Origin of the sequence: Marihabitans asiaticum, from assembly GCF_007828725.1 — a bacterium.
Lineage (GTDB): Bacteria > Actinomycetota > Actinomycetes > Actinomycetales > Dermatophilaceae > Marihabitans > Marihabitans asiaticum.
Map to the genome: position 1 here is coordinate 280317 of NZ_VIUW01000004.1, position 57125 is coordinate 337441.

Sequence of the window (57125 nt, forward strand, 5' to 3'; positions counted from 1 at the left end):
ACGTCGACGTCGGCCGGCTCGAGACCGTCGAGAAGGACGTAGGCGTCGACCGTGAGAGTCTCACCCACCTGCGGGCTGTCCGAGACACCGCTGGCCTCGACGTGGTCGACCGAGATGCTCGGCCAGGCCTGCCGGATCCGTGCCTTGTACTCCGCGAGGTCACGCGCCCCGGAGCCGCCGTCACCCATGACCGCGGCGTTGGCCGAAGCGGCCGGGGTGTACAGCCGCTCGGTGTAGTCGCGGACCATTCTCGTGGCGAGGACCTTGGGCCCGAGGGTGCTCAGGGTGTGGCTGAGCATCTCCAGCCAGCGCTGCGGCAGGCCGTCCTCGTCGGTGTCGTAGAAGATCGGGGCGACCCGCTTCTCGATGAGGTCGTAGAGCGCCGCCGCCTCGATGTCGTCGCGGCGATCGGGGTCCTCCACGCCGTCGGCCGTGGGGATCGCCCAGCCGTTTTCCCCGTCGAACCACTCGTCCCACCAGCCGTCGAGGATGGAGAGGTTGAGCGCGCCGTTGAGGGCCGCCTTCATGCCCGAGGTGCCGCAGGCCTCGAACGGGCGAAGGGGGTTGTTCAGCCACACGTCGCACCCCGGGTAGAGGTGCCGGGCCATGGCGATGTCGTAGTTCGGGAGGAAGACGATGCGGTCGCGGACCTCGGGGTCGTCGGCGAAGCGCACCATCTGCTGGATGAGCTGCTTGCCCGTCTCGTCGGCCGGGTGGGACTTGCCGGCGATGACGAGCTGCACCGGCCTCTCGGGGTGGTTCAGCAGCGACTTGAGCCGCTCTGGGTCACGGAGCATGAGGGTGAGGCGCTTGTAGGTCGGCACGCGTCGGGCGAAGCCGATGGTCAGCACGTCCGGGTCGAGGACCGACTCGGTCCAGCCCAGCTCGGCCTCCGAGGCGCCGCGGTTGCGCCAGCTGTTGCGCAGCCGGCGGCGGGCCTCGGTCACGAGGTCGGCGCGCAGCTCGCGCTTGGTCGCCCACACCTCGCTGCCGGGGACGGTGCCGATCTCGTCCCACTTCTCGGAGACGTCAAGGTCGCCGCCGCCGAGATGCTCGCGGGCCAGCCCGAAGACCCGGTCGTCGACCCAGGTGGGGGCGTGCACGCCGTTGGTGATCGAGGCGATCGGCACCTCGACCTTGTCGAAGCCCGGCCACAGCCCGTCGAACATCTCCCGGCTGACCACGCCGTGGAGCTGGGAGACGCCGTTGGCGCGGCCGGCGATGCGCAGGCCCATGACCGCCATGTTGAAGATCCCGCTCGCGCCGCCCTCGTAGGTCTCTGCCCCGAGCTGCAGCAGCCGCTCGGTCGGGACGCCGGGCAGCTCCTGCGCACCACCGAGGTAGAGCTCGACCAGCGAGGCGTCGAAGCGGTCGATGCCCGCCGGCACCGGGGTGTGGGTGGTGAAGACGGTCCCGGCCCGCGCCGCCTCGAGCGCCTCGTCGAAGCTCATGCCCTGCTGGGTCAGCTCGCTGATCCGCTCGATGCCGAGGAAGCCGGCGTGCCCCTCGTTGGTGTGGTAGACCTCCGGCTCGGCCGCCCCGGTGAGGCGCGACCAGGCACGCAGCGCCCGGATCCCGCCGATGCCGAGGAGCAGCTCCTGCTGGAGACGCTGCTCGCCGCCGCCGCCGTAGAGGCGGTTGGTCACCTGGCGCATCGCGTCGTCGTTGCCGGGCACGTCGGAGTCGAGGAGGAGCAGCGGCACCCGCCCCACCTGGGCCCGCCAGACGTGCGCGTGCAGCGAGTGCTCGCCGGGCATGTCGACGGTGATGAGCAGCGGGCTGCCGTCGGGCTCGGTGACGAGCGACAGCGGCAGACCGTGCGGGTCGAGCACGGGGTAGTCCTCGCGCTGCCACCCGTCCGGGCCGAGGGACTGCTTGAAGTAGCCGGTCTTGTAGAACAGGCCCACCCCGACGATCGGCACCCCGAGGTCGCTCGCCGCCTTGAGGTGGTCGCCCGCGAGGATGCCCAGGCCGCCGGAGTACTGCGGCAGCACCTCGGTGATGCCGTACTCGGGGCTGAAGTAGGCGATGCTCGCCGGAGACTGTGCGCCCCCGTCGGCGTGCTCCTGGTACCAGCGGCGCGCCTGGAGGTAGTCGTCGAGATCGGCCTTGGCCGCGCCGACCCGGGCGACGAAGGACTCGTCGGCCGCCAGCTCGTCCAGCTCGGAGGCGCTCAGCTCGGAGAGCAGCCGGACCGGGTCCTGCCGGGCCGCGGCCCACCGGTCCGGGTCGATCCCGGCGAAGAGCTCACGGGTGGGGGCGTACCAGCTCCACCGGAGGTTGGTAGCCAGCTCGCCGAGTGCTGCGATCGGCTCGGGCAGGACGGTGCGGACGCTGAAGCGTCGGATGGCCTTCACCCGCACAGGCTAGTGGCGCCACCGCCCCACCCACCAAGCCGACGCGAACTAGCCGCCCCCTTCGCAGATCCCCGGGGAGCCTCAGACGAACGGTCCACCGCACTAGCCGCCCCCTTCGCAGATCCCCGGGGAACGTCAGACGAACGGCTCCCCCGCCCGCCCGTCCCCCCTTCGCCCGACGTCGGTCCATCCGGCGCGACTCGGGTCCGGAGCGCCACCGGGCACAACCATCGGCGGGCGAAGGGGGTGAGGCGGCCCGCGGGACAGGTAGCGTCGTCGGGGTGAGCCGCGAACTCGCCTTCGACCATGACCACGACCCGGACGCGCAGGCCGCGCCGCACCCGCCGCGCAGCAGCGCACCGCAGGTGCCGATCGGCCGGATCCCGGTCCTGGACGTGCGCCCGTGCGTCGACCACGGCGACCGGCCGGCCAAGTCGGTCGTCGACGAACCCTTCGACGTCACCGCGACGGTCTTCCGCGAGGGGCACGACGCCGTAGCCGCGACGGTCGTGCTCACCGACCCCGCCGGCGCGACCCACGACATCCGGATGGAGTGCGTCAACCCCGGCCTGAGTCACTGGGTGGCCGAGGTCAGCGCCGACCGCGAGGGCTGGTGGACCTACCGCGTCGAGGCGTGGTCCGACCCGTGGTCCACCTGGCTGCACGACGCGACGATCAAGATCGACGTCGGCGTCGACGAGGAACTCATGCTCGCCGAGGGGATCCGCGTCCTCGAGCGCGCCCTCGACGTGCCCGGTCGCACCCCGGCCGGACGCCAGGTCGTCCGCGACGCGATAGCCGCCCTTGACGCCCCCGCCGAGAGCTCGAGCGCCCGCGCGCGGCTGCACGCCGCCACCACCGAAGATGTGCGCCACGAGCTCGAGGCCGTCCTCCCCCTTCGCGAGCTGCTCAGCCCGGGCGACGACCTGCCGCTTCTCGTCGAGCGCCCGCTGGCCCTCTTCGGCAGCTGGTACGAGATCTTCCCGCGCAGCGAGGGCGCCCGGTGGGACGAGGCGACCGGTCGCTGGCAGAGCGGCACCCTGCGCACCGCCGCCGAGCGGCTCCCGGCGATCGCCGACATGGGCTTCGACGTTGTCTACCTCACCCCGATCCACCCGATCGGCACGACCGACCGCAAGGGCCCCAACAACACCCTCGACGCCGGGCCGGCCGACCCAGGCTCTCCCTACGCCATCGGCTCCCCCGACGGCGGGCACGACGCCATCCACCCCGATCTCGGCACCTTCGCGGACTTCGACGCCTTCGTCGCCCGAGCCCGCGAGCTCGGTCTCGAGGTCGCCCTCGACATCGCGCTGCAGTGCTCCCCCGACCACCCGTGGGTCACCGAGCACCCCGAGTGGTTCAGCACACGCGCCGACGGCACCATCGCCTTCGCCGAGAACCCGCCGAAGAAGTACCAGGACATCTACCCGATCAACTTCGACAAGGACCCGGCCGGGATCTACGCCGAGGTGCGCCGGATCATCCAGGTCTGGATCGACCACGGGGTGACCCTCTTCCGGGTCGACAACCCGCACACCAAGGCGCTGGAGTTCTGGCAGTGGCTCATCGCCGACGTCGCCGCCGACCACCCCGAGATCATCTGGCTCTCGGAGGCCTTCACCAAGCCGGCGATGATGCACACCCTGGCCAAGATCGGCTTCCAGCAGAGCTACACCTACTACGCCTGGCGCAACACCGCCTACGAGCTCGACGAGTACCTGACCGAGCTCTCCGGTGAGTCCGCGGCGTACATGCGCCCCTCCTTCTGGCCGACGACCCACGACATCCTCACCCCGTACATGCAGTTCGGCGGCCCCGCTGCGTGGAAGGTGCGGGCGGCGCTCGCCGCGACCCTCGTCCCCACCTGGGGCGTCTACGCCGGGTACGAGCTGATGGAGCACGTCGCCCGCCCCGGCGCCGAGGAGCAGATCGACAACGAGAAGTACGAGTACAAGGACCGCCGCTGGAGCGACTACGAGCCCGGCGGCGAGCGCGAGGGTCAGAGCCTGGCCGGCTGGCTGACGATGCTCAACCGGGTCCGCCGCGAGCACCCGGCGCTGCACCTGCTGCGCAACTACCACCGCCAGCACGTCGACGACGAGAACCTGCTCGCCTTCAGCAAGACCCGCCGCCTGCCCGACGGGCGGGACGACACGATCATCGTCGTCGCCAACCTCGACCCGCACAGCACCCGCGAGTCGACCGTGCGCCTCGATCTCGGCGCGCTCGGGCTCGACGGGGGGGACCGCTTCGAGGTCGAGGACCTCGTGACCGGCGCCGTCTGGGAGTGGGGTCGGGACAACTTCGTGCGCCTCGGTGTCGACGGCGAGCCGGTGCACGTGCTGCACGTGCGGGGCCGCTGATGGCCACGGTCTACGACGTCCCCCTCACCCCCGGCAAGGACGACCTGGTCCAGGACTGGATCGGGGTGCAGCGGTGGTACCAGGCGAAGGGGAGAGCGCCTCGCCTTCGCTTCCTGGACAGCTGGCGCCTGGACGACCCGGCCGGCGAGGTCGGGATCGAGACCCGGATCTACCTCGACGAGGCCGGTCCCGAGCCGGTCACCTACCAGGTGCCCCTGACCTACCGCGGCGCTCCGCTGCGCGAGGCGGCGGACGCGCTCGTCGGCGAGCTGGAGCACCCCGTCCTCGGGCACCGCTGGGTCTACGACGCGCCGCACGACCCGGTCTACGTCGCCGAGCTGCTGTCGCTGCTGCGCGGCCGCGCTCAGGCTCAGGAGGGCGACCGGAGCGACACCCCGCGTCCAGGCATCGCCGGCGCGCCGCACCCCGCCTGGACCGACGACCCGCGCCCGAGCTCGAGCCAGGTGCTGGCCGGTGAGCAGTCCAACACCTCCGTCGTCGTCGAGACCGAGCACCAGCCGGTGATCGTCAAGGTCTTCCGCACCCTCTCCGCCGGCGACAACCCCGATGTCACCGTGCAGGGTGCGCTCGCGGCCGCCCGCTCCCCCTTCGTCCCGGGCAGCGTCGGTCACGTCGCCGGCACCTGGTCCGGACCCGACGGTCACCCGTGCGACGGGCACCTCGCCTACGCCCAGGAGTTCCTCGCGGGCAGCCGGGACGCCTGGCGGGTCGTGCTCCACCGGATCGGCGAAGGGGTGGACCTGCGCGAGGAGATCCGTCACCTCGGGGAGGTCACCGGGGCGATCCACCGGACCCTCGCGGCCACTCTGGGGACGCAGCACGCGAGTCGGGAGGACGTCGCGGAGCAGGTCGCTCAGATGCGTCGGCGCGCGGGCGCAGCCTTCGCCGAGTCGCCGGGGCTGAGCGGATCCGAGGGTGCGGTCGGCACGCTCCTCGACGCCGCCGAGGAGGCGAGCTGGCCCGCGCTGCAACGGATCCACGGTGACTATCACCTCGGCCAGGTGCTCCTCGTCCCCGGCCGCGGCTGGGTCGTCATCGACTTCGAGGGCGAGCCGTTGCGGCCCCTGGCCGAGCGCAACCGGCCCGACTCCCCCCTTCGCGACGTCGCCGGGATGCTCCGCTCCCTCGACTACGCCGCTGCCTCCGCCGAGCTGACCGCCGACGAGGCGGCCGAGTGGGTCGCCACCCACCAGGAGGTCTTCCTCGACGGCTACGCCTCCGCCGCGCCCGACCCGCGCGAGGACGCGGCCGTGCTGCGCGCGCTGATCCTCGACAAGGCGCTCTACGAGGTCGTCTACGAGGCCCGCAACCGACCCACCTGGCTGCCCATCCCGACCCGCGCCGTGACCCGACTCCTGGAGGAGAACCAGTGACCCCGATCCCCAGCCACGCCATGCCCGACGCGCTGTGGGCGCTGGCGCACGGACGCCACAACCAGCCGCACGACGTGCTCGGCCAGCACCTGGTCGACGGCGGCCTGCGGGTTCGCGTGCTGCGACCGATGGCCGAGCAGGTCCTCGTGCGCTTCGAGGACGGAGAGGAGCTCGACCTGGAGCACGAGGACCACGGCGTCTTCGCCGGGCTGCGCGAAGGGGTGAGCTCGACGATGGACTACCGGGTCGAGACGACCTGGGACGGTCACGCGGTGGAGCAGGACGACCCGTACCGCTTCGCCCCGACGATCGGCGAGGTCGACCGGCACCTGATCAACGAGGGCCGGCACGAGCAGCTGTGGACCGTGCTCGGGGCGCACGTCCGGCGCTACGAGGGGCCGATGGGTGAGGTCACCGGGGTGTCGTTCGCGGTGTGGGCGCCGCGGGCGAAGGCGGTGTCGGTCATCGGCGACTTCAACGGGTGGAACGAGATCAGCCACCCGATGCGACTGCTCGGCAGCTCGGGGATCTGGGAGCTCTTCGTCCCCGGCGCCGAGACCGGGGCGCGGTACAAGTTCGCCATCCGCGGCGCCGACGACGTCCTGCGGCACAAGGCCGACCCGATGGCCCGCCTGGCCGAGGTGGCTCCGGCGTCCAGCTCGGTGGTGACCGAGAGCGGCTACGAGTGGTCCGACGAGGAGTGGCTCGAGCAGCGCGCCAGGCGCAACCCGCACACCGGGCCTATGAGCATCTACGAGGTGCACCTCGGGTCGTGGCGGCAGGGGCTGAGCTACCGCGACCTCGCCGAGCACCTCGTGAACTACGTCGCCGACCTCGGCTTCACCCACGTCGAGCTGCTGCCCGTGATGGACCACCCGTACCCGCCGTCGTGGGGCTATCACGTCACGAGCTACTACGCGCCGAACTCCCGCTTCGGCGACCCGGACGACTTCCGCTTCCTCATCGACCGGCTGCACCAGGCGGGGATCGGCGTGATTCTCGACTGGGTCCCGGGGCACTTCGCGACCGACGAGTGGGCGCTCGTGCGGTTCGACGGGCTGCCCCTCTACGAGCACCCGGACCCGCGCAAGGGGTGGCAGCCGGACTGGGGCAGCTACGTCTTCGACTTCGGGCGGCTCGAGGTGCGCAACTTCCTCGTCGCCAACGCCCTCTACTGGCTCGAGGAGTTCCACGTCGACGGCCTACGGGTCGATGGGGTCGCCTCGATGCTCTACCTCGACTACTCGCGGCGGGACGGCGAGTGGGTGCCCAACGTCCACGGCGGCCGCGAGAACCTTGAGGCGATCGGGCTGCTCCAGGAGGCGAACGCCACGGCCTACCGGCGGGCACCGGGGGTGGTGACCATCGCTGAGGAGTCGACGGCATGGCCGGGGGTGACCCGGGCGACGAGCGAGGGCGGGCTCGGCTTCGGGCTGAAGTGGAACATGGGGTGGATGAACGACTCGCTGCGCTACCTGGGCGAGGAGCCGATCCACCGGCAGTACCACCACAACCTGCTGACCTTCGCGATCATGTACACCTACAGCGAGAACTACCTGCTGCCGATCAGCCACGACGAGGTCGTGCACGGCAAGGGCTCGCTGCCGGGCAAGGTCCCCGGAGACCAGCACGACCAGCTGGCCACCGTGCGCGCCTTCCTCGCCTACATGTGGGCCCACCCGGGCAAGCAGCTGCTCTTCATGGGCTGCGAGTTCGCCCAGACGAGCGAGTGGGCCGACGGACGATCTCTCGACTGGCACCTGCTGGACCACCCGGCGCACCACCGGGTTCACGGCCTGGTCAAGGAACTCAACGCGATCTACACCGGCGACCGGGCGCTGTGGGCGCTGGACTCCGAGCCGGCCGGCTTCGAGTGGCTGGACGCGGACGACAACGGCGGGAACACCCTGTCCTTCGTGCGCTTCGCTGAGCGCGACCGCAGCGGGGACGACGTGCTCGCCGTCGTGCTCAACTTCGGTGGAGCCGACCGGGAGTCGCTGCGGATCGGGCTGCCTCGCGCCGGCACCTGGCGGGTCATCCTGGACACCTCCGGCTTCGACGCGGCCAGCTCGCCGAGCCAGGCCGGGGTCGAGGTCGTCGCTGAGGAGACCCCGTGGCACGACCAGCCATACTCGGCGCAGGTGCGGGTCGCCCGCCTGGCGGCTCTCTACCTGCAGCCGGTCCCGTCGGCGTCCGGCGCGTCCCCCGCGGGCACGCAGGACGCCGCGAGCTAGGTGGCCGGGCTCAGAAGAGCGCGCTCATGAGCGCGGTGCGACCCTTGCGCACCCGCTCGTCCTGGTTGCCGACCACGGCGAAGAGCTCGAGCAGATGGGCCTTGACCCGGTCACGCTCGTCGCCGGCGGTCACCTTGACCAGCTCGACGAGCCGCACGAAGGCGTCCTCGACGTGCCCGCCGAGGACGTCGAGGTCGGCGACGAGCATCGCCGCATCGACGTCGCGGGGGTCCTCAGCTGCCGCCTGACGGGCAGCCTGCAGGTCAGCCCCCTGGGTCCGGGCCATGAGCTGGACCTGGGCCAGGCCGAGCTGCGCGTCCTCGTCGGCGGGGTTCTGCGCGAGCGCCTGCTCGTAGGCCGCTCGGGCGGCGTCGAGGTCCCCGCGCTCGATCGCGTCGTAGGCCTCCTGGTGCAGCGGCGCCAGCTCCTCCTCGGGGACCTGCTCCGCGCTCATCTCGACCCGACCGGTGACTCCCTGCTGCACGGCGGCGGTGAGCAGCTCGTCGAGCACGCGGTCCAGGTCCTGCGCGGACGGCACGCCGGGGAAGAGCGGGATCGCCTGCCCCTGGATCAGGCCGAGCGAGACCGGCAGCTGCTGCGGCTGCAGGGCCTGCATGATCCCCGGGTTGGTCGCGAGGTCGATGCTGATCACCTGCAGCCGACCGTCCTTGCGCTCGGCTGCGGCCACGACCGCGTCGAGCGCGGCGCGGCTCTGCGGCTGCTCGGAGGTCCAGGCCACGGCGACCGCCGGCACGCTCACGGTGCGCTGGATCAGCTGGTTGAAGGTCGCGTCGTCACCGACGACGACGACCGGGGAGGCGAAGGGGTCGTCGCCGCCTCTGGGGGCACCTCCCCCTTCGCCGGCGGGCCGGCTCTGGTCGGTCTGCGAGAGGGCGCCGAGGTCGACGGCGCCGCGGAGCGAGGGGTTGCTGTCGGTCATGCCCCGATCCTCCCAGATGCCCTCGCTAGGACGAGCTCACGTCGCTGAGCTGCTCGAGAGCGCCGACGACCGAGGCCTTGCCATCCTTCGGCTCGACGAGCGCGACGACCTCGAGGTGCTTGACCGTGATGTCCTCGGTGATCGTCTCGTCGTCCGCGAGCTCGGCGAGCGGGCCCGGGAGCGTCAGCTCCTTGGCCTTGTCGGTGGCGGTGACCTTGTCGGTGCGGGTCAGCGCGGCGATCGTGAGGTGCCCGCCGTCGGCCAGCTCGAACCTGATCGCGTCGGCCGGGTCGTCCTTGGACCCACCCATCCCGACGGAGTGCTCGACGGTGTACTTCGCGAGCTCGTCGAGCTCCTTGGCCTGCTTCGCGGCGTTGGTCTGCAGCGCGGTCGAGAAGGTGTCGTCGGTCGCCACTGACTCCGGCGCCTTCTTCGGCGCCGGGTAAGCGACCGCCTTCGCCCAGTCCCTCGCGGCACCGAGGTCGTCCTCCCCGATCCCCTCGGGCGGGGTGACCGCCACGCCCTCCGCCGGGTCGGCGAAGGCGGGGATCGACGCACCGGAGGCCATCGGCACGGTGGCGAAGAGGTGGTAGGCCTCCTTGGGGCCGTCGGCGACGAGGACGTGCAGCTGCTGGACCTCGTCCACCCGGCTCGTCGCGAGGATCGAGCGCGGCCAGCCGGTGCCCTTGCTCACCGCGAGCACCGTGGTCTCTGCGGGGGTCTCCAGCGCGGTGCCCTTGTCGTCGCTCTGCTTCACCGACGCCCGGGCGGAGCTGACCTTGAGCGCGGGGCCGCCGAGCACCTGCTGCCGGCGCTTGTCGGCATCCTTGCCCGTGGCCTGGGACGCCGCGGCGGCCTCGCCGATCACCCGCTCGGTGACCACGGAGCCGGCCGCCTGGCTGATCGAGGCACCGGAGGTGTCCTCGGTCGGCGCATCCTGCACGCCGGCGATCGACGAGCAGCCCCCCAGCGTCAGAGCAAGGGCAGCGCCGGTCGTCGCGAGAGTGGTGCGTCGCATCATCAGTCGGTCTCCTTGACGGTCGTGTCCCGGCGCGGCCTGAGGGTGCGCAGCAGGAGGTAGGCAGCGACGCCGAGCAGGAGCAACCCGCCGAGCGTGAGGACCACTGCGGTGGTGAACCAGCTCTGGTCCGCGACCGAGAGGGTGACCTCGTCGACGGTCTGTCCCTCGGCGGCGGCGATGACCACGGTCTGCGGTGCCGCGGCCTGGTTCAGCGTCATCGCGACCGAGCCGGTGCCGGTCCGGGTGTCCTGCCACAGGTCGTAGGACTGCGGCGAGGTCTGACCCTCGCCGCTCGCCGTGGCGGTCTCCAGTGTCCAGCCCGGGACGCTCACCCCGGTGGCACGCATGGCCGGGGCGCCCTCGATGACGGACTCCGCATCGGAGGGGCGGGCGGCGCCGAGCCAGACCGGAGAGCCGTCTGCGGTGGTGGCCTGCAGGTCCACGGGAGACTCGACGCGGTTGATCACGTTCGGCCCGAGGACCACGACCTGCTCGCCGGGCTGAGCGCGAAACGTCGCGCGTCCGTCGCTGCCGAGCTGGGTCATGAACCACAGCCCGACCGCGGCGCACAGGAGCCCGGCGACCGCGAGGAGAGCGGTCAGCACACGGGTGATGAGGTGGGGCACGTCAGAGTTCCTTCAGGGGTTATCGGGCCGCGTCGGCCCGGGAGATCACTCCACGATCGCAAAGATCGGCGAAGGTCACAAAATCGTAAAGATCTGGGAATCAGCTGGCCGCGTCGATCTTCCAGCTCTGCCCCGAGCGCACGACGGTGACGGTGCGACGGTCAGAGGTGGGTTCGCCACCCGCGGGTTCGTCGTCGTCATCGTCGTCACCGCCATCACCGTCGTCCGTCCGCAGCGTGCGGGTCAGGGTGAAGCTCGCGGTGCCGGTCTGCTCGTCGACGGTGATGTCCTGCGCCGCGATCGAGTCGAAGCGGGACCAGAGCGCGACGTAGTCGCCCCGCCCTCCGGCGGTCTTCTGCATCGCCGGGGTGAGGTTGGACCAGGCCCGGCCGGGGTCCTCGGCGAGGGTGGCGTAGTGGCTTTCGACGAAGTCGGTGACCTCGGCTGCTGGGAACGTCGGCGCCGTCGAGGTGGACGAGGTCGGGCTGGACGTGGTCGAGGGAGACGTCGATGACACGGAGGTCGGGGTCGATGACTCGCTCGGGCTCTCCGACGGGCTTGGCGATGCCGAGGTCGGCGACGAGGAGCTGCTCGGCGACGCCATCCCGGCGGACTGCTCCTCCCCCCGGGTAAGGACCAGAGCAGTCACGACGCCGGCGATGACGAGCGCCGCGGCCGCTGCGAGGAGCCAGGGGAGCCAGCTCCGGCGCTCGCGCGCAGCGGAGTCGGACTGGCCCCGCGGGCGAAGGGGGGAGGAGCCGCCCGGCGTGGCAGCGATGCGCTCGAGGTCGGCCCGGGCGGTCGCCGCGTCACCACGGCGAGCGGGGTCTCGGTCCATGAGCCGCTCGATCACCGGTGCCAGCGCTCCGCCCCGGGTGAGCGGCTCGGGCTCGGTCGTGGCGATGTGACGCAGCGTCGCCAGCGGGTTGCCCTGGGACTGGTACGCGTCCCGACCCTCGACGGCGAAGTAGAGCGTGGCTCCGAGGGCCCAGAGGTCACTGGCCTGGCTCGGGTCGTGGCCGTCCGCGACCTCCGGGGCCATGTAGGTCGGGGTCCCGGTCACCAGCCCGGTACGGGTGATCTGATCGTCGCCGCCGGCGCGCGCCGTACCGAAGTCGGCGAGCTTGGGCCGGCGATTCCCGATGAGGACGTTGGCCGGCTTGATGTCGCGGTGGACCACTCCGGCGGCGTGCGCCGAAGCGAGCGCGGCGGCGAGCTGGGACCCGAGGTCGGCGGCACCGCGCGGCAGCAGCGGCCCGCGCTCCTGCACGGCCTCGCTCAGCGTCGGCCCGTCGACGTACTCCATCACGAGCCAGGGGGCGCCCTCGTGCTCGACGACGTCGTAGACGGCGACGACGTTGGGGTGGTTCAGCGCAGCCGCGTGCCGCGCCTCTCGCATGGCCCGCTGGGTATGCCCCTCGGTCTCTCCCGGGAACGCCGCGAGCTGCTTGAGCGCCACCTGGCGGCCGAGCCGCTCGTCCCGCGCGAGCCACACGGTGCCCATGCCGCCCCGGCCCACCGCACGCTCGGTGCGGTAGCGGCCGGCGACCAGCCCCGGGCCGGCGGGGTGCTGCGTGTCGGTGCTCACCCGACCACTCTAGGCAGCGGCGACCTGGGAGCGCCCTGAGCGGATCAGCGCCCGGGGACGGTGATGATCAGCGCATCGCCCTGTCCGCCGCCTCCGCAGAGCGAGGCCGCGCCGACCCCTCCGCCACGGCGGCGCAGCTCGTGCGCGAGGGTGAGGGCGAGTCGCGCCCCCGACATGCCGATGGGGTGGCCCATGGCGATCGCGCCGCCGTTGGGGTTGACCTTCTCGAGGTCGAGGCCGAGCTGCTTGGCCGAGGCCAGTCCGACCGCGGCGAATGCCTCGTTGATCTCGATGACGTCGAGGTCGCTCACCGAGATCCCCTCCTTCGCGCAGGCCGCCTCGATCGCGTTGGCCGGCTGCGCCTGCAGGCTGCTGTCCGGGCCGGCGACGACGCCGTGGGCGCCGATCTCGGCGAGGTACTCCAGCCCCAGCTCCTCGGCCTTGGCCTTGCTCATCACGACGACGGCGCACGCTCCGTCGGAGATCTGTGAGGCGGAGCCGGCGGTGATGGTGCCGTCCCCCGCGAAGGCGGGGCGCAGCCTGCCGAGGGACTCGGCCGTGGTGTCGCCACGGATGCCCTCGTCCTCGGCGAAGACGACGGGGTCGCCCTTGCGCTGCGGCACCTCGACGGGGACGACCTCGTCGGCGAAGCGGCCGTCCTCCCAGGCCTGCGCCGCCCGCTGGTGGCTGCGGGCCGAGAACTCGTCCTGCTCCTCGCGGCTGAACTCCTGCGCGCCGGTGTTGCACGACTCGGTGAGCGCCCCCATCCCCTGGTCGGTCAGGCTGTCGTGCAGCCCGTCGTAGGCCATCGAGTCCTTGAGGGTGGTGTCGCCGTACTTCGTCCCCGAGCGGCTGCCGGGCAGCAGGTGCGGCGCGTTGGTCATCGACTCCTGCCCCCCGGCGACGACGACGTCGAACTCGCCGGCGCGGATCAGCTGGTCGGCGAGGGCGATCGCGTCGAGGCCGGAGAGGCACACCTTGTTGATCGTCAGGGCGGGGACGACCATCGGGATGCCCGCCTTGACGGCGGCCTGGCGGGCGGGGATCTGACCCTCGCCGGCAGTGAGGACCTGGCCCATGATGACGTACTGCACGTCCTGCGGGCTGACCCCCGAGCGCTCGAGCGCGCCCTTGATCGCGAAGCCGCCGAGGTCGGAGCCGCTGAAGTCCTTCAGCGAGCCGAGGAGACGCCCCATCGGGGTCCGGGCCCCTCCGACGATGACGGACGTCGGGCGGTCTGCGGTCTGCGACATAGGTGTGCCTCCATCGAAACGGTCTCTCCACCCGGTCGGGGCGCTCGTGAGCGATCGACGCGGCGGGCGGCTCTCCCTTCGCACCCTACTCGGCCACCCCCACTCCCTCCCCGAGGCAGGAGGACTACCGTCGTGACCATGAGCGCTGATCTCTTCACCCACATCGACCACGTCGGCGTGGCCGTCCCCGACCTCGACGACGCCATCGCGTTCTACCGCGACGTCTACGGCATGGAGCTGGCCCACGAGGAGACCAACGAGGAGCAGGGGGTGCGCGAGGCGATGATGCGCGTCGGCGCGAGCGGGTCCTGCATCCAGCTCCTCGCGCCGCTGTCGCCGGAGTCGACGATCGCGACCTTCCTGGACCGCAACGGCCAGGGCATCCAGCAGCTGGCCTACCGGGTCGAGGACATCGACGCGGTGTGCGCGACGCTGCGCGAGCGTGGTCTGCGGCTGCTCTACGACACCCCGAAGCGCGGCACGAGCCAGAGCCGGGTCAACTTCATCCACCCCAAGGACGCCCGCGGGATCCTCGTCGAGCTGGTGGAGCCGGCCCCGTCTGATTGAGACGACCGGCGAAGGGGGGTCAGCCGCCTCTGCGGGCCCGCCAGCAGGAGGAGTGCCAGTGCCGGCGGTCCTCGGCTGAGCCCATGGCGTCGTCGGGCCAGACGACGACGTGAGCGGTCCCGGGAGCGATGTCGTGCTCGCACCCAGGGCATCGGTAGACGCGGGTGGAGGATGCGCCGGAGAGTCGCCGGACGGCCCAGCGGCGGCCCAGCCAGGACACGTGGGTCAGGCCGGCGCCGTGGACGGCCGACGGCAGGGGACGAGGGTCGTCCCGGCGGCGGCGATTGGCTCTGGGCACCCGGTCAGTGTGACCGATGGGTGCGGGGCCCGCGCCTGCCGGGCACGAGCCCCGACCTCCCCCCGGAGTGGAGGGCGGCGAACCGCCCTCCAGATGAGTAGACGCGGCGGCCTGCCGATCCGCTGCGTCGGGTGCGCTGGCTTTTTTCGGTCGGCGTCGCGCGCGTAGGGTGACCGGTCGTGAGAGTTGTCATCGCGACGTGCACCGTGGACTACGACGGGCGCCTCACCGCTCACCTCCCGCTGGCGACCAGGCTCCTCCTCGTCAAGGCCGACGGCTCGGTCCTCGTGCACAGCGACGGCGGCTCGTACAAGCCGCTGAACTGGATGTCCCCTCCCTGCGCGATGGCCGAGATCGAGCCCGACGAGGCCGAGGCCGCGGCGGGGGCGACGCTGGTGTGGAACGTTCAGCACGCCAAGTCCGAGGACCGGCTGCGGGTGATGATCCACGAGGTGCTCCACGACAGCCGGCACGACCTCGGGGTGGACCCGGGCCTGGTCAAGGACGGGGTCGAGGCTCACCTGCAGCGTCTGCTGGCCGAGCACATCAGCACCCTGGGCGAGGGATGGACGCTCACCCGGCGCGAGTACATGACGGCGATCGGCCCGGTCGACATCCTCTGCCGCGACGCCAGCGGGGGCACGGTGGCGGTGGAGATCAAGCGAAGGGGGGAGATCGACGGCGTCGAGCAGCTCACCCGCTATCTCGAGCTGATGAACCGTGACCCGCACCTGCGCCCGGTCACCGGGGTCTTCGCCGCCCAGGTGATCAAGCCCCAGGCCCGCACGCTCGCCGAGGACCGCGGCATCCGCTGCGTCACCCTGGACTACGACGCCCTCAAGGGCATCGACGACGTCGAGACCCGCCTCTTCTGAGCCGGCGGCGTCTCACCGCGGTGCCCCCTCGCCGGGCACCCCTCCTGGTTCGAGGTATACACGCCCGCGGCAGCAACCCCGGATCTACCTCAATACCCCCTTCGCGAGCGCCTCGCAGACCCCCGCCGGGGCACCGAGACCACCGGACAGTGCCGCAGCGGCATCGGCCAGCTCACGCGGCGAGAGGACCAGGGCGACGTTCTCCGCCGCCACCTGACGAACGCGTCGCTCCACCCACCCCGGGCCCAGCTCCGTCGGGGCGGTGAGCACGGCGAAGCGGGCCGGGCAGTGCAGCGTCATCCGCTCCTCCCCTCCGGCACGAGCCGTCCGGTGACCGCCGCGAGCAGCCTTTCGAGCGGTCCGACGCCGACGACGCGCCACCACACCCACCCCAGGCCCACCGTGGCGGCCAGCACCAGACCTCCGGCCACCGCCCAGTGGATCGCCGAGTCCCGCCGCGCGTCATCGACAGTGAGGACGTCGATGAGGACGACGTGGAAGACGTAGGCGCTGAGCGACACCGTCCCAACCGCGACCACCGGCGCGAGGATAGCCCGAGGGGCAGCCGGCAGGTGTGGCGCGAGCAGGATGAGGGCCGACGCCGTCGTCACCGCGAGCCCGACGTCGCTCAGCGTGTCCAGATAGCTGCCCGAGGTCTGCACCTCGAACCCGGCCAGCCGCAGCGCGACGAACGCGAGATAGCTCGTCGCGCCGACAGCGAGCAGCGCGACGAGGAGACGCCGCTCGAAGTGCCGCACCGCCATCACCACCCCGAGCAGGAAGAAGGGCAGGAGGTTGGTCAGCCGGTAGTACGGCGAGAGCACGATCCACTCCAGCACCTGCTCCCAGGGCGCCCCGCGGTAGGTCTGCACCCCTGGCAGGGCCGCCCGAGCAGCGGCGTTGACCAGCGGTGCCGCGAGGAAGGTCGCGGCGGTCACGATGGTCAGGACGGGGAGCCGCAGCCGGGCGAGCACCGTCCCGACGATCAAGGTCACGCCGAGGTGCTGGAGCACGATCGCGATGAAGGTCCCGAGCTGGTTCAGGGCCAGGCCGGTCGCGATGAGCAGCAGCCCGCGCACCACGTCGCGCCGGATCGCCGCCGCCGGGGTCACCCCCGGTCGCAACGAGACCAGACCGACGGAGATGCCCATCACCAGGGCGAAGAGCGGCGAGGCGAGGTTGTTCACCTGCGCGAGCACGCTGGAGATCACGAGGTCGTCTTCGGAGGAGTAGGGCGACCAGACACGCACGTGGGCGATGACCATGGCGATGATCGCGACTCCCCTGGTGAGGTCGACGCCGAGCACCCGGTCACCCTGGTCGCGCGGGGCGGGAACCGGGAGCATGCAGACATTGTGCGTGCTGGGACGATTGACCTCATGGTCAACCTCACGAAGATCTACACCCGCACCGGTGACGACGGCACGACGGCCCTCGGTGACTTCAGCCGGACCCGCAAGACCGACCCGCGGATCCAGGCCTACGCCGACGTCAACGAGGCCAACGCGGCGATCGGCGTCGTGCTGGCCTGCGGCGAGCTCGACGACGACGTGACGAGCACCCTCCTTCGCGTGCAGAACGACCTCTTCGACCTCGGTGCCGACCTGTGCACCCCGCTCGTCGCGAATCCCGAGCACCCACCCCTTCGCGTCCGTCAGCAGTGGGTCGACGAGCTGGAGGCGGACTGCGACCGCTACCTCGAGGCCCTGGAACCCCTGCGCTCCTTCATCCTCCCCGGCGGCACCACCGGAGCGGCGTACCTGCACGTCGCGACGACCGTGGCCCGTCGCGCGGAGCGCTCCGCCTGGGCGGCCGTGGAGGCGCACGGGACCGAGGAGGGACAGGAGCGAGGCGAAGGGGGGATCAGTCCCCTGGCGTTGACCTACCTCAACCGGCTCTCGGACCTGCTCTTCGTCCTGGCCCGGCGCGCCAACGCCGACGCCGGTGGCGATGTGCTGTGGCGGCCCGGCGGGGGTAGGGAGGACCCGCCCGAGCAGGTCAGGCGACGTTGACGTCAGCGCCGGGCGGGGCGGACTCGAGCCAGGACCGCATCGCCATGTAGACGCCGCGCTCGACGGCGATCGGGCACGGCTCGGTGTGCACGGCGTCGGAGACCTCGACCTGGACCGCCTGGCTCAGCCCCGGGATCGAGATCAGCTCATCGGCCGGGGTCGTCAGCTCGAGGTGGGCTCGCTCCCACTGCAGTCGCGGCCGGGTCGTCAGGGCGACCACCGGGAACCACGCCAAGGTGCTGGGGCCGAGCCGGACCAGACCGAGGCGCCACCGCGTCCCGTCCTTGCTGATCGCGGCGAGGGCGACCGGACACCCCTTCGCAATCGACCGGCGGCGCAGGACGACGGCCGTGATCGCCAGCGCGAGGAGCAGGGGCAGGCCGACGACGAGCAGCCACTCGACCTCAGGCAGCGCCCCCATGGACCGTTGTCAGCCCTGCTCTGTGACTGTCTCCGCGACGATGGTCACGTTGTCGTGGTCGACGGAGAGGAAGCCGCCGTCGACGCTGGCGGTCCGCTCGCCGCCCTCGGTCTTGATGACGATGTCGCCCTCGACGACGACACCGAGCATCGGGGTGTGACCGGGCATGATGCCCAGCTCGCCCTCGGCGCTGCGAGCTCGCACGAAGGAGGCCTCACCGGACCAGACTCTGCGGTCGGCGGCGACGAGCTCGACGGTCAGTGCACTCACGGCTAAGGGGTCCTTCTCTAACGTCGGGGGGAGGTCTGATCACATCGTAGCGGCCCGCAGCGCCAGCCACTCACCCCATGACCAGAGACCAGGTCTCCTGCCCGACCCCGACGCTCCACACCCGGTACACCGACCAGGTCAGCCACGCCCCGACGAGCAGCACTGCTGGGCGCGGCCGGACGAGGTCGAACAACCCCTCGGGACGTCTCCTGCGCGCGAGGGCGAGGAGGACGTAGCCCGCGGCGAACGCCGCGACGGCCATGAACACCATGCCGAAGGGGTTGTAGAAGAAGGCGGTCGAGATGTCGCCATGCGCGAGGTGGACCCAGGACCGGGTCATCCCGCAGCCGGGGCAAGGGATGCCGACGAAGGTGCGCAGCAGGCAGCTGCTCGGGCCCGCGGTGACCGAGCTGACCGGCCAGAGGAAGGCCACCGCGATCGCGATGGCGCTGCCTACCCCGAGGGCAACGGCGACCACCCGCTCGCCGAGGTTGCCGCCGCGCACGAGGACACTTCCTGCTGGCACGGACATGACGCGATCCTACAAGCACCCCTGAACGCACCAGGTCGGGGTGACCAGGCGCCGGATGAGAGCGCGCGGTCACCCCGACCTGGGGTGCGAAGGGGGTGCGGCTCAGAGGTCCTTCTGGATCTCCGCCCACTGACGCTCGACGTCGTCGAGTCCACCGCACATGAAGAAGGCCTGCTCACCGACGTGGTCGTACTCGCCGTCGCAGATCTTGGTGAAGGCCTCGATGGTGTCGCTGAGCGGGACCGTCGAGCCCTCGATGCCGGTGAACTGCTTGGCGACGTAGGTGTTCTGCGAGAGGAACCGCTGCAGGCGGCGGGCCCGCCCGACGAGGATCTTGTCCTCCTCGGAGAGCTCGTCGATACCGAGGATCGCGATGATGTCCTGCAGCTCCTTGTTGCGCTGGAGGATCGACTTCACACGGACCGCGGTGTTGTAGTGGTCCTCGCTGATGTAGCGCGGGTCGAGGATCCGGCTGGTCGAGGTCAGCGGGTCCACGGCCGGGTAGATACCGAGCGAGGCGATCTCACGGCTCAGCTCCGTCGTCGCGTCGAGGTGGGCGAAGGTGGTCGCCGGCGCCGGGTCGGTGTAGTCGTCGGCCGGGACGTAGATCGCCTGCATCGAGGTGATCGAGTGACCACGGGTCGAGGTGATGCGCTCCTGGAGCACGCCCATCTCGTCGGCGAGCGTCGGCTGGTACCCCACGGCGGAGGGCATGCGGCCGAGCAGCGTGGAGACCTCGGACCCGGCCTGGGTGAAGCGGAAGATGTTGTCGATGAAGAGCAGCACGTCCTGCTTCTGCACGTCACGGAAGTACTCCGCCATGGTCAGCGCGGAGAGCGCGACCCGCAGACGCGTGCCCGGCGGCTCATCCATCTGACCGAAGACGAGCGAGGTCTGGCCGAGGACGCCGGCCTCCTCCATCTCGACCATGAGGTCGTTGCCCTCACGGGTGCGCTCACCGACACCGGCGAAGACCGACACACCACCGTGGTCGCGGGCGACTCGGGCGATCATCTCCTGGATGAGCACGGTCTTGCCGACACCGGCACCACCGAAGAGGCCGATCTTGCCACCCTGGACGTAGGGGGTGAGCAGGTCGATGACCTTGATGCCGGTCTCGAACATCGTCGTCTTCGACTCGAGCTGGTCGAAGGCGGGCGCCTGACGGTGGATCCCCCACCGCTCCTGCACCTGGAGGGTCTCGCCCTCCTCGAGGTTGAGGCAGTCACCGGTGGTGTTGAAGACCTTGCCGAGGGTGACGTCGCCGACCGGCACGGTGATCGGACCACCGGTGTCCTGGACCTGGGTCCCACGGACGAGGCCGTCGGTGGGCTGCAGGGAGATCGCGCGGACCATGTTGTCGCCGATGTGCTGGGCGACCTCGAGGTTGATCTTGCGGCTGATGGTCTCGCCCTCGCCGGCCGGCAGCTCGACCTCGGTCGTGAGCAGGTTGTACTGGTCCGGCATGGCGTCAGCGGAGAACTCCACGTCGACGACGGGGCCGATGATCCGGGAGATCCGGCCGACGCCGCCGGCCTGGGTGGTGTCCTGGGTGGACTCGATGGTGGCAGTCATGTCCTGTCCTTCTCGCTTACTTGGCCTCGGCGAGGGCGCTGGCGCCGCCGACGATCTCAGAAATCTCTTGGGTGATCTCCGCCTGGCGAGCCTGGTTGGCCAGACGGGTGTACTTGTTGATGAGGTCCTCGGCGTTGTCGGTAGCGGACTTCATCGCGCGCTGGCGGGAGGCGAGCTCGGAGGCCGCCGCCTGCAGCAGGCAGTTGAAGATCCGGGCGTTGACGTACCGCGGCAGCAGCGCGTCGAGCAGCTCGTCCGCGCTCGGCTCGAACTCGTAGAGCGGGAAGACCTCGCCCTGCTCAGGGTCTTCCACCCCTTCGACGATCTCCAGTGGCAGGAGGCGGATGACCTCCGGCTCCTGGGAGACCATCGAGACGAACCGGGTGAAGACGACGTGGACCTCGTCCACTCCCCCTTCGCCGGTGTCGGTGACGAAGTCCTTGACCAGCCGCTCACCGATCGCCCGCGCGTCCTCGAAGGACGGCTTCTCGGAGAAGCCGGTCCACTCCGCGGCGTACTCGCGCTTGCGGAAGGTGTAGTAGGTCACCGCTCGGCGACCGACGAGGTAGGGCACTACCTCCTTGCCCTCGTCGGTGAGCCGCGCGACGAGCCGCTCGCTCTCCTTGAGGACGTTGGCGTTGTACCCGCCGGCGAGCCCGCGGTCGGCGGCGATGATGAGGACGGCCGCCCGCTTGACGTCGTCCTTCTCGGTGGTCAGCGGGTGCTCCTCGTTGGAGTACGTGGCCACCGCGGACGCGGTCTTGGTCAGGGCGCGCGCGTAGGGCGTGGACTCACGCACCGCCTGCTGGGCCTTGACCACCCGGGCCGCCGCCATGAGCTCCATGGCGCGGGTGATCTTCTTGGTCGCGCTGACGGTCCGGATGCGCTGCCGGTACTCCCGGATCTGCGCTCCCATACGTTTCCGCCTCTCTTGCGTCTCTGTCGTGCGAAGGGGGTGTCTGCTGGCTGTTCCGCCGGCTGGCCGGCCGGTCGGGTCGGGCGCTCACGCCCGACCCGACCGATGGCATCAGCGCTTCTGCCGGACGATCTGCTCCTGCTCGGGCTCCTGAGCCTTGTCCGCGGCGCCGTCCTCGGACTCGTCGCCGACCGGCACGTCCCCCTTGTTCGAGGGCTGGAAGCCCTGCTTGAAGGAGTCGATCTCGGACTGCAGCGCCTCGGCGGTGGAGTCCTCGAACTTGCCGGTCTCGCGGATCGCGTCGAGGAGATCGGCCTTGGAGTGGCGCAGGTGCGCGAGGAACTCGCTCTCGAAGCGGGTGATGTCCGAGGCCGCGACCGAGTCGAGCTGACCGGTGGTGCCGGCCCAGATCGAGACGACCTGCTCCTCGACCGGTAGCGGGCTGGCCTGCTTCTGCTTGAGCAGCTCGACGAGCCGCTCGCCGCGGGCCAGCTGCTGCTTGGACGCCGGGTCGAGGTCGGAGGCGAACATCGCGAAGGCCTCGAGCGCGCGGTACTGGGCCAGGTCGAGCTTGAGACGGCCGGAGACCTGCTTCATCGCCTTGACCTGCGCGGCACCACCGACACGGGAGACCGAGACACCCACGTCGATGGCGGGGCGGACGTTGGAGTTGAAGAGGTCGGCCTGGAGGTAGATCTGGCCGTCGGTGATCGAGATGACGTTGGTCGGGATGAACGCCGAGACGTCACCGGCCTTGGTCTCGATGATCGGCAGGCCGGTCATCGAGCCCGCGCCCATCTCGTCGGAGAGCTTGGCGCAGCGCTCGAGCAGCCGGCTGTGCAGGTAGAAGACGTCACCCGGGTAGGCCTCACGGCCCGGCGGGCGGCGCAGCAGCAGCGACATCGCGCGGTAGGACTCGGCCTGCTTGGACAGGTCGTCGAAGACGATGAGGACGTGCTTGCCCTGGTACATCCAGTGCTGACCGATGGCCGAGCCGGTGAAGGGGGCGAGGTACTTGAAGCCCGCGGCGTCGGAGGCGGGGGCGGCGACGATGGTCGTGTACTCCATCGCGCCGGCCTCCTCGAGCGTGCCCTTGACGGACGCGATCGTCGAGCCCTTCTGGCCGATGGCGACGTAGATGCAGCGGACCTGCTTGTCCGGGTCGCCGGTCTCCCAGAACTCCTTCTGGTTGATGATCGTGTCGACCGCGACCGTCGTCTTGCCGGTCTGGCGGTCACCGATGATCAGCTGGCGCTGGCCACGGCCGATCGGGGTCATCGCATCGACCGCCTTCAGGCCGGTCTGCAGCGGCTCGTGCACCGACTTGCGCTCGACGACGGTAGGCGCCTGCAGCTCGAGCGCGCGGCGCTCGGTGCTGGCGATGTCACCCATGCCGTCGATCGGCTGACCGAGCGGGTTGACCACGCGGCCGAGGTACTCCTCGCCGACGGGCACCGAGAGGACCTCGCCGGTGCGCTTGACCTCCTGGCCCTGCTCGATGTTGGAGAAGTCACCGAGGATGACGACACCGATCTCGTGGACGTCGAGGTTGAGGGCCAGACCGAGGGTCCCGTCCTCGAACTCGAGCAGCTCGTTGGTCATCGCCGAGGGCAGGCCCTCGACGTGGGCGATGCCGTCACCGGCGTCGGTGACCCGGCCGACCTCTTCGCGGGAGGCCGCGCCCGGGTTGTAGGACTGGACGTAGCCGTCCAGGGCGTCCCGGATCTCCTCCGGACGGATCGAGAGCTCCGTCATTGTTGTCTCTTCTCCTCGGTGCCGGGTGGTCCGGCTTGTCGTGTCGGGTGCGTTGGTCTAGGTGGTGGGTGGTGCGAAGGGAGGTCAGCCGCCGGCGAGGTGCCGACGCGCCTCGTCGAGGCGCCGCAGGACGGTGCCGTCGACGACCTCGTCGCCGACCTGGACCCGGATGCCGCCGATGACGTCCTCCTCGACGACCTGCTGCAGGAGGATCGGCTTGCTGTAGATCCGCTGCAGGGCCGCGGAGAGGCGCTCGGCCTGCTCCTCGGTGAGGGGGGTCGCCGAGGTGACGACGGCGGTGAGCTGCTCGCGCCGGCTTGCGGCGTAGCCGAGGTAGGTCTCGAGGACCCTGTCGAAGCGTCGCCCGCGCGGGGCGAGCACCGCCTGCCGGGCCAGTCGGACCGTCTCCGGCGAGGCCTTGCCCTCGAGCAGGGTGCGCACGAGCTCGGCCTTGCCCTCGCGGTCGCCGTGCCGGTTGGTCAGGGCGTCGCGCAGGTCGGGGTTGCCCGCGACGAGGCGCTCGAAGCGGAAGAGCTCGTCCTCGACCGCGTCGATCCGACCCGAGGACTCCGCACCGGCGAGCGCTGCCTCGACGGCGAAGCGCTCGACGGTGTCGCCGAGGTCTCGCTCGTCGCTCCAGCGCTGCGCCGCGAGGGTGCCGACGACCGAGAGGGTCTCGCTCGACACCTTGCCGCCGAGCAGCCGCTCGACCAGGCCACGCTTGTCCTCACCCTCTCGCGAGGGGTCGGACAGCGCGCGCCGCAGCGTCGCGTTGTCGTCGATGAGGGCGCTGACGGCGAAGAGCTCCTCGGCCAGGGAGCTCATGTCCCCCGCCTGACCCGCCGCCGCCTCGAAGGCCGACCGGCCCTCGTGCACGGCACCGCGCGAGCTGCCTCGCATCAGGACTCCTGACCGTCGACCGTGCTCGACCCGGGAGCCGAGGCAGTGACCTTCTCCGGCTGGACCTTGCCCGTCTCGAGCTCGGAGAGGAACCGGTCGATGATCGACTGCCGGGTGCTGGACTCGCTCAGCTCGTGGCCCACGATGCGACCGGCCAGGTCGGTCGACATCCGACCCACCTCACCGCGCAGCGTGACCGCGGCCTGCTGGCGCTCGGCATCGATCTGCTTGTGCGCCGACTCGGTGATCCGGTTGGCCTCGTCCTGCGCCTGCTGACGCATCTGCGCGACGATCGCCGCGCCCTCGGCACGAGCGTCCTCGCGGATCTGCGCGGCCTCGGAGCGGGCCTCGGCCAGCTGCGCCTCGTACTGGGCCTTGGCCGCCTCGGCCTCGGCCTGGGCGTTCTCGGCCTGGGCGATGCCGCCCTCGATGGCCGCGTGGCGCTCCTCGTAGGCCTTCTCGATGTTCGGGACGACCTTCTTCGCGACGACCCACCAGAGGATCGCGAACATGATCAGCCCGAAGACGAGCTCCTCCCAGTGCGGGATGAGCGGCATCGAGCCTTCCGCTGCCGGGACGAGGCTCACCACCGAGGCGGGGGTTGCCGTGAAGTGCACGGGGTTCTCCTAGGTACTGGTGCCGTTGACGTTGTGCCGTTGCCGGCAGATCAGTTGAAGACGAACGCGAGCACCAGACCGAAGATCGCGAGGGCCTCGGCGAGGGCGAAGCCGAGGATGGCGATCGGCTGGAGGAGATTGCGGGCCTCGGGCTGACGAGCGACACCGTTGATGTACGCGGCGAAGATCAGACCGACGGCGATGGCCGGGCCGATGGCGGAGAGGCCGTAACCGACGACGGAGAGATTGCCTTCCACGATGTTTCCTCTTTCGTGTGGGGTTGTCCGCCACGGCACCGTGCCGTGGGGAAGTTCAAGGGTGGAGACGGTTATTCGGTTGTGGCTCGGCGCGAGGGCCGAGAGATCAGTGGTCGTCGGCGAGCGCACCGGCGATGTAGCTCGCCGTGAGCAGCGCGAAGACGAAGGCCTGGAGGAACTGGACCAGCAGCTCGAAGACGAGCATGACACCCGCCATGAGGAAGGTCGGCAGCGAGACGAGCTTGAGCAGGATGTCGCCCTCGATGAGGAAGTAGAACGCTCCGGTGACGAAGAGGTAGATGAGCATGTGCCCGGCGAACATATTGCCGAAGAGTCGCAGCGCCAGGGTGAGCGGCCGGGTGATGAAGTACGTGATCAGCTCGAGGGGGAAGATCACCGGGACGACGGCCTTGGGCAGCCCGCCGGGGACCATGTGCTTGAAGTAGCCCCCGAGGCCGTGCTTCTTCACGCCGATCCAGTGGTACACGACGTAGACGACGAGGGTGAGCGCGATCGGGAAGCCGATCTTGCTCGTCACCGGCATCATGCTGCCGAAGAAGGAGCCGGCGAGGTTGAAGAAGAGCACCATCGTGAAGAGGGTGACGATGAGCGGCAGGTACTGGCGGAAGTGCCGGGTACCGATCATGTCGCGCGCGATGGTGTTGCGCGGCAGGTTGTAGAAGTTCTCGAAGAGCCACTGGCCCTTGCCGGGGACGACCGCGGCGTTCTTGCTCAGCGCGATCATCGCGAAGGAGAGCGCCGCAGTGATGATCGCCGCCCAGGCCATCTGGTTGGTCACGGTGATCGGGCCCAGCTCGAAGAGCGGCTGCCAGAAGATCTCGGGGGTGGGGGTCTGGTACCCCTCACCTCCGCCGCTGGCGGTCGGCGCGGTGCCGACCCAGGAAGCGGGCGCAGTCAAGGTCACTGGTTCTCCTCGTTCTGTGGCTCGGCACCGGTCTGCGTCGCGTCACCGCGCTCGATGGTGGGTGCCTGGGTCGTACCGTACCGGAGCCAGATGGTGTAGAGCGAAAGCACCATGCCGCCCACGACTCCGAGGGGCAGGAAGGCGCCGGTCCCGAGCCAGGCGTCGAGCAGCCAGCCGATGCCGCCGAAGAGCAGGGGGCCGGTGATGAGGTAGGCGATCACCGTCGCCCCGAGAGCGTCGGCCTGCGCGGCCGGGTGCGGGTCCTCACCGGTCGTCCAGGCGAGGTCGACGTTCGAGACGTCCTTCTTGGTCACCAGGCGGGGTGCCGGAGCGGCGTCCGGGCGCTCCGTAGCCCGCGGGCGAAGGGGGGTCATCGCGCCTCCTCCTGCGGGTAGAGGGGGTGCCGGGCCCTGGCGTAGCCGCTGATCTGACCGATCTGCAGCAGGACCGTCTGGACGATCGCGCAGACCGCGAAGGCGGGGCCGTCCAGCCACTCCTGGCCGCGCACGACGAGGAGCACCCCGACGAGCAGGATCAGCTGACCGATGTAGACGACGAAGGCTCCCGGGAGGGTCAGTCCGGCATTGCCGCGGATGATGAAGGACATCCCGATCACGCCCAGGAGGATCACTGCGAAGGCGGCGAGCGCACCGGCCAGCGCGCTGTAGCCGGCCTTCTCCCCCGCGAGCGCCCAGGCCGCCGTGGCGAGGACGAGCGTGCCGAGGCAACCGGTCAGCACGACCCCACGGAGCATGCCCTCGACAGGGCTGCTCGCGGCGGTGCGGTGACTCATCGTGGTCCTCGGGACGGCAGGGGTGGGGGCGATGATGACGGGGTCGGACGCGGCGCTCGGGGGCCGCTTCCGGTGCTTGTGAAAGTTATCACAAGCACCTAGGAGTGCACACGTTGGCCCGACTCGTCGAAGGTCTTGGGCCGGTGCCCCGGGGCCGAGTACCGGGGCAGCCAGAGGGTGAGCATGATCGCGACGAGCAGGAGGACGGTCACCCCGATCGCCGCCACCGGCGCCGGCAGCACGACGAAGCTCACCGAGCCGGCCGCCACGACGAGAGCCCACCACCAGAGGATGAGGACCGCGCGCCGATGACCGTGCCCGATCTGCAGCATGCGGTGGTGCAGATGCCCGGCGTCGGGGTGGAAGGGGCTCTGCCCGCGCGCGGTGCGGCGGACGACCGCCCAGACGACGTCGAGGAGTGGCAGCAGCATGATCGCGATCGGGACGAGCAGCGGCAGGATCGTCGCGGCGACCTTGTTGGAGCTGACGTCGGTCGGGTTGACCGCGCCGGTGGTGCTGATGGTCGCGGCCGCGAGGAGCAGGCCGAGCAGGAGGGCGCCGCTGTCTCCCATGAAGAGCCGTGCGGGGTAGAAGTTGTGCGGCAGGAACCCCAGGCAGCACCCGAGCAGCGCCGCCGAGATGAAGGCGGCGGAGGAGAAGACGTTGGGCGGGTTGTACGAGGCGGAGATGAGATAGCTGTAGACGAAGAAGGCGCCGGCCGCGACGGCCACGATCCCGGCGGCGAGACCGTCCAGCCCGTCGATGAAGTTCACCGCGTTGATCGAGAGGATGACGACGAAGATCGTCAGCAGCACGAGCAACGGCTCGGGGAGCACGGTCATGACCCCTAGTGGCAGCGAGAAGAACTGCACCCCGCTGAAGGCCATCACGCCGGCCGCGACGAGCTGGCCGCCGAGCTTGGTCGCCGGGTCCAGCTCGTAGAGGTCGTCTACCGCTCCGACGAGGCAGACCACCGCGCCGGCGGCGAGCACCCCGACCAGTTCGGCGGTCTCGAAGACCTGGGAGATGAAGGGCAGGCGCCATGCGAGCAGAGTCGCGGCGGCGTACCCCACGAGGATCGCGACCCCGCCGAGCCGCGGGATCGGCACCTGGTGCACGTCGCGGTCGCGGACCGGCGTGTATGCCCCGGCCCGCACCGCGACAGCCCGCATGAGCGGCACGGCGAGATAGGTCGTGGCGAGCGCCACGAGCACGATGAGGATGTACTCACGCACCCGCCCTCACCCCAGTCACGATCAACTCAGGCCCGTCAGCGCGGGTACGCGGGGAAGGCCTCGACCAGCTCGGTGACCCCGGCTCGCACCTCGCGGCTGACCGTGCCGTCGGGGTCGCCGTCGCCCTCGGTGACGGCCTTGTGGATGAGGTCGGCGACGGTGGCCATCTGCTCGGTGCCCATCCCCTGGGTGGTGAGGCACGCGGTGCCGACCCGGATGCCGGAGGCGATGCCCGGCTTCTGCGGGTCGTTGGGGATCGCGTTCTTGTTCAGCACGATCCCGGCGGCGTCGCAGCGCGCCTCGGCGTCCTTGCCCGTGACCTCGACCGGCTGGAGGTCGACGAGCGCGAGGTGGGTGTCGGTGCCTCCGGTGGTCGGCCGCATCCCGTGCTCGGTGAGCCCGCTGGCGAGCGCCTGGGCGTTGGTGATGACGTCGCGGGCGTACTGCGCGTACTCCGGGGTCGCGCACTCCTTGAAGTTCACCGCCTTGGCGGCGATCGTGTGCATCTGCGGGCCCCCCTGCATCATCGGGAAGACCGCCTTGTCCAGCGCCGCCGCGTGCTCTTCCTTGCACACGAGCGCACCGGAGCGCGGCCCGCGCAGCACCTTGTGCGTGGTGAAGGTGACGACGTCGGCGTGCGGCACCGGGCTGGGGATCGCCTTGCCGGCGACGAGCCCGATGAAGTGCGCGGCGTCGACCCAGAAGACCGCGCCGACCTCGTCGGCGATGGCCCGGATCCGCTCGAAGTCGATCAGCCTCGGGATCGCCGACCCGCCGGCGCAGATCAGCTTGGGCCGCTCCTCCTTCGCGAGCCGCTCGATCTCGTCGTAGTCGACGTCCTCGGTGTCCGGGTGTACCCCGTAGTGCACGGCGTCGAACCACTTGCCGGAGAAGGAGACCTTCGTCCCGTGGGTGAGGTGACCTCCGTGCGGCAGCGACATCGCGAGCAGCTTCTCCCCGGGCTTGAGGAAGGCGCCGTACACCGCCTGGTTGGCGCTCGCCCCGGAGTGGGCCTGGACGTTGGCGTGCTCGGCGTCGAAGAGGGTCTTGCAGCGCTCGATCGCCAGCTCCTCGGCCTTGTCGACCTCGGAGCACCCGCCGTAGTAACGCCGGCCGGGATAGCCCTCGGCGTACTTGTTCGACAGGGTCGAGCCGAGCGCGGTGAGCACCTCGGGCGAGGACAGGTTCTCGCTGGCGATGAGCTGCAGCCCCGAGCGGATCCGGCCCAGCTCGGAGAGCAGGACGTCGGCGACCTCGGGGTCGAAGTCCCGCAGGGCGGCGTAGTCGGAGCCGTAGAAGGTGTCGTCGGTCATCGGTCGTCCTCGCTGTCGTGGTTCGGTGCGGTCGGGTCGTCTGGCGAAGGGGGTGAGTTGCCGTTCGTCTGAGGTTCCCCGGGGATCTGCGAAGGGGGCGGGTTGCCGTTCGTCTGAGGTTCCCCGGGGATCTGCGAAGGGGGGTGAGCCGGCGCGCTGGTGCCGGCCGGCTCGGTGCTGCCCTCATCGAAGACCGAGATCACCTGGGCCTCGGTGATCACCCCTTCGCGCAGGATGGTCGGCGCCTCACCGGTGCAGTCGACGATGGTCGAGGGGAATCCCTCGCTCCGCGGGCCGGCGTCGAGGTAGACGGAGACGGCGGACCCGAGCTGGGTGGCCGCGTCGAGCACGGTCCGGGCGGGCGTCTCGCCGGTCTGGTTGGCGCTCGTGACCGCCATCGGGCCGGTCTCGCGAAGGACCTCGAGGGCGACCTCGTCGTCGGGCATTCGCAGGGCCACCGTGCCGTCGGTGTCGCCGAGGTCCCAGTGCAGCGAGCGCTGCGCGTCGAGGACGACGGTCAGCGGGCCCGGCCAGTACTGCTCGACCAGGTCTCGCACCCACGGCGGGATGTTGCGGGCCAGGCCGTCGAGGGTGCGCTGGTCGGGGACGAGCACCGGCGGCGGCTTCTCCCTCCCCCTCCCCTTCGCCTCGAGCACGGCCCGGACGGCCTCGGGAGAGAAGGCATCGCAGCCCACGCCGTAGACGGTGTCGGTCGGGATGACCACGACCTCCCCGCGCCGGACGGCGTCGACGGTGGCAGAGACTGCCTCGCCACGGGAGGTCTCGGAGGTGGCATCGACGACCGGGCTCATGGGGGCCACCCTATGGCCCCCGGACGAGACTGATCTCTGAGGTGCGCCGAGGCCCGGCGCACCTCAGGGATCAGCGGTGCTCAGATCGCGGACAGGATCCAGATCACGAGCGCGATGACGAGCAGCACGCCGACAATCGTCCAGATCGTTCCAGAACCACGCATCAGGGGACTCCTCTCGTTGGTGACATGGTTGTCACACTGGTAACCCTGGCATCTTCCGGGCCGGAGGCGGGGCTTTCGGGCAGGGCAGTTCGCGGCCCGTCGTCGCAGGTCAGCCAGGCCTGCTGGCGCCGATCCTCCGAGCGCTGAGCGCGCGGGGCTTGCCGGCGAGGTCGCGGTGATCGGTGACCTCGCTCCAGACCCCGGTCGCGTTGAGCGCTTCCGGGAGGGTCTCACCCTGGGTGTCCGCGTGCTCCATCACGAGCACCCCGTCCGGACTCAGCAGCCGGGCAGCCGTGGCGGCCACCGCTCGTGGCACGGCCAGCCCGTCGGCGCTGCGGCCGTACAGCGCGATCTGCGGGTCGTGCTCGGCAACCTCGGGGTCGATCGGCACGGCGGAGTCCGGGATGTAGGGCGGGTTGCTCAGGACGAGGTCGACGGCGCCGAGCAGGTCCGCGAGGTGCGGCACTGCCGCCGGAGCGGCGCCGGCATCGGCCTGCACCACCTCGACCGGCAGCCCCGTCCGCTCGACGTTGTGCCGGGCCCAGGCGAGTGCCTCCTCGCTCAGCTCGACGGCGACCACCCGGGCGCCCGGGATCTCGTCGGCGGCAGCCAGGGCGAGCGCCCCGGACCCCGTGCACAGGTCGACGACCACCGGCCCTCGCTCCCGGACGTGATGGCTCCGGCGATCGGCGTGGGCGGAGCGCTGCGACGAGCCTCGAAGGGCCGCCAGCCCCAGGTCGATGAGCAGCTCGGTCTCCGGCCGCGGCACGAAGACCCCCGGCCCGACCGCCAGCTCGAGCCGCCGGAAGCCCGCAACCCCCGTGAGGTGCTGCAGCGGCACGCGCCGGGCGCGCTCGTCGACGAGGTCGACCAGCCGCGTGCGTGCGTCATCGCTCAGCTCTCGCCCGAGGAGCAGGGCCCGCTCGACCTCGCCGCGGTCCAGCCCGAGCACATGCCCGGCGAGGAGCACCGCATCGACGCGGGGGGTGGGGACGCCGGCCCCGGCCAGACGGTCGGTCGCCTCGTCGACGGCCGCGCGAAGGGGGGTCACTCGCCGAGAGCGGCCAGCCGGGCAGCCTCGTCGGCCTCGACGGCCGAGTCGAGGACGGCGTCGAGGTCACCGTCGAGGACGGTGTCGAGGTTGTGCGCCTTGTAGCCGGTGCGGTGGTCGGAGATCCGGTTCTCGGGGAAGTTGTAGGTGCGGATCCGCTCGCTGCGGTCGACGGTGCGCACCTGCGTCGAGCGCGCCTGGGCATCGGCCTCGGCCCGCTCGTCCATGGCCATCTGGTGCAGCCGCGCCTTGAGCACGCGCATCGCGGACTCCTTGTTCTGCAGCTGGCTCTTCTCGTTCTGGCAGGAGACGACGACCCCGGTCGGCAGGTGGGTGATCCGCACCGCCGAGTCGGTGGTGTTGACGCTCTGCCCGCCCGGCCCGGAGGAGCGGTAGACGTCGATCTTGAGGTCGTTCGGGCCGATCTCGACCTCGGCCACGTCACCGACGTCCGGCATCACCCACACCCCGGCCGCCGAGGTGTGGATCCGGCCCTGGCTCTCGGTGACGGGGACTCGTTGGACCCGGTGCACTCCCCCTTCGTACTTCAGGCGCGCCCAGGGCGCCTCCCCCGGCGCGGGCGTTCCCCGGCTGGAGATGGCGACCTGCACGTCCTTGTAGCCGCCGAGGTCGGACTCGGTCGAGTCGAGGATCTCGGTGCGCCAGCCGCGCCGCTCCGCGTGCCGGAGGTACATCCGCAGGAGGTCACCGGCGAAGAGGGCCGACTCCTCCCCCCCTTCGCCCGCCTTGACCTCGAGGATCACGTCCCGGTCGTCGTCGGGGTCGCGCGGGATGAGCAGGCGGCGCAGTCGGTCCTCGGCACGCTCGAGCCGCTCCTGCAGCGCCGGGACCTCCTCGGCGAAGGCGGGGTCCTCCGCCGCCAGCTCACGGGCGGCCTCGAGGTCGTCGGTCGCGGCCCGCCACTCGGTGTGTGCGGCGACGACCGGGCCCAGGGCGGCGTAGCGGGTGTTGACCTCACGCAGCCGGTCGGGGTCACCGACGACCGCGGGGTCGGCGAGCTGCGCCTCGAGTGCGGCGTGCTCGTCGACGAGCGACCGGGCGGAGTCGAGCACGGTGAGATTCCCCTTCGATAGACGAAACGCGCCGACCAGCGCGGGGCTGGTCGGCGCGTGCCGGTGGTGCTACTTGGCGGCCTGGCCGTAGCGCTTCTGGAAGCGGGCCACGCGGCCACCGGAGTCCATGAGCTTCTGCTTGCCGGTGTAGAAGGGGTGGCAGTTGCTGCACACCTCGGCGTGGATGCGACCGCTCGGGGCGGTGCTGCGGGTGGTGAACGTGTTGCCACAGGTGCAGGTCACCGTGGTCTGCGCGTACTCCGGGTGGATGTCCTTCTTCACGTGCGTCTCCTTGGATGTCATCCGGGTCGACGGGCCCATCGCATCTGATGGTCGTGCGATGCAGACCCTGCGCGTGCCTCGGCGGAGGTGCGCCAGTCGTGAACCGGTCCAACGGGTGATTCTGCCAGAGGTCCTGGCTCGGTCCATAACTCGCGGCCGCCCGTCGGCATTCCCGCTCGATGAGGAGTGCGGCATCATCGGGGCATGGCTCGTCGACCGCTGCGCCGCGAACGCCCCGCCGCCGTGCCCACGGCCGACGGGCCGGTGCCCGGATCTCAGGTCCGCCTCGCCGGCCCCTCCGACATCGGGACGGTCATCGAGCTGCGGCACCTGATGTTCGAGGCGATGGGGACCCCGGCCGAGCAGCTCCTCGATCCGGGGTGGCGCAGCGAGGCAACGCGCTGGTTGCAGCTGCACCTCGAGGACCCCCGTACCGCTGTCGTCGTCGCCACCGCCGGTGGCGCGGTCGTTTCGTGCGCCATGGGCCAGGTCGTCGACCTCATGCCCTCGCCGGTACGGCGTGGCGACGCCGGTGGCCTGCTCACCAACGTCGCGACCTTCCCCAGCCATCGCCGGCTCGGTCTGTCGGAGGCCTGTGTCCAGGCGGTGATCGGCTGGTTCCGCGAGTGCACCGCCGTCGAGGTGGTCACCCTCAACGCGACCGAGGAGGGTTCTGCGATGTACGAGCGGCTCGGCTTCGAGGTCAGCACCTTCCCCGAGATGCGCTGCCGCCTGGACCGCTCGGCCGCCCCTGAAGAGGACGACGCCTGAGGTTCCCCGGGGATCTGCGAAGGGGAAGGCGACCGTTCGTCTGAGGTTCCCCGGGGATCTGCGAAGGGAAAGGCGAAGGAGCCTCGAAGCCGAGTCCGGCCTCGAGGCTCCCCTTCGCCCGGAGCGGCCCGGGTCAGGCCTGCTCGTCGTCGTCCAGGCGAATCGAGCTGGTCTGCTGCACCTGGGTGAGGAACTCGTAGTTCGTCTTCGTCTTCTTCAGCCGGTCGATGAGCAGCTCGACACCCTGCTGGGCGTCCAGCGCGGCGAGGACGCGGCGCAGCTTCCACATGATCTTCAGCTCCTCGGGCGCGAGGAGGATCTCCTCCCGCCGGGTGCCCGAGGCGTTGACGTCGACCGCGGGGAAGATCCGGCGGTTGGCCAGGCCACGGTCAAGCTTGAGCTCCATGTTGCCGGTGCCCTTGAACTCCTCGAAGATCACCTCGTCCATCCGCGAGCCGGTCTCGACCAGCGCGGTGGCGAGGATGGTCAGCGAGCCGCCGTTCTCGATGTTGCGCGCCGCGCCGAAGAACTTCTTCGGCGGGTAGAGGGCGGCGGAGTCGACACCACCGGAGAGGATGCGCCCGCTCGCCGGGGCGGCGAGGTTGTAGGCGCGGCCGAGCTTGGTGATCGAGTCGAGCAGCAGGACGACGTCGTGGCCCATCTCGACGAGGCGCTTGGCCCGCTCGATGGCCAGCTCGGCGACCGTCGTGTGGTCGTCCGCCGGGCGGTCGAAGGTGGAGGAGATGACCTCGCCATTGACCGCGCGCTGCATGTCGGTGACCTCTTCGGGGCGCTCGTCGACGAGGACGACCATGAGGTGGCACTCGGGGTTGTTCGTCGTGATCGCGTTGGCGATGGACTGCATGACCATCGTCTTGCCGGCCTTCGCCGGGGCGACGATGAGGCCACGCTGGCCCTTGCCGATCGGGGCGACGAGGTCGATCATCCGGGTGGTGAGCACGCTCGGGTCGGTCTCGAGCCGGAGCCGCTGCTGCGGGTAGAGCGGGGTGAGCTTGCCGAACTCCGGGCGGCGCTTGGCCTCGTCCGGGGTCATCCCGTTGACGGTGTCGAGGCTGACCAGCGGGTTGTACTTCTGGCGGTTGTTCTTGCCGCCGACGGTCTGCATCCCCTCGCCGTCCTGGCTGGTGCGGACCTTGCCGGTCACGGCGTCGCCCTTGCGCAGGCCGTTGCGCTTGACCATGCCGAGCGGCACGTAGACGTCGTTGCTGCCCGGCAGGTAGCCCGAGGTCCGCACGAAGGCGTAGTTGTCCAGCACGTCGAGGATGCCGGCGGCGGGGACGAGCACGTCGTCCTCGTGGACCTGGATCTCCTCCTCGCCGTGGTTGCCACCGCCACCACGACGCTTGTCGCGCCCACGGTTGCGGCCTCGGTTGCGCCGGCGACGCCCGCCGCCCTGGTCGTCCGGGCCGTTGTTGCCCTGGTTGTGCTGACCTCCACGGTTGTCGTTACCGCGGTTGTCGCCACCGCGGTTGTCGTTACCGCGGTTGTCGCCCCCGCGGTTGTCGTTGTCCTGGTTGTCGCCCCCGCGGTTCCCCCGGTCGTCGCCGCGATTGTCGTTGCCGCGGTTGCCCCGGTTGTCGTTGCCACGGTTCCCGCGGTCGTCGCCGCGGGTGTCGTCGCCGCGGTCACCCCGGTTGTCGTTCTCACGGTTGTCGTTGCCACGGTTCCCGCGGTCGTCGCCGCGGGTGTCATCGCCGCGGTCACCCCGGTTGTCGTTGCCGCGGTTCCCCCGGTCGTCGCTGCGGGTGTCGCGGCTGGTCTGGTCGCCCTGCTGGCGATCGCTGCGCTCGTCGCCCCGGCGGTCCTCGCGGCCCTGCTCGCGGGACTCCTCGCGCTCACGGGGCTGCTCGCGCCCGGCGCCGGCGTCCTGCTGCTGCTGGTCCGCGCTCGGAGCCGGACGCTCGTCGCTGCGCTGCTTCTGGGCGGGGGCCGAGCCCTCGCCGGACTGCTTGGCCTTGATCGCGGCGACGAGGTCGCTCTTGCGCATCTTGGCGGTCCCGGTGATCCCCATGCTCGAGGCCAGCTGCTGGAGCTGGGCCAGCCGCATCGCGCTGAGCGCGCCGGAGCGGCGTGGCGTGGTCTCGGCGCTCTGAGCAGCGCCTGTGGTCTCGCCGGTGGTGGTGTCTGTCACGAAGGACCCTTTCCCCTCGTCGTGGACCTGCCCCAGGGCAGGCCGGGTGCGCCCCGTCAATCGCGGGGACTCAGATGATCAGCCACTGCGTGCACCTCGTCGCTCGGCGAAGAGGTGAGGCGGTGACGGAGAAACTCCGCCCTCATCGGCGCGTGTGACTACGGCCGGGGCTCGTGGAGCACTCTCAATGTACCACCGTGAGCGCCGTGGCACCCACGTCAGGCACCCCCGGCGCGCTGACCTGCCAGGCCCGGACGTCGTCAAGCTCCCCCACTGCCTCGCGCACCACGTCGACCTCACCGCGTGTCGTGAGGACGAGCAGCGACGGGCCGGCCCCAGAGATCACCGCCGCGTGACCGCGTGCTCGCAGGCCGTCGAGCAGGCTCATCGACGACGGGTAGCTCGGCCGACGCTGCTCCTGGTGCAGCACGTCGACCGTTGCCTCGAGCAGGAGCGACGGGTCGGTCGTCAGCGCATGGGTCAGCAGGCCACCGCGGGCGGTGCTCTGCGCAGCGGTCGCGAGCGAGACCGACTGCGGCAGAACGGATCTGGCGTGCGCGGTGCTCAGCTGCGCACCCGGCACGCAGACGACGACGTCGATCTCGTCGTGCAGCGGCAGGCGCACCGTCCGGGTCAGGGGCGCGCCCTGGGCGCGCGGACCCATGACCGAGATCGTCGCCCCGCCGTAGACGCTGGCCGAGGCGTTGTCCGGGTGACCCTCGAGCGCGGAGGCGACCTGGTTGACCACGTCGAGCGCTGCCTCACGGGTCGTCCCGGTGAGCTCACCCTCCGCGTCCGCGGCGGCCAGGCACACCGCCGCCAGGGCGCCGGTGACGATCGCCGTCGCCGACGAGCCGAGACCTCGGCCGTGCGGCACGGCGTTGGCGCACCGCAGGTGCAACCCGGGCGGGACGCCCAGGCCTAGGTGCGCGAAGGTGGCGGCCAGGGTCCGCACGACCAGGTGCGACTCGTCGAGGGGGACAGCTCCCACCCCTTCGCCCTGCACCTCGACGACCACACCCGGCTCGTCGGTGACGGTGACGCTGGCCTCGTCCCAGACCCCCAGGGCCAGGCCGACCGAGTCGAAGCCGGGACCGAGGTTGGCCGAGGAGGCCGGCACCGTGACGGTCACCGAGGCCCCCGGCTCGGGCTGCGCCCAACGAAGGGGGGTCAGCTGCCCCTGGTCGAGGGTCATCCGTCGAGGCCGAGGGCGGTCGCGACGTCGTAGGCCTCAGCAGCGACTCGGACCGGCTCGATGTCCGCGCCGTCGGCGCCCTTGAGCGCCCACTGCGGGTCCTTCAGCCCGTGCCCGGTGACGGTGCAGACGATCGTCGCGCCGCCCGGCACCTGCCCCGCCGCGTGCTGCTTGAGCAGGCCGGCGATGCTCGCGGCGCTGGCCGGCTCGACGAAGATCCCCTCGGTCGAGGAGAGCAGGCGGTGCGCGTCGAGGATCTCCTCGTCGGTGACCGAGTCGATGACCCCGCCGCTGGTGTCGCGGGCCTCCTCGGCCTGCTGCCAGCTGGCCGGGTTGCCGATGCGGATCGCGGTCGCGATCGTCTCGGGGTCCTGCACCGGGTGCCCCTTGACGATCGGCGCGGCGCCGGCCGCCTGGAATCCCCACATCACCGGGGTGCGGGTGGCGACCGGGTCGAGCTGGCCGCTCACCCCCGCCGTGCTCTCGGCGTACTCGCGGTAGCCGCGCCAGTAGGCGGTGATGTTGCCGGCGTTGCCCACCGGCAGGCAGTGGATGTCCGGGGCGTCACCGAGGGCGTCGACGATCTCGAAGGACGCCGTCTTCTGGCCCTCGATGCGGGCCGGGTTGACCGAGTTGACCAGGTCGACGGGGTAGGACTCCGCGAGCTTGCGGGCGACCTCGAGGCAGTTGTCGAAGTTGCCGTCGACCTGCAGCAGGGTCGCCCCGTGGGCGATCGCCTGGCTCAGCTTGCCCATCGCGATCTTGCCGTCCGGCACGAGAACCGCGCAGGTCATGCCCGCCTTGGTCGCGTAAGCGGCGGCCGAGGCGCTCGTGTTGCCGGTCGAGGCGCAGATGACCGCCTTGGCGCCGCGCCCGGCCGCCATCGAGATCGCGGTCGTCATGCCGCGGTCCTTGAAGGAACCGGTGGGGTTGAGGCCCTCGTACTTCACGAGGACCCGGGCCCCGACCCGCTCGGAGAGCTGCTCTGCCTCGATGAGGGGGGTCCCCCCTTCGTGCAGGGTGATCACCGGCGCGCCCTGGAGCATCGGGAGCCGGTCGGCGTACTCGCGGATCACTCCGCGCCACTGGTGTGCCATCGAGATCTCCTCTAGAAGCCGACGACGCGCATGACCGAGGTGACCTCCGCGACCTCGGGCAGGGCGGACAAGGTGTCGACGGTCGCGGCCAGCGCGGAGTCCGGCGCGACGTGGGTGACGACGATGAGCTGGGCGCGCCCGCGGGTCTCCCGGCCGTCGTCGCGGTCCTCGATGATCTGCTGGCGCACCGTCTCGATGGAGACGTGCTGCTCGGCGAAGACGGCCGCGACCTTGGCGAGGACGCCCGGCTCGTCCGCGACGTCGAGACTGACGTGATAGCGGGTGAGGGCATCGCCCATCGGCAGCACGGGCAGGTCGGCGTAGGCCGTCTCCCCCGGGCCCCGGCCTCCGGCGACCCGGTGGCGGGCGACCGCGACGATGTCGCCGAGGACGGCACTCGCGGTCGGGTCTCCCCCGGCGCCCTGGCCGTAGAACATCAGCTCACCGGCGGCGGCCGCGTCGACGAAGACCGCGTTGAAGGCTTCGCGGACCGAGGCCAGCGGGTGCGAGCGCGGGATCATCGCCGGGTGGACGCGCACCGACACCCCGTCGCCGTCCTCGCCCGGGACCCGCTCGCAGATCGAGAGCAGCTTGACCACGCAGTCCATCTCGCGGGCGGCCTCGATGTCGCCGGCGCTGACCTCGGAGATGCCCTCGCGGTAGACGTCGGCGCTGGAGACCCGGGTGTGGAAGGCGAGCGAGGCGAGGATCGCCGCCTTCGCCGCCGCGTCGAAGCCTTCGAGGTCGGCCGTCGGGTCGGCCTCGGCGTACCCGAGGGCCTGGGCCCGCTCGACGGTCTCGCTGTAGCCGGCGCCGGTGGAGTCCATCGCGTCGAGGACGAAGTTCGTCGTGCCGTTGACGATGCCGAGGACGCTGCGCACGTCGTCGCCGGCGAGCGACTCGTGGATCGGCCGGAGGATCGGGATGGCCCCGGCGACCGATGCCTCGTAGTAGAGGTCGACCCCGTGGGCGTCAGCGGCGGCGTAGAGGGTCGGCCCGTCCTCGGCGAGCAGTGCCTTGTTGGCGGTCACGACGCTGGCGCCGTGCTCCATCGCCGCGAGGATGAGCGAGCGCGCCGGCTCGAAGCCGCCGATGACCTCGACGACGATGTCGGCCCGGGCCACCAGGTCCTCGGCGTCGGTGGTGACCAGGGCCGGGTCGACCCCGAGGTCGCTGCGGTCGCGCCCGGCGCGGCGCACCGCGATGCCGACCAGCTCCAGCGGCCGGCCGACGCGGGCGGCGAGCGCGTCGGCGTTGCTCGTGAGCTTGCGGGCGACCGCGCCCCCGACGGTGCCTCCGCCGAGCAGCGCGACCCGGATCGGGCTCTGCTCGCTGTCCATGGGTGCTTCTCCTTCACTCACTCGTCGACGTCCAACGCGAGGATGTCCTCGATCGTCTCGCGTCGCACGATCACCCGTGCGTGCCCGTCTCGCACCGCGATCACCGGCGGGCGCGGTGTGTGGTTGTACTGGCTGGCCATGCTGCGGCAGTAGGCGCCGGTGCCGGGCACCGCGATGAGGTCGCCGGGCTCGACGTCGGCGGGCAGGTACTCGTCCATGACGACGATGTCACCGCTCTCGCAGTGCCGCCCGACGACGCGGGTGACGGCCGGCTCGGCGTCAGAGCGCCGGCTGGCGAGCGTGCACGAGTAGTCGGCCCCGTAGAGGGCGGTGCGTACGTTGTCGCTCATCCCGCCGTCGACGCTGACGTACATCCGCTCGGCCTGCGGCCCGACCTGCACCCGCTTGACCGTGCCGATCTCGTAGAGGGTGAAGGTGCTCGGCCCGGCGATCGCCCGCCCGGGCTCGATCGAGATCCGCGGCCGCGGTGCGGCGGTTGCGACTGGGTCGTCGCCGAGCTGGTCGCCGGCGAGCTCGTCGGCAAGGTCGTCGAGCTGTTTGAGCTCCCGGTCGAGCACCGCGGCCATGTCGGCACCGAGGTGGGCCGGGGTCATCGGGTCGTGCTCGGAGGTGTAGGCGATGCCGTAGCCGCCACCGAGGTCCATCTCGGGCAGGTGCACGCCGTGCCGCCGGGCGACCTCGACGTGCAGCCCGACGAGCCGGCGCGCGGCGATCTCGAAGCCAGAGACGTCGAAGATCTGGCTGCCGATATGGCTGTGCAGCCCGAGCAGGGTGAGCGACTCCTGACCGAGGACCGCCTCGACGGCCTCCATCGCCGCCCCGCTGGCCAGGGAGAAGCCGAACTTCTGGTCCTCGTGGGCGGTGGCGATGAACTCGTGGGTGTGCGCCTCGACCCCGACCGTGACCCGCACCATGACCGGCGCGACGACGCCGAGCTCACGCGCCACCTCGGCGACCCGCTCGATCTCGACGAGGGAGTCCACGACGATCCGGCCGACACCATGCTCGAGGGCTGCGCGCAGCTCGGGGATGCTCTTGTTGTTGCCGTGCAACGCGATTCGCTCGCCGGGGAACCCGGCGCGGCGCGCCACCGCGAGCTCACCGCCGGAGCAGACGTCGAGGCTGAGCCCCTCCTCCAGCACCCACCGGGCCACGGCGGTGCAGAGGAAGGCCTTGCCCGCGTAGTACACGTCGGCCCCGCCGCACACTGCGACGAAGGGGCGGGTGAAGTCCTCCTGGAACGCCCGGGCGCGGGCCCGGAAGTCGTCCTCGTCGACGACATAGGCCGCGGTGCCGAACTCGCGCGCGATGTCGGTCACCGGCACCCCGGCCACGGTGACGACACCCTCCTCGTCCCGGCTCACCCCCTTCGCGTACAGCTGCGGCAGCAGCTCCATGACGTCGCGCGGGTACGGCAGCCACTGCGGCGCGGCGCCGGAGCCCTCGGCGTGGAGGATCCCCGCCTCGTGGGCGCGCATGTTGATCGTCATGAGCTCACATCCGGTGCGGGGCGGAGACCCCGAGCAGCGTCAGCCCGTTGGCGAGCACCTGGCGGGTGGCGTCGTTGAGCCACAGGCGGGTGCGGTGGGTGTCGGTGATCTCTTCGTCGCGAAGGGGGCGCACGCGGCAGGTGTCGTACCACTTGTGGTACGCCGTCGCGAGGGTCTCGAGGTAGCGGGCGACCCGGTGCGGCTCGAGCAGCTCGGCGCCCTGGGCGACGACGCGGGGGAAGTCGCCGAGGGTCGCGAGGAGGGTCGCCTCGGTCGGGTCGTTGAGGAGCGAAGGGGTGAACCCGTCACCCCGGTCGACCCCGTCCTCCGCCGCGAGCCGGGCGACGTTCGCGGTGCGGGCGTGGGCGTACTGGACGTAGAAGACGGGGTTGTCGTTGGTCTGCTTGCGCAGCTCCTCGCCGTCGAGGGTGAGCGGGCTGTCGGCCGGGTAGCGCTCGAGGCTGTAGCGCACGGCGTCGGCACCGATCCAGCTCACGAGGTCGCGCAGCTCGATGATGTTGCCGGCGCGCTTGGAGAGCTTGGCGCCATCGAGGTTGACCAGCTGGCCGATCTTGATCTCGATGTGGTGCTCGGGGTCGTCGCCGGCGCACGCAGCGATAGCCTTGAGCCGGCCGATATAGCCGTGATGGTCGGCGCCGAGCAGGTAGATCTTCTCGTCGAAGCCGCGGTCCTTCTTGCTCAGGTAGTAGGCGGCGTCGGCGGCGAAGTAGGTGGGCACTCCGTCGGCGCGGATGAGCACGCGGTCCTTGTCGTCGCCGAAGTCGGTGGTGCGCAGCCACACGGCTCCCCCGTCGTCGTAGACGTGGCCCTGCTCGCGCAGCCGGGCGACCGCCTGCTCGACCGCGCCGCCGTCGTGGAGCGTGGCCTCGGAGAACCACACGTCGAAGTGCACCCCGAAGTCCTCGAGCGTGCCCCGGATGTCGTCCAGCTGGGCGCGGTAGGCGAGGTCGCGCACGACCGGCAGCGCCTGGCCCTCCGGCAGGTCGGCGACGTCTGGGCGCTGCTCCCGGACCGACGCGGCGAGGTCGTCAATGTACGCGCCCGGGTATCCGCCTTCGGGCGTCGGCTCCCCGCGCAGGCGGGCGAGGACGGACGCGGCGAACTTGTCCATCTGCGCGCCGGCGTCGTTGATGTAGTACTCGCTCGTGACGTCGGCGCCGGACGCGTCGAGCAGGCGGCGCATCGAGTCGCCGAGGGCGGCCCAGCGGGTGTGGCCGATGTGCAGGGGGCCGGTGGGGTTGGCCGAGATGAACTCGAGGTTGACCGTCCGTCCCGCCTCGGACTGCCCCTGCCCGTAGGACACGCCGGCCTCGACGATGGTGCGGGCGAGCTCGCCGGCGCTGGCGGCGTCGAGGGTGATGTTGAGGAAGCCGGGGCCGGCGACCTCGACGGCGGCGATGCCGGAGGTCTGGGTCAGGTGAGCGGCGATGGCGGCGGCGACGTCGCGAGGGGGCTTGCCGGCGGGCTTGGCGAGCTGCATCGCGACGTTGGTGCTCCAGTCGCCGTGGCCCTTCTGCTTCGGACGCTCGACGCGGACGGTCTCGGGCACGTCGACGGACAGCTCTCCGGTGTCGACGGCGGCAGAGAGGGCAGCGGCGATGGCGGTCGCGAGCTCTTCGGGGGTCACCCGGCGCAGTCTAGGGATCCGGCGAAGGGGGTCGAGTCGGGTGTCCGGCGGCTGGCTCGTGCCGTCTCGGCGGATTCAGAGGCGAAGGGGTGGCGGTGCTAACCTGCTCCGGCGCCGCCCGAGCGGCGCACGCCTCCGTAGCTCAGGGGATAGAGCACTGGTTTCCGGTACCAGGGGCCGCAGGTTCGAATCCTGCCGGGGGCACCGCTGATCCTGCGAGCTTGCGAAGCAGGATGGATGGGCCCCCGGCAGAAGCAACAGGCGCTCGAACGGAGTGAGAGCGCCGACGGGGGCACCCACCCTCCCCCCTTCGCAGATCCCCGGGGAACCTCAGACGAACGGCCACCGTCCCCCTTCGCAGATCCCCGGGGAACCTCAGACCAACGGTCACGCCCGTCGCCCCTAGTTACTCGCGGGTAGGACGACACGAGCCAGTCTCGCGTCCCACTCGATCCCCAGATCTCGGGGTCACCCGGCCAGGTGGCGGCGACTCGTGTAGTTCTACCCGCGATTCACCCGGCTCACCGGGCCCCTTCGCTCGCCAAGGACGCCGCCTCAGCCTCGGGTCAACCCCGCTTGCGATCGTTGCGCAGCAGGTTGACGACGGCGGCGGCCAGACCGCCCCAGATCGCGGTGGCGGTGGCCAGCATGGTGAGGATCGCGGTCGTGCTCATCGGTGGCTCCTCTCGGGTCGGTGATTGTCAGCGGAGTCGGGGCCGGCGCGATCGAAGGGGTCGGAGGCGTCGGCGAGGTCTGACCCCGGGTCGTCGACCATCACGCCGCTGCGCCAGGGCAGCAGCGAGATGAGGAGAGCGGCGACGGGAAGCGCGGCGACGAGCCCCCAGCCGAAGACACCGAGCAGCTCCGCCGGGTAGTCCTCGTAGGGGCTCGCAATGTTGTCCCGGAGCTCGAGGTAGACCATGTAGCCCAGGACGACCGGGACGACCACTCCGACGAGCGCGTACCACCAGCGACCGAGCCGGATCGAGCCGTGGACGTTCAGGTGCCGGGCCAGCCGGGGCAGCACCCGGAAAACGAGGGCCAGCGCAAACATCGCGATCGCACCGACGCCGAGGATGCCGAAGCTGTTGATGAAGTGGTCGACCGTGTCGAGCACATAGATGCCCCCGGTGGTCCCCATGAGCAGACAGCTGATGACCGCGGTCGGCACTCCCACGACGAGCGTGCTCGCCACCCGCCCGGCGCCGGTCTTGTCACGCACCGCACTGATCCCGACCTCGACGACCGAGATGAGCGAGGTGAGCCCGGCGACGACGAGCGAGCCGAAGAAGAGCAGCCCGAGCAGAGTGCCGCCGGGCGCTTCGTTGAGGATCGTCGGGAAGGCGATGAAGGCCAGCCCGATCCCGCCGCTGACGACCTCATCGACTCCCACCCCCTGCGACTGCGCCATGAATCCGAGCACCGCGAAAACGCCGATGCCGGCGAGCAGCTCGAAGCCGGAGTTGGAGAAGGCGACCACGGACCCGGACCCGGTCATGTCGGTCCGCCGCCCCACGTAGCTCGCGTACGTGATCATGATGCCGAAGCCGACCGACAGGCTGAAGAAGATCTGCCCGAACGCGCTCACCCACACCGAGGTGTCGCCGAGCGCGGACCACTTCGGCTCGAAGAGCGCCTCCAGTCCAGTAGCGGCGCCGGGCAGGGTCAGGGCGACGACCACAAGGGTGACGAAGGCGACGACGAGCACCGGCACGAAGATCACCGCGGTCCGCCCGATCCCGCCCTGCACCCCGGCGGCGAGCACGGCGAGGGCGATCACCCACAGGACGACCATCGGAACGAGCACGCCCGGCACGATCTCGAAGGTGGGTCCGGGGTCCTCCGCAGCCCGCAGGAAGTCGCCGAAGAAGAACGCCTCCGGGTCCGACCCCCACGCCCGACTGGCGGCGAAGCCGGTGTAGCGCACGGCCCAGGCGATCACCGCGGCATAGTAGACGCCGATGACGAAGGTGATGAGCACCTGCCACCAGCCAAGCCACTCCGCGAAGCGCGAGACGCGACGGAAGGACAGCGGAGCCGACCCGCGGAACCGGTGGCCCATCGCGTAGTCGAGGAAGAGCATCGGGATGCCCGCCACGAGCAGCGCCACGACGTACGGGAGCATGAAGGCCCCTCCTCCCCCTTCGTACGCCACGTACGGGAACCGCCAGATGTTGCCCAGGCCGACGGCCGAGCCGATGGCGGCGAAGATGAAGGCCTTGCGGGTCGAGAAGCCGGCCGTCTCGACACCCCCGCGGCGGTCGTGGTCGACCTCGGTGGTGTGCGTGCTCATGTCGTTCCTCTGCGGATTGCGGCGACTGCGGGGACGAAGGGAGGGTGCCACGGCAGCGCCGGCGAGCCCGGTTCGTCCTGCAGCGTGGGACAGCCGGGCGAAGGGAGAGGCGACCGTTCGCCTGAGGTTCCCCGGGGATCTGCGAAGGGGGGTGGCCGTGAGATTGCCTCGGGGTGGCGGGCGGGTTACCGTCGCGTGTCCGATCGTTGACGGCCCGATCCTCACGCCTCCCTGGCGGATCGAGGGCAGGAAGGCGTTGCCTGGTGAAGGTGGCGGATCACCCCCCGGCCGAGCAGACCACCACAACGGGCGCGGCCCAGCTGGGCCGGCTGCTCCTCTCAGCTCTCTTCCTCGCGGCGGTGCTGGTCTTCACCCGCACCCAGTTCGGCCATCTGGACAACTCCTGGCTGCTGACCGCCGCCGCCCTCATCGGCGGCTACATGGCGATGAACATCGGCGCCAACGACGTCGCGAACAACGTCGGCCCGGCGGTCGGCTCCAAGGCGATGGCGCTCGGACTGGCGATCGTCATCGCCGCGGTCTTCGAGGCTGCCGGCGCGATCATCGCCGGGGGCGAGGTCGTGAGCACCGTCAAGAACGGGATCATCGACCCCGCCGACATCGAGGGCTCGATGGTCTTCGTCTGGGTGATGATCGGGGCCCTGCTCGGTGCCGCCGTCTGGCTCAACGTCGCCACCTGGCTCGGCGCCCCGGTCTCGACGACCCACTCGATCGTCGGTGGCGTCATGGGGTCGGGGATCGCTGCCGCCGGCTTCGAGATCGTCAACTGGTCGGTCATGGGCTCGATCGCCGCGAGCTGGGTCATCTCCCCCGTCGCCGGCGGCCTGCTCGCCGCCGGTCTGCTCTACGTCCTCGAGCGGGGCGTGCTGTGGCAGGCCGACCCGATCGTGGCCGCCCAGCGCTACCTGCCCTACCTGCTCGGCCTCATGGCGTGGACCTTCACGACGTACATCGCGCTCAAGGGCGTCAAGAACGTGCTCGAGATCAGCTTCCCCGTCGCCACGGTCATCGGTCTCGTCGCGGGCGTGATCACGGTGCTCATGACCCGACCGAGCATCAGGCGGCGCGCCCCCGAGCTCTCCGGCCGCACCGGCGTCAACGCCCTCTTCACCATCCCGCTGATCTTCGCGGCTGCGCTGCTCTCCTTCGCCCACGGCGCAAACGACGTGGCCAACGCGGTCGGTCCGCTCGCCGGCGTCGTCGAGGTGCTCGCCGAGGCGGGCACGGGGACCGACTCCTCGGCGAGCATCCCGCTCTGGGTGCTCGTCATCGGCGCCCTCGGGATCTCGCTCGGGCTGGCCCTCTTCGGCCCCCGTCTGATCCGCACGGTCGGCTCTGAGATCACCGAGCTCGACCGCTCCCGAGCCTTCTGCATCGCGCTCGCCGCCGCGCTCACCGTCATCGTCGCCAGCCAGCTGGGGCTGCCGGTCAGCTCCACGCACGTGGCGCTCGGCGGCATCTTCGGCGTCGGCTTCCTGCGCGAGTACCTCGACCAGCGGATGGCCCAGGCCGTCGAGGACGTGCTCCACAGCCACCAGGGCGACGAGCACATCGCCGAGGTCGAGCGCGTGCTCTACACCTTCGTCAACGGCGACGTCGAGACCAAGCGCGAGCTGCTCGACCAGCTCAAGGAGATGGGGCACGAGGCGGTCATCACCGCCGCCCAGCGGCGCAAGCTGAAGAAGGCCCTCAAGCGCCAGCTCGTCACCCGCTCCCACCTCTACCGCATCGTCGCCGCGTGGCTCATCACCGTGCCGGTCTCGGCCCTGCTCAGCGCGGTCTTCTACTTCGCGCTGCGCGGCATGATGGTCTGAGGCTCCCCGGGTATCTGCGAAGGGGAAGGCGACCGCCCGTCTGAGGCTCCCCGGGGATCTGCGAAGGGGAAGGCGACCGCTCGTCTGAGGCTCCCCGGGGATCTGCGAAGGGGGAAGGCGACCGCCCGTCTGAGGCTCCCCGGGGATCTGCGAAGGGGGAAGGCGACCGCCCGTCTGAGGTTCCCCGGGGATCTGCGAAGGGGGAAGGCGACCGCCCGTCTGAGGCTCCCCGGGGATCTGCGACCTACCGCTGGGTGGAGTCGGACACCTCTCCGACGAGCTCCTCGATGACGTCCTCGAGGAAGACCAGGCCGATGATCGCCCCGGCGTCGTCGATGACCCGGGCGACGTGCGCCCCGGTCACCTGCATGGTCCGCAGCACGTCCTCGACCTCGTCCTCGCGCTGGACGGTGGCGAGCCGGCGCAGCCGCTTGCGCGGCACCGGCTGGGCGCGCTCGGCCTCCTCGGCGTAGAGCACATCCTTGAGATGGAGGTACCCGGTGAGCTCGCCGGAGGCGCTCACCGTCGGGTAGCGAGAGAAGCCGTGCTTGGCGACGAGCCGCTCGATGTCCTCGGGGCTCGCGTCCTCGGGCACGGTGACGAGGTCAGCAACGGGGATCCCGACATCGGCGGCGTCCTTGTCGGAGAACTCCAACGCGGCCCCGACCAGCCCGTACTGGTCGGTCTCGACCAGGCCCTCGCGGTGGGACTCGTCGACGATCTGCTGCACCTCCTCGGCGGTGACGGCGCTGTCGAGCTCGTCCTTCGGCTCGATCCCCATCGCCCGCACGAAGGCCTTGGACACCCAGTCCATCGCCATGATCACCGGCTTGGTCAGCCGCATCACGACGAGCAGCGGCGGCACGAGCCAGCGCGCCGAGGCCTCGGGCCCGGCGATAGCGAGGTTCTTGGGCACCATCTCGCCGACGACGACGTGCAGGTAGACGACGATCATGATCGCGAGCACGAGCGAGGCGACGTCGGTCAGCCCGTGCGGCACCCCGAGCCGCTCCATCACCGGGTGCAGCGCGTGGTGCAGCGCCGCCTCGGACACGGCACCGAGGAGCACCGAGCACACGGTGATGCCGAGCTGGCAGGTGGCGAGCAGCACCCCGGTGTGCTCGAGGGCGTAGACCGCCTGGGCGGCCCGCTTGTCACCGGCGTCGGCCAGCGGCTCGAGCTGGCTGCGGCGGGCGGCCATCGCCGCGAACTCCGCGCCGACGAAGAAGGCGTTGAAGAGCAGCAGCAGGACCGTGACGAGGATGACCGTCGGACTCACGCGGGCTCACCCCCTTCGCCCTGCGCCGACTCGACCACCGGGTCGAGGCGCAGCCGGTCGACCCGCCGGCCCTCCATGTCGACGACGGTGACCCGCCAGCCCTGCACCTGCGCGGTGTCACCGACCTCCGGGATCCGGCCGAGCGCGTGCATCAGCCACCCGCCGACCGTCTCGTAGGCCGCGCCGTCGGGGATCTCCACCCCGCAGCGCTCGCTCACCTCGTCGGGTCGCCACAGGCCAGGGATGCTCCACGACCCGCCCGGCAACGCCCGGCCGGTGGTCTGGCTCCGGTCGTGCTCGTCGTTGACCTCGCCGACGATCTCCTCGACGACGTCCTCGAGAGTCACCACGCCCGCGGTGCCGCCGTACTCGTCGACGACACAGCCGAACTGCAGCCCGGCGTCGCGCAGCTGCAGCAGCAGCGGGTCGAGCCGCAGCGTCTCCGGGACCATGACGGGCGGGACCATAAGCGCGGAGACGGGCACGCCGCCGCGCTTGTCGTGCGGGACGGCGATCGCCTTCTTGACGTGGACGACCCCGTCGATGTCGTCCCAGTCGTCACCGAGCACCGGGAATCGGGAGTGACCGGTCGCCCGGGCCAGGGCGACGAGCTCGTCGGCGGTCGCGGTGCGCTCGATGGCGGTGGCCCGGTTGCGCGAGGTCATGACGTCGGCGGCGGTCTGCTCGCCGAAGCCGAGCGAGCGGGTCACCAGCCGCGCCGTCCCCGAGTCGAGCGTGCCGGCCTCGACCGAGGTGCGCACGAGCGAGGCGAGCTCGGCGGGCGAGCGGGCGGCGGAGAGCTCCTCCTGCGGCTCGACGCCGAAGCGGTGCAGCACCCAGTTGGCCGAGCCGTTGAGCACGGCGATGAAGGGCCGCAGCGCGGCGGTGACCACCCGCATCGGGCTGGCGACCACCTTCGCCGTCCCGAGCGGCGCTGACACCGCGAGGGTCTTGGGCACCATCTCACCGACGATCATCGAGAAGCCGGTGGCGATCAGCAGCGCCAGCAGGCTCGCCAGCCGGCCGGCGGAGGACTCGCCCAGGCCCACCCCTTCGAGCACCGGGCGCAGCAGCTCACCGATCGCGGGATTGGCGACGAAACCCAGGGCGAGGGTCGTGATGGTGATGCCGACCTGGCACGCGGAGAGCAGGGTCGAGAGCCGGCGAAGGGAGGACAGCACCGGGGCAGCGCGGGTGTCACCCTGGTCGACCGCGCGCTGGACCGAAGGGCGGTCCAGGGCGACCAGGGAGAACTCGGCAGCGACGAAGAGGGCGGTGCCGAGGGTGAGCAGCACACCGAGGAGCACCAGCAGCCAGGGGGTCATGATGGGCCGATCCTACGGCGTCGGGGGCGCTTCTCCCCCTTCGGTCGGACACGCCGATCACGCAGGTCAGCCCGCCGGATGACGCGGCCGGCCCGATCACCTGGTTGCATGTGGCGCATGAGTACCAGTGCAGGGGCCCGGCACACCGGGAGCAGACTCGAGATCAGCAACTTGTCGAAGAAGTTCGGGGGGTTCACCGCCGTCGACGACCTGACCTTCACCGTCGAGCCGGGCCGGGTCACCGGATTCCTCGGGCCGAACGGCGCGGGCAAGACGACGACGCTGCGGATGCTCCTCGGGCTGGTCAACCCGACGTCGGGGTCGGCGACCATCGGCGGGCGCCGCTACCGCGACCTGGACAACCCCCTCGGCACGGTCGGGGCGGCGCTGGAGGCGACGAACTTCCACCCCGGCCGGTCCGGGCGCAACCACCTGCGGGTCATGGCCGCGGCCGCTGGTCTGCCGAACTCGCGGGTCGACGAGCTGCTCGACCTCGTCGGCATCCCGGCGGCGGCGAAGAAGCGCGCCGGCGGCTACTCGATGGGCATGCGCCAGCGGCTCGGCCTGGCGGCGGCGCTGCTCGGCGACCCCGAGGTGCTCATCCTCGACGAGCCGGCGAACGGCCTGGACCCCGAGGGCATCCGGTGGCTGCGCGGGTTCCTCACGCATCTGGCGGGCGAGGGGCGCACCGTGCTCGTGAGCAGTCACATGCTCACCGAGGTGCAGCAGACCGCCGATGAGGTCGTCATCATCGCCAACGGGCGGATGGTGCGCTCGGGCACGGTCGCCGAGCTGCAGGGAACACCGCGCGCCTTCGTGCGCACCTCCGACCCGGACACGCTCGTCGGCGCGCTGCGCGTCGCCGACGTGACCGCCGAGACCACCGAGGGCGGCTTGCTCGTCGAGACCGACGACCTGCGCGTCGTCGGTGACGTCGCCCTGCGCGCCGGGCTGCCGATCTGGGAGCTGACTCGCAAGGCCGCCGACCTCGAGCAGCTCTTCTTCGACCTCACCGACGGCACCAACCGCAACTACACCGGCGCCCCGGCCGGCGACCCAGGGGGTCCGGCCCCCGCCGAGAGAGATGCCATCACCGGCCAGGAAGGAGCGAACCTGTGATCAACGCCGTCAAGTCCGAGCTGCGCAAGTTCTTCACCACCCGCCTCTGGTGGGGCATGGCGATCGGCATCTTCGTCGCCGCGGCGCTCTTCGCCGCGCTCTTCGCCCTCAGCTACACAAGCGAGGGGATGGGCGGGGCCGGCGGGCCCGGCGGAATGGAGGGCGGCGAGGTGCAGATCGCCAACTCCGTCTACACCTCCGGCCTGGGCATCGGGTACCTCCTGCTCCTGACGATCGGGGTGATGCAGATCGGGTCGGAGTACCGGCACAAGACGATCACCGGCACCTTCCTCAGCACGCCCCGGCGGGTCCAGGCGATCGGCGCGAAGATCATCGCCCTGCTCGTCCTCGGCGCCGTCTACGGCCTGATCAGCCTGGTCGGGTCGGTCGCCGTCGGCGCGCCGATCCTCGCGATGAACGACTTCTCGCCCTTCCCCGACATCGAGGTGCTGCGCTCCCTCGCGCTGGCGCTGCTGGCCCTCGGCCTGTGGGCGCTCATCGGCTTCGGCGTCGGCGTTCTCATCCCCAACCAGGTGGCCGCGCTGCTCGTCGGCATCGGCTTCGCCTGGATCGTCGAGCCGCTGCTGGGGTTCGGCCTGAGCTTCTGGGAGTTCGGCCGCGAGCACCTCGTGAAGTACTTCCCCAGCCAGGCCACCAACGCGATGGTCGACACCGTGACGATGGCGGGCCCGAACGCTCCCGAGAACCTGTCGTGGTGGGCGGCTGCGCTCGTCCTCCTCGCCTGGGCGGCGGTCCTCGCCGGCCTGGGCGCGCTGCGGGCGACCCGTCAGGACGTCGCCTGACCGAGGCGTCACCGTGAGCTGAGCGAAGGGGGAGGCGCGCGCCTCCCCCTTCGCCCGCCTGTTCGCACCTGCCAAGGCACGTCCCGATCCGGCCGCACCTGCCAAGGCAGGTAACCGGACCACCCGGGCCGTCCCCATCGGACCGCCCACGCGTTAGGCTTGCCAATGTGTGTGGCCCGTGCCACGGGCCCGTGAGTCGACCTCCATCTCGAAAGAGGCGTATCGCCCGTGCCCGACCCCACTGACGGCCCCGCAAACCTGACCGACTTCGGTCCGAACGAGTGGCTCGTCGACGAGCTCTACGAGCAGTACAAGCAGGACAAGAACAGCGTCGACAAGGCGTGGTGGTCCTACTTCGAGGAGATGGAGTCCGGCGGGTCCGGGTCTGCCAACGGCTCCGGTCCGGAGGCGAAGGGGGGTCAGCGCGCCGCCTCGAACGGCGGCTCGAGCGAGCCGAAGAAGGCCGAGACGAAGACCACCGAGTCCTCGAAGGGGGACTCGACGGCCTCCGAGGCGAAGCAGGCGGACGCGAAGAAGAGCGAGCCGAAGAAGGCGGACGCGAAGTCTGAGCCGAAGAAGGCCGAGTCGAAGAAGGCCGAGTCGAAGAAGGCCGAGGCGAAGAAGAGCGACGCCTCCTCCCCCACCCCCCGCGAACCCGACTCGAAGGACGCGAAGGACTCGAAGGACGAGCCCGAGGACGAGCTCGTGCCGCTCAAGGGCATGGCCGCCCGCGTCGTGAGCAACATGGAGGCCTCGCTGGAGGTGCCGACGGCGACGTCGGTGCGCGCCATCCCGGCCAAGCTGCTCATCGACAACCGGATCGTCATCAACAACCACCTCAAGCGCGCCCGCGGCGGCAAGGTGTCCTTCACCCACCTCGTCGGCTACGCGCTGGTCCGCGCGCTGCGTGAGATGCCGTCGATGAACGTCGGGTACACCACCGACGACAAGGACAAGCCGGTCATGGTCAACCCGGCGCACGTCAACCTCGGCATCGCGGTGGACCTGAAGAAGGACGACGGCTCCCGCTCGCTCGTCGTGCCCTCGGTCAAGGCCGCCGAGGACATGACCTTCAGCCAGTTCTGGGGCGCCTACGAGGAGCTCATCGCCAAGGCGCGCGACAACAAGCTGACCGTCGAGGACTTCCAGGGCACGACGATGACCCTGACCAACCCCGGCGGCATCGGCACGGTGCACTCGATCCCCAGGTTGATGAAGGGTCAGGGCGCGATCATCGGCGTCGGCTCCCTGGACTACCCCGCGGAGTGGCAGGGCGCGAGCCCAGAGACCCTCGCGCGCAACGCCGTGAGCAAGATCCTCACCCTCACCTCGACCTACGACCACCGGATCATCCAGGGCGCGGCGTCCGGGGAGTTCCTCAAGATCGTCCACGAGCTGCTGCTCGGCGAGCACGGCTTCTACGACACGATCTTCGAGAGCCTGCGGATCCCGTACGAGCCGGTGCGGTGGGTCCAGGACATCTCCGCCACCCACGACGACGACATCAACAAGGTCGCCCGGGTCCAGGAGCTGATCCACGCCTACCGGGTGCGCGGCCACCTCATGGCCGACATCGACCCGCTGGAGTACAAGCAGCGGCGCCACCCCGACCTCGACATCACCCAGCACGGCCTGACCCTCTGGGACCTCGAGCGCCACTTCGCCACCGGCGGCTTCGGCGGCGCCCCGTTCCTGAAGCTGCGCAACATCCTCGGCATCCTGCGCGACTCCTACTGCCGCTCGATCGGCGTGGAGTACATGCACATCCAGGACCCCGACCAGCGCGCCTGGGTCCAGGACCACATCGAGGTCGGCTACAAGAAGCCGACGAGCGACGAGCAGCTGCGCATCCTGCGCCGGCTCAACGCCGCCGAGGCCTTCGAGACCTTCCTGCAGACGAAGTTCGTCGGGCAGAAGCGCTTCAGCCTCGAGGGTGGCGAGTCGGTCATCGCGATGCTCGACCGCATCCTGTCCCGCTCGGCGGAGGACGCGATGGAGGAGGTCTGCATCGCCATGCCGCACCGCGGCCGGCTCAACGTGCTGGCCAACATCGCGGGTAAGTCCTACGGCCAGATCTTCCGCGAGTTCGAGGGCGAGCTGGACCCGAAGTCGGTCCAGGGCTCGGGCGACGTGAAGTACCACCTCGGCACCGAGGGGGAGTTCACCGGCGAGGACGGGTCCAAGACCAAGGTCTACCTCGCGGCCAACCCGAGCCACCTCGAGGCGGTCAACCCGGTCCTCGAAGGGATCGTGCGGGCCAAGCAGGACCGGCTCAACCACGCGGGTGAGGACTTCCCAGTGCTGCCGATCCTCATCCACGGCGACGCCGCCTTCGCTGGCCAGGGCGTGGTGGCCGAGACGCTGCAGCAGTCGCAGCTGCGCGGGTACCGCACCGGCGGCACGGTGCACGTCGTCATCAACAACCAGGTCGGCTTCACCACCGCCCCGTCGGCGAGCCGCTCCTCGGTGTACTCCACCGACGTCGCGCGGATGATCCAGGCGCCGATCTTCCACGTCAACGGGGACGACCCGGAGGCGTGCGTGCGGATCGCCGAGATCGCCTTCGACTACCGGCAGAAGTTCCACAAGGACGTCGTCATCGACCTCGTCTGCTACCGGCGCCGCGGCCACAACGAGGGCGACGACCCCTCGATGACCCAGCCGCTGATGTACAACCTCATCGAGAACAAGCGCTCGGTGCGCAAGCTCTACACCGAGTCGCTCGTGGGGCGCGGTGACATCAACGAGGACGAGGCGTCCGAGGCGCTCAAGGACTACCAGTCCCAGCTCGAGCGGGTCTTCGTCGAGACCAAGGAGGCCCTCAAGGAGGGCTCGGCCCAGCACGAAGACGACCCGCGCTCGGCGACCGAGGTCGACGACAACGCCGGCCTCGAGCGGCCCGCCGCCCAGCAGGGTGATGCGCCGCGCCGCTCCGACGTGGAGACGGCGGTCGAGGAGCAGGTGCTCCACCAGATCGGTGACGTCTTCAATGACCCGCCCGCGGGATTCACCGTCCACCAGAAGCTGCGTCAGGCGATGGCCAAGCGTGCCCAGAGCGTGCGCGAAGGGGGCATCGACTGGGCGACCGGCGAGCTGCTCGCCTTCGGTTCGCTGCTCAAGGAGGGCACGCCGATCCGGCTCACCGGCCAGGACACCCGGCGTGGCACGTTCGTGCAGCGGCACTCGGTCCTGATCGACAAGGAGACCGCCGAGGAGTGGACGCCGCTGAACTACCTCGGCGGCGACCAGGCCCGCTTCTGGGTCTACGACTCCCTGCTCAGCGAGTTCGCCGCGATGGGCTTCGAGTACGGCTACTCGGTCGAGCGGCCGGACGCTCTCGTCCTCTGGGAGGCGCAGTTCGGCGACTTCTGGAACGGCGCGGCGACGGTGGTCGACGAGTTCATCTCGGCCGGCGAGCAGAAGTGGGGCCAGCACTCCTCGGTCGTGCTGCTCCTCCCCCACGGCTACGAGGGGCAGGGCCCGGACCACAGCTCGGCGCGGATCGAGCGCTTCCTCACGCTGTGCGCCCAGGACAACATGACGGTCGCCTTCCCGAGCACCCCGGCGAGCTACTTCCACCTGCTGCGCCGTCAGGCCTACGCCCGTCCGCGGCGCCCGCTCGTCGTCTTCACCCCGAAGTCGATGCTGCGGCTGAAGGCCGCCGCCAGCCAGCCCGAGGACTTCCTCGAGGGCGGCTTCCGGCCGGTCCTGCCCGACCGGGACGGGCCGAAGGGGGAGGACGTCACCCGCGTCATCGTGGCCGCCGGCAAGGTGGTCTACGACCTCGAGGCGGAGCGTAAGAAGCGTGAGGACAACCAGACCGCGATCCTGCGGCTCGAGCGCTTCTACCCGCTCGCGGGGGCTGAGCTGGCCGAGGAGCTGGCGCAGTACCCGAACGCCGAGGTCCTCCTCGTCCAGGAGGAGCCGAAGAACATGGGTGCCTGGCCGTTCCTCGCGCTGAACCTGCCGCAGGCCCTCGCCGAGCACGGCGAGACCCGCCAGCTGCGGGTCGTGGCCCGCCCGGCGAGCGCGTCGCCGGCGGCAGGGACGGCGAAGAAGCACGCGGCGGAGCAGGCGGCCATCATGCAGGCTGCCTTCGACCGCTGACGGGCCGGCACGTGTACTTCACCGACCGCGGCATCGAGGAGCTGGCGGAGCGAAGGGGTGAGGAGCAGGTCACCCTGGAATGGGTCAGTGACCAGCTGCGCACCTTCGTCGACCTCAACCCCGAGTTCGAGACCCCCGTGGAGCGACTCGCGTCCTGGCTCGCGCGCCTGGACGACGACGAGCTCGACGACGAGTAGGTTCCCATGATCATGCACCCCACCACTGACGCCACCGGTCACGAATTCGCCCCGAGCGCCGGGTACGCCACCGCCCACGGCGACGACGACGGGGTCCGCCGGATCTCGGTGGTCTTCATCGGCGACGCGCTCGTCGCGGGTAACGGCGACCCCAAGGCGCAGGGCTGGGTGGGTCGGGTCATGGGCCGCACCAGCGTCGAGGGCGCGTACCTGACCCACTACAACCTCGGGGTGGCTCGGCAGACCTCCGGCGAGGTCGCCCAGCGCTGGGAGGCCGAGGCGCCGCTGCGGTGGCGCGGTGCGAGCGACCGGCGACTCGTCGTGTCGATGGGGCGCGACGACATCGACGGCGCGGTCTCGCTGGCCCGGCACCGGCTCAACCTGGCAAACATCCTCGACGAGTGCTCCAGCCAGGGCGTCGGGACCTTCGTCGTCGGTCCGGCCCCGACGGGCAACCCCGAGGCCGACGACCAGCTGCGTCAGATCACCGAGGCGCAGAAGGACGTGTGCGAGCGGCGCGGGGTGCACTTCGTCGACGTCTTCACCCCGCTCGCCGGTCACGAGCAGTGGGACAGCGACATCGCCTCGAGCATCGACGGCACCAACCCGGGGCAGGCCGGCTACGGCCTCATCGCTTGGCTGGTGCTGCACCACGGCTGGTCCGACTGGATCGCCTGACCCGCCTCCCCCTTCGCCCCACGCCTCTCCCCTCTCGCTCCTCCCCTCTCGCCCCCTCCCCTCTCGCCCCCTCCCCTCCCGCCGATTCGAGGTAGATCTGTCCCGCCCAGCCGGGCGCATCTACCTCTAATCGCCGACCCGGGGTGCGACTCGAGGTAGGACTGTCCCGCCCAGCCGGGCGCATCTACCTCTAATCGCCGACCCGGGGTGCGACTCGAGGTACGACTGTCCCGCCCAGCCGGGCGCATCTACCTCTAATCAGCGAAGGGGGTCGCCGCCTGCGGCCGTAGCGGCGGCAGGGCGAGACCACGGGCCAGCTGGTCGAAGAAGGCGTCGGCCTCGACCCGGAGCCCCACGACATTGATGCGCAGCACCCGGTCCTCCCCGAGGACAAGCTCGTTCGCTCGGAGGTAGTCCTCCGTCGTCTTCAGGCCCCAGAGGTGGCCCGCACCGTCGATCTCTACGACGACCCCGTTCGCCTCGTAGTAGCCGTCGAGGTACGCGTGACCGTTGGGCAAGGTCCGGAGCACCTGCCTGGTCGGGGCGGGGATGCCCCTGGCCCGGCACTGCGCGGTGAAGTCCAGCTCACCCAGCGAGTGAGCGCCATCAGCGATATCGCCCACCAGCGCCTTGATCAGGGCCCGCCGGGTCCGACCTCGCACGACCCGCTGAGCCTCGACCAGCTGCGCGCCGGTCACGATCCGCTGCTGAACGGCCATCGCGAGGATCGTCGCGGCTGACCGGTCAGTCACGGCCCAGTGCGCCGCCCGGATCGCTGCGACCGCCGGACGGGTGCGAGGCAGTCCGGAGCTCGTCTGCTCGTCGTCGACCCGCCGGGCGACCTTGTGCACCTTGACTCCCTCCGCGCTGAGGTAGTCGTGGCGGTGCAGGAGCGAGACGTGGACGACATCGTCGCGCCAGCCGGTGAGGCCAGCCGCCTGAAGCGCCGACACGCCATCGACGAGCGCCACCCCTTCGCCGGTCTCCCAGACAGCACGCCATCGCTGCGCCAGGTCGGTGAGCGGCGCGTCCCGCAGGTGGATCGTCTGGCGGCCGGCGACGCTCCACCGCCTCTGGCGCACCTGGCGAGCGGTCATCTTGCGGTCGATGCCCTTGCCACGCAGCCACACTCGGCTCACGGCGAGGTCGGTGTCCGCCGCCTGCTCGCACAGCCACGCGTGCATCTGTACCGGTGAGCGCTTCATGGCTCGACGATGCAGCGCAGCAGCTACGCCTCGCAGCACCCCGAGCGCTGGCGTGGATAGCCGTGCTCGCACCTGCGGGGTTGTGCAGGACTCTTCGTGCTCGCCCCACCCCATCGGCGATTGGAGGTAGAAACGCCCGGCTGGGTGG

At 70.8% G+C, this 57125-nt stretch carries 51 protein-coding genes and 1 tRNA gene (1 of these 52 only partly in view); 14 read left to right on the top strand and 38 right to left on the bottom strand.

Features of this window, described 5'->3' with window-relative positions; translation table 11 throughout:
* Positions 1-2357, bottom strand: the 5' portion of a protein-coding gene (gene glgP / locus FB557_RS12380; RefSeq protein WP_144857919.1) for an alpha-glucan family phosphorylase. It extends 220 nt beyond the left edge of the window; 2357 of the gene's 2577 nt are visible here — the first part of the coding sequence; it begins with the start codon at positions 2355-2357; the stop codon falls past the left edge of the window.
* Positions 2358-2638: 281 nt separating this feature from the next.
* Between glgP and FB557_RS12385 the strand changes: the two genes are divergently transcribed.
* From FB557_RS12385 to glgB, 3 genes are read left to right on the top strand one after another with little or no spacing between them, the layout of a single operon-like run.
* Positions 2639-4723 (top strand): alpha-1,4-glucan--maltose-1-phosphate maltosyltransferase, encoded by a 2085-nt coding sequence (locus FB557_RS12385; protein ID WP_144857920.1) that lies wholly within the window; start codon positions 2639-2641, stop codon positions 4721-4723.
* Complete coding sequence (locus FB557_RS12390; RefSeq protein WP_144857921.1) at positions 4723-6117, top strand: maltokinase N-terminal cap-like domain-containing protein; 1395 nt, start codon at positions 4723-4725, stop codon at positions 6115-6117. The genes FB557_RS12385 and FB557_RS12390 overlap by 1 nt, the downstream gene beginning before the upstream one ends.
* Positions 6114-8351: a 1,4-alpha-glucan branching protein GlgB gene (glgB, locus tag FB557_RS12395; protein WP_246074773.1), complete on the top strand. Its 2238-nt coding sequence runs from the start codon at positions 6114-6116 to the stop codon at positions 8349-8351. The genes FB557_RS12390 and glgB overlap by 4 nt, the downstream gene beginning before the upstream one ends.
* Positions 8352-8361: 10 nt before the next feature.
* Here glgB and FB557_RS12400 read toward each other — a convergent pair whose 3' ends face one another.
* The 5 genes from FB557_RS12400 to FB557_RS12420 all read right to left on the bottom strand — a co-directional run bounded on the left by FB557_RS12400 (position 8362) and on the right by FB557_RS12420 (position 13779).
* On the bottom strand, positions 8362-9291 hold the full coding sequence (locus tag FB557_RS12400) for a tetratricopeptide repeat protein (protein ID WP_144857922.1): 930 nt from the start codon (positions 9289-9291) through the stop codon (positions 8362-8364).
* Positions 9292-9316: 25 nt separating this feature from the next.
* Positions 9317-10309: a hypothetical protein gene (locus FB557_RS12405; RefSeq protein ID WP_144857923.1), complete on the bottom strand. Its 993-nt coding sequence runs from the start codon at positions 10307-10309 to the stop codon at positions 9317-9319.
* A gap of 2 nt (positions 10310-10311) precedes the next feature.
* On the bottom strand, positions 10312-10938 hold the full coding sequence (locus FB557_RS12410) for a hypothetical protein (protein ID WP_144857924.1): 627 nt from the start codon (positions 10936-10938) through the stop codon (positions 10312-10314).
* A gap of 100 nt (positions 10939-11038) precedes the next feature.
* A complete protein-coding gene (locus FB557_RS12415) occupies positions 11039-12526 on the bottom strand; it encodes a serine/threonine-protein kinase (protein WP_144857925.1) in 1488 nt (495 codons plus the stop codon).
* A 44-nt stretch (positions 12527-12570) separates the two neighbouring features.
* Positions 12571-13779, bottom strand: a complete 1209-nt coding sequence (locus FB557_RS12420; RefSeq protein WP_144857926.1) for an acetyl-CoA C-acetyltransferase — start codon at positions 13777-13779, stop codon at positions 12571-12573.
* A 138-nt stretch (positions 13780-13917) separates the two neighbouring features.
* On the opposite strand from FB557_RS12420, the gene mce reads away from it, so the two are divergent.
* Positions 13918-14346, top strand: coding sequence for a methylmalonyl-CoA epimerase (gene mce, locus FB557_RS12425; RefSeq protein ID WP_144857927.1), 429 nt, complete (start codon positions 13918-13920; stop codon positions 14344-14346).
* 19 nt (positions 14347-14365) lie between these two features.
* Here mce and FB557_RS12430 read toward each other — a convergent pair whose 3' ends face one another.
* Complete coding sequence (locus FB557_RS12430; RefSeq protein WP_144857928.1) at positions 14366-14644, bottom strand: hypothetical protein; 279 nt, start codon at positions 14642-14644, stop codon at positions 14366-14368.
* A 179-nt stretch (positions 14645-14823) separates the two neighbouring features.
* Here FB557_RS12430 and nucS point away from each other — a divergent pair, with 179 nt between their 5' ends.
* A complete protein-coding gene (gene nucS / locus FB557_RS12435; protein ID WP_144857929.1) occupies positions 14824-15519 on the top strand; it encodes an endonuclease NucS in 696 nt (231 codons plus the stop codon).
* A gap of 84 nt (positions 15520-15603) precedes the next feature.
* Here nucS and FB557_RS12440 read toward each other — a convergent pair whose 3' ends face one another.
* Both FB557_RS12440 and FB557_RS12445 read right to left on the bottom strand, forming a co-directional pair.
* Positions 15604-15819, bottom strand: a complete 216-nt coding sequence (locus tag FB557_RS12440; RefSeq protein WP_144857930.1) for a hypothetical protein — start codon at positions 15817-15819, stop codon at positions 15604-15606.
* Positions 15816-16865 (bottom strand): heparan-alpha-glucosaminide N-acetyltransferase domain-containing protein, encoded by a 1050-nt coding sequence (locus FB557_RS12445; RefSeq protein ID WP_144857931.1) that lies wholly within the window; start codon positions 16863-16865, stop codon positions 15816-15818. Before FB557_RS12445 ends, FB557_RS12440 begins: the two co-directional genes overlap by 4 nt.
* Before the next feature lie 33 nt (positions 16866-16898).
* Here FB557_RS12445 and FB557_RS12450 point away from each other — a divergent pair, with 33 nt between their 5' ends.
* Positions 16899-17531, top strand: a complete 633-nt coding sequence (locus FB557_RS12450) for a cob(I)yrinic acid a,c-diamide adenosyltransferase (RefSeq protein WP_144857932.1) — start codon at positions 16899-16901, stop codon at positions 17529-17531.
* Here FB557_RS12450 and FB557_RS12455 read toward each other — a convergent pair.
* From FB557_RS12455 to rpmE, 18 genes are all read right to left on the bottom strand, one after another.
* Positions 17518-17952 carry a DUF2550 family protein gene (locus FB557_RS12455; RefSeq protein ID WP_144857933.1) on the bottom strand — a complete coding sequence of 145 codons (435 nt, stop codon included), beginning with the start codon at positions 17950-17952 and terminating at the stop codon, positions 17518-17520. The two genes, FB557_RS12450 and FB557_RS12455, sit on opposite strands and share 14 nt — an antisense overlap.
* Before the next feature lie 9 nt (positions 17953-17961).
* Complete coding sequence (locus tag FB557_RS12460) at positions 17962-18222, bottom strand: F0F1 ATP synthase subunit epsilon (protein ID WP_144857934.1); 261 nt, start codon at positions 18220-18222, stop codon at positions 17962-17964.
* 70 nt (positions 18223-18292) lie between these two features.
* Entirely contained in the window at positions 18293-18754 is a 462-nt protein-coding gene (locus tag FB557_RS12465; RefSeq protein WP_144857935.1) for a DUF2752 domain-containing protein, read from the bottom strand.
* 102 nt (positions 18755-18856) lie between these two features.
* Positions 18857-20329, bottom strand: a complete 1473-nt coding sequence (gene atpD / locus FB557_RS12470) for a F0F1 ATP synthase subunit beta (protein WP_144857936.1) — start codon at positions 20327-20329, stop codon at positions 18857-18859.
* A 16-nt stretch (positions 20330-20345) separates the two neighbouring features.
* Positions 20346-21245 (bottom strand): F0F1 ATP synthase subunit gamma, encoded by a 900-nt coding sequence (locus FB557_RS12475; RefSeq protein ID WP_144857937.1) that lies wholly within the window; start codon positions 21243-21245, stop codon positions 20346-20348.
* Positions 21246-21356: 111 nt separating this feature from the next.
* The gene (gene atpA, locus FB557_RS12480) at positions 21357-23000 is read right to left on the bottom strand and encodes a F0F1 ATP synthase subunit alpha (RefSeq protein ID WP_144857938.1); all 1644 of its coding nucleotides are present in this window, start codon (positions 22998-23000) and stop codon (positions 21357-21359) included.
* 84 nt (positions 23001-23084) lie between these two features.
* Positions 23085-23900, bottom strand: a complete 816-nt coding sequence (locus FB557_RS12485) for a F0F1 ATP synthase subunit delta (RefSeq protein ID WP_144857939.1) — start codon at positions 23898-23900, stop codon at positions 23085-23087.
* The gene (locus FB557_RS12490) at positions 23900-24517 is read right to left on the bottom strand and encodes a F0F1 ATP synthase subunit B (RefSeq protein WP_144857940.1); all 618 of its coding nucleotides are present in this window, start codon (positions 24515-24517) and stop codon (positions 23900-23902) included. Before FB557_RS12490 ends, FB557_RS12485 begins: the two co-directional genes overlap by 1 nt.
* A 50-nt stretch (positions 24518-24567) precedes the next feature.
* Entirely contained in the window at positions 24568-24774 is a 207-nt protein-coding gene (locus FB557_RS12495; protein ID WP_144857941.1) for an ATP synthase F0 subunit C, read from the bottom strand.
* Positions 24775-24880: 106 nt separating this feature from the next.
* Positions 24881-25699: a F0F1 ATP synthase subunit A gene (gene atpB, locus FB557_RS12500; RefSeq protein WP_344707015.1), complete on the bottom strand. Its 819-nt coding sequence runs from the start codon at positions 25697-25699 to the stop codon at positions 24881-24883.
* Positions 25696-26073 carry an AtpZ/AtpI family protein gene (locus FB557_RS12505; protein WP_144857942.1) on the bottom strand — a complete coding sequence of 126 codons (378 nt, stop codon included), beginning with the start codon at positions 26071-26073 and terminating at the stop codon, positions 25696-25698. Before FB557_RS12505 ends, atpB begins: the two co-directional genes overlap by 4 nt.
* Positions 26070-26492 (bottom strand): hypothetical protein, encoded by a 423-nt coding sequence (locus FB557_RS12510; RefSeq protein WP_144857943.1) that lies wholly within the window; start codon positions 26490-26492, stop codon positions 26070-26072. Before FB557_RS12510 ends, FB557_RS12505 begins: the two co-directional genes overlap by 4 nt.
* A 98-nt stretch (positions 26493-26590) precedes the next feature.
* Complete coding sequence (locus tag FB557_RS12515; RefSeq protein ID WP_144857944.1) at positions 26591-27727, bottom strand: MraY family glycosyltransferase; 1137 nt, start codon at positions 27725-27727, stop codon at positions 26591-26593.
* Positions 27728-27762: 35 nt separating this feature from the next.
* On the bottom strand, positions 27763-29040 hold the full coding sequence (locus FB557_RS12520; protein ID WP_144857945.1) for a serine hydroxymethyltransferase: 1278 nt from the start codon (positions 29038-29040) through the stop codon (positions 27763-27765).
* Positions 29037-29852: an L-threonylcarbamoyladenylate synthase gene (locus tag FB557_RS12525; RefSeq protein ID WP_144857946.1), complete on the bottom strand. Its 816-nt coding sequence runs from the start codon at positions 29850-29852 to the stop codon at positions 29037-29039. The genes FB557_RS12520 and FB557_RS12525 overlap by 4 nt, the downstream gene beginning before the upstream one ends.
* A 273-nt stretch (positions 29853-30125) precedes the next feature.
* Positions 30126-31067, bottom strand: coding sequence for a peptide chain release factor N(5)-glutamine methyltransferase (gene prmC / locus FB557_RS12530; RefSeq protein ID WP_144857947.1), 942 nt, complete (start codon positions 31065-31067; stop codon positions 30126-30128).
* Complete coding sequence (gene prfA / locus FB557_RS12535) at positions 31064-32140, bottom strand: peptide chain release factor 1 (RefSeq protein ID WP_144857948.1); 1077 nt, start codon at positions 32138-32140, stop codon at positions 31064-31066. Before prfA ends, prmC begins: the two co-directional genes overlap by 4 nt.
* Before the next feature lie 69 nt (positions 32141-32209).
* A complete protein-coding gene (rpmE, locus tag FB557_RS12540) occupies positions 32210-32422 on the bottom strand; it encodes a 50S ribosomal protein L31 (RefSeq protein ID WP_144857949.1) in 213 nt (70 codons plus the stop codon).
* Positions 32423-32626: 204 nt separating this feature from the next.
* Between rpmE and FB557_RS12545 the strand changes: the two genes are divergently transcribed.
* Positions 32627-33193, top strand: coding sequence for a GNAT family N-acetyltransferase (locus tag FB557_RS12545; protein WP_144857950.1), 567 nt, complete (start codon positions 32627-32629; stop codon positions 33191-33193).
* A gap of 133 nt (positions 33194-33326) precedes the next feature.
* Here the strand turns inward: FB557_RS12545 and rho are convergent, their stop codons facing one another.
* The 6 genes from rho to argS form a co-directional block, all read right to left on the bottom strand.
* Complete coding sequence (gene rho, locus FB557_RS12550; RefSeq protein WP_144857951.1) at positions 33327-35345, bottom strand: transcription termination factor Rho; 2019 nt, start codon at positions 35343-35345, stop codon at positions 33327-33329.
* 184 nt (positions 35346-35529) lie between these two features.
* Positions 35530-36540 (bottom strand): homoserine kinase, encoded by a 1011-nt coding sequence (gene thrB, locus FB557_RS12555; protein ID WP_144857952.1) that lies wholly within the window; start codon positions 36538-36540, stop codon positions 35530-35532.
* Positions 36537-37637 carry a threonine synthase gene (gene thrC, locus FB557_RS12560; RefSeq protein ID WP_144857953.1) on the bottom strand — a complete coding sequence of 367 codons (1101 nt, stop codon included), beginning with the start codon at positions 37635-37637 and terminating at the stop codon, positions 36537-36539. The genes thrB and thrC overlap by 4 nt, the downstream gene beginning before the upstream one ends.
* A gap of 11 nt (positions 37638-37648) precedes the next feature.
* A complete protein-coding gene (locus FB557_RS12565; RefSeq protein WP_144857954.1) occupies positions 37649-38977 on the bottom strand; it encodes a homoserine dehydrogenase in 1329 nt (442 codons plus the stop codon).
* Positions 38978-38994: 17 nt separating this feature from the next.
* Positions 38995-40476 (bottom strand): diaminopimelate decarboxylase, encoded by a 1482-nt coding sequence (gene lysA / locus FB557_RS12570; protein ID WP_144858015.1) that lies wholly within the window; start codon positions 40474-40476, stop codon positions 38995-38997.
* Between the two features lie 16 nt (positions 40477-40492).
* A complete protein-coding gene (argS, locus tag FB557_RS12575; RefSeq protein ID WP_144857955.1) occupies positions 40493-42136 on the bottom strand; it encodes an arginine--tRNA ligase in 1644 nt (547 codons plus the stop codon).
* A gap of 131 nt (positions 42137-42267) precedes the next feature.
* On the opposite strand from argS, the gene FB557_RS12580 reads away from it, so the two are divergent.
* A tRNA-Arg gene (locus FB557_RS12580) sits at positions 42268-42340 on the top strand.
* Positions 42341-42702: 362 nt separating this feature from the next.
* Here the strand turns inward: FB557_RS12580 and FB557_RS12585 are convergent.
* Together FB557_RS12585 and FB557_RS12590 are read right to left on the bottom strand one after the other, a co-directional pair.
* Positions 42703-42810, bottom strand: a complete 108-nt coding sequence (locus FB557_RS12585) for a methionine/alanine import family NSS transporter small subunit (RefSeq protein WP_144857956.1) — start codon at positions 42808-42810, stop codon at positions 42703-42705.
* The gene (locus tag FB557_RS12590) at positions 42807-44429 is read right to left on the bottom strand and encodes a sodium-dependent transporter (protein ID WP_144857957.1); all 1623 of its coding nucleotides are present in this window, start codon (positions 44427-44429) and stop codon (positions 42807-42809) included. Before FB557_RS12590 ends, FB557_RS12585 begins: the two co-directional genes overlap by 4 nt.
* 269 nt (positions 44430-44698) lie before the next feature.
* On the opposite strand from FB557_RS12590, the gene FB557_RS12595 reads away from it, so the two are divergent.
* Positions 44699-46264, top strand: a complete 1566-nt coding sequence (locus tag FB557_RS12595; RefSeq protein ID WP_246074775.1) for an inorganic phosphate transporter — start codon at positions 44699-44701, stop codon at positions 46262-46264.
* A gap of 244 nt (positions 46265-46508) precedes the next feature.
* Here FB557_RS12595 and FB557_RS12600 read toward each other — a convergent pair whose 3' ends face one another.
* Both FB557_RS12600 and FB557_RS12605 read right to left on the bottom strand, forming a co-directional pair.
* A complete protein-coding gene (locus FB557_RS12600) occupies positions 46509-47543 on the bottom strand; it encodes a hemolysin family protein (RefSeq protein WP_144857959.1) in 1035 nt (344 codons plus the stop codon).
* The gene (locus FB557_RS12605; RefSeq protein WP_144857960.1) at positions 47540-48868 is read right to left on the bottom strand and encodes a hemolysin family protein; all 1329 of its coding nucleotides are present in this window, start codon (positions 48866-48868) and stop codon (positions 47540-47542) included. Before FB557_RS12605 ends, FB557_RS12600 begins: the two co-directional genes overlap by 4 nt.
* A gap of 117 nt (positions 48869-48985) precedes the next feature.
* On the opposite strand from FB557_RS12605, the gene FB557_RS12610 reads away from it, so the two are divergent.
* The 5 genes from FB557_RS12610 to FB557_RS12630 all read left to right on the top strand — a co-directional run bounded on the left by FB557_RS12610 (position 48986) and on the right by FB557_RS12630 (position 55772).
* The gene (locus FB557_RS12610) at positions 48986-49987 is read left to right on the top strand and encodes an ABC transporter ATP-binding protein (protein WP_144857961.1); all 1002 of its coding nucleotides are present in this window, start codon (positions 48986-48988) and stop codon (positions 49985-49987) included.
* Positions 49984-50790 (top strand): ABC transporter permease subunit, encoded by an 807-nt coding sequence (locus FB557_RS12615; protein ID WP_144857962.1) that lies wholly within the window; start codon positions 49984-49986, stop codon positions 50788-50790. The genes FB557_RS12610 and FB557_RS12615 overlap by 4 nt, the downstream gene beginning before the upstream one ends.
* A gap of 228 nt (positions 50791-51018) precedes the next feature.
* Complete coding sequence (locus tag FB557_RS12620) at positions 51019-54897, top strand: multifunctional oxoglutarate decarboxylase/oxoglutarate dehydrogenase thiamine pyrophosphate-binding subunit/dihydrolipoyllysine-residue succinyltransferase subunit (RefSeq protein ID WP_144857963.1); 3879 nt, start codon at positions 51019-51021, stop codon at positions 54895-54897.
* 11 nt (positions 54898-54908) lie between these two features.
* Positions 54909-55094 carry a DUF6104 family protein gene (locus FB557_RS12625; RefSeq protein ID WP_144857964.1) on the top strand — a complete coding sequence of 62 codons (186 nt, stop codon included), beginning with the start codon at positions 54909-54911 and terminating at the stop codon, positions 55092-55094.
* 6 nt (positions 55095-55100) lie between these two features.
* A complete protein-coding gene (locus tag FB557_RS12630) occupies positions 55101-55772 on the top strand; it encodes a GDSL-type esterase/lipase family protein (protein WP_246074777.1) in 672 nt (223 codons plus the stop codon).
* Between the two features lie 254 nt (positions 55773-56026).
* Here FB557_RS12630 and FB557_RS12635 read toward each other — a convergent pair whose 3' ends face one another.
* Positions 56027-56977 carry a hypothetical protein gene (locus FB557_RS12635; RefSeq protein ID WP_144857965.1) on the bottom strand — a complete coding sequence of 317 codons (951 nt, stop codon included), beginning with the start codon at positions 56975-56977 and terminating at the stop codon, positions 56027-56029.
* Positions 56978-57125: the final 148 nt, after the last annotated feature.

Excerpts from the sequence above, each read along its gene's own strand:
- FB557_RS12390 (WP_144857921.1), top strand. The coding sequence starts at position 4,723 with ATGGCCACGGTCTACGACGTCCCCCTCACCCCCGGCAAGGACGACCTG.
- FB557_RS12400 (WP_144857922.1), bottom strand. The coding sequence starts at position 9,291 with ATGACCGACAGCAACCCCTCGCTCCGCGGCGCCGTCGACCTCGGCGCC.
- FB557_RS12405 (WP_144857923.1), bottom strand. The coding sequence starts at position 10,309 with ATGCGACGCACCACTCTCGCGACGACCGGCGCTGCCCTTGCTCTGACG.
- FB557_RS12420 (WP_144857926.1), bottom strand. The coding sequence starts at position 13,779 with ATGTCGCAGACCGCAGACCGCCCGACGTCCGTCATCGTCGGAGGGGCC.
- mce (WP_144857927.1), top strand. The coding sequence starts at position 13,918 with ATGAGCGCTGATCTCTTCACCCACATCGACCACGTCGGCGTGGCCGTC.
- FB557_RS12440 (WP_144857930.1), bottom strand. The coding sequence starts at position 15,819 with ATGACGCTGCACTGCCCGGCCCGCTTCGCCGTGCTCACCGCCCCGACG.
- FB557_RS12445 (WP_144857931.1), bottom strand. The coding sequence starts at position 16,865 with ATGCTCCCGGTTCCCGCCCCGCGCGACCAGGGTGACCGGGTGCTCGGC.
- FB557_RS12450 (WP_144857932.1), top strand. The coding sequence starts at position 16,899 with ATGGTCAACCTCACGAAGATCTACACCCGCACCGGTGACGACGGCACG.
- FB557_RS12455 (WP_144857933.1), bottom strand. The coding sequence starts at position 17,952 with ATGGGGGCGCTGCCTGAGGTCGAGTGGCTGCTCGTCGTCGGCCTGCCC.
- FB557_RS12465 (WP_144857935.1), bottom strand. The coding sequence starts at position 18,754 with ATGTCCGTGCCAGCAGGAAGTGTCCTCGTGCGCGGCGGCAACCTCGGC.
- atpD (WP_144857936.1), bottom strand. The coding sequence starts at position 20,329 with ATGACTGCCACCATCGAGTCCACCCAGGACACCACCCAGGCCGGCGGC.
- FB557_RS12475 (WP_144857937.1), bottom strand. The coding sequence starts at position 21,245 with ATGGGAGCGCAGATCCGGGAGTACCGGCAGCGCATCCGGACCGTCAGC.
- atpA (WP_144857938.1), bottom strand. The coding sequence starts at position 23,000 with ATGACGGAGCTCTCGATCCGTCCGGAGGAGATCCGGGACGCCCTGGAC.
- FB557_RS12485 (WP_144857939.1), bottom strand. The coding sequence starts at position 23,900 with ATGCGAGGCAGCTCGCGCGGTGCCGTGCACGAGGGCCGGTCGGCCTTC.
- FB557_RS12505 (WP_144857942.1), bottom strand. The coding sequence starts at position 26,073 with ATGACCCCCCTTCGCCCGCGGGCTACGGAGCGCCCGGACGCCGCTCCG.
- FB557_RS12510 (WP_144857943.1), bottom strand. The coding sequence starts at position 26,492 with ATGAGTCACCGCACCGCCGCGAGCAGCCCTGTCGAGGGCATGCTCCGT.
- FB557_RS12520 (WP_144857945.1), bottom strand. The coding sequence starts at position 29,040 with ATGACCGACGACACCTTCTACGGCTCCGACTACGCCGCCCTGCGGGAC.
- FB557_RS12525 (WP_144857946.1), bottom strand. The coding sequence starts at position 29,852 with ATGAGCCCGGTCGTCGATGCCACCTCCGAGACCTCCCGTGGCGAGGCA.
- FB557_RS12545 (WP_144857950.1), top strand. The coding sequence starts at position 32,627 with ATGGCTCGTCGACCGCTGCGCCGCGAACGCCCCGCCGCCGTGCCCACG.
- thrB (WP_144857952.1), bottom strand. The coding sequence starts at position 36,540 with ATGACCCTCGACCAGGGGCAGCTGACCCCCCTTCGTTGGGCGCAGCCC.
- thrC (WP_144857953.1), bottom strand. The coding sequence starts at position 37,637 with ATGGCACACCAGTGGCGCGGAGTGATCCGCGAGTACGCCGACCGGCTC.
- FB557_RS12565 (WP_144857954.1), bottom strand. The coding sequence starts at position 38,977 with ATGGACAGCGAGCAGAGCCCGATCCGGGTCGCGCTGCTCGGCGGAGGC.
- lysA (WP_144858015.1), bottom strand. The coding sequence starts at position 40,476 with ATGCGCGCCCACGAGGCGGGGATCCTCCACGCCGAGGGCTCCGGCGCC.
- FB557_RS12585 (WP_144857956.1), bottom strand. The coding sequence starts at position 42,810 with ATGAGCACGACCGCGATCCTCACCATGCTGGCCACCGCCACCGCGATC.
- FB557_RS12590 (WP_144857957.1), bottom strand. The coding sequence starts at position 44,429 with ATGAGCACGCACACCACCGAGGTCGACCACGACCGCCGCGGGGGTGTC.
- FB557_RS12605 (WP_144857960.1), bottom strand. The coding sequence starts at position 48,868 with ATGACCCCCTGGCTGCTGGTGCTCCTCGGTGTGCTGCTCACCCTCGGC.
- FB557_RS12610 (WP_144857961.1), top strand. The coding sequence starts at position 48,986 with ATGAGTACCAGTGCAGGGGCCCGGCACACCGGGAGCAGACTCGAGATC.
- FB557_RS12630 (WP_246074777.1), top strand. The coding sequence starts at position 55,101 with ATGATCATGCACCCCACCACTGACGCCACCGGTCACGAATTCGCCCCG.
- FB557_RS12635 (WP_144857965.1), bottom strand. The coding sequence starts at position 56,977 with ATGAAGCGCTCACCGGTACAGATGCACGCGTGGCTGTGCGAGCAGGCG.